The 55,434-nt window shown below is 73.5% G+C and carries 52 protein-coding genes, 1 tRNA gene and 1 pseudogene (1 of these 54 running past the window's edge); 22 read left to right on the top strand and 32 right to left on the bottom strand.

Annotated elements, in window-relative coordinates:
- Window positions 1–51, bottom strand: partial view of a septum site-determining protein Ssd gene (gene ssd / locus KSNIM_RS20590; RefSeq protein ID WP_263104668.1) — the start only. The gene continues 1,059 nt to the left of window position 1, outside the view; 51 of the gene's 1,110 nt are visible here — the first part of the coding sequence; its start codon is at window positions 49–51; its stop codon lies beyond the left edge, outside the window.
- A gap of 908 nt (window positions 52–959) precedes the next feature.
- Here ssd and KSNIM_RS20585 point away from each other — a divergent pair.
- A complete protein-coding gene (locus tag KSNIM_RS20585; protein ID WP_263108037.1) occupies window positions 960–1,733 on the top strand; it encodes an HAD family hydrolase in 774 nt (257 codons plus the stop codon).
- Window positions 1,734–2,199: 466 nt separating this feature from the next.
- Here the strand turns inward: KSNIM_RS20585 and KSNIM_RS20580 are convergent, their stop codons facing one another.
- Window positions 2,200–3,081 (bottom strand): Fic family protein, encoded by an 882-nt coding sequence (locus KSNIM_RS20580; RefSeq protein WP_263104667.1) that lies wholly within the window; start codon window positions 3,079–3,081, stop codon window positions 2,200–2,202.
- A gap of 190 nt (window positions 3,082–3,271) precedes the next feature.
- Between KSNIM_RS20580 and KSNIM_RS20575 the strand changes: the two genes are divergently transcribed.
- The gene (locus KSNIM_RS20575) at window positions 3,272–4,282 is read left to right on the top strand and encodes an ATP-binding protein (RefSeq protein WP_263104666.1); all 1,011 of its coding nucleotides are present in this window, start codon (window positions 3,272–3,274) and stop codon (window positions 4,280–4,282) included.
- Window positions 4,283–4,649: 367 nt separating this feature from the next.
- A complete protein-coding gene (locus tag KSNIM_RS20570; RefSeq protein ID WP_263104665.1) occupies window positions 4,650–7,034 on the top strand; it encodes a SulP family inorganic anion transporter in 2,385 nt (794 codons plus the stop codon).
- An 82-nt stretch (window positions 7,035–7,116) separates the two neighbouring features.
- Here the strand turns inward: KSNIM_RS20570 and KSNIM_RS20565 are convergent, their stop codons facing one another.
- Window positions 7,117–7,578 carry a hypothetical protein gene (locus KSNIM_RS20565; protein ID WP_263104664.1) on the bottom strand — a complete coding sequence of 154 codons (462 nt, stop codon included), beginning with the start codon at window positions 7,576–7,578 and terminating at the stop codon, window positions 7,117–7,119.
- A 783-nt stretch (window positions 7,579–8,361) separates the two neighbouring features.
- Here KSNIM_RS20565 and acs point away from each other — a divergent pair.
- Window positions 8,362–10,317 carry an acetate--CoA ligase gene (gene acs / locus KSNIM_RS20560; RefSeq protein WP_263104663.1) on the top strand — a complete coding sequence of 652 codons (1,956 nt, stop codon included), beginning with the start codon at window positions 8,362–8,364 and terminating at the stop codon, window positions 10,315–10,317.
- 82 nt (window positions 10,318–10,399) lie between these two features.
- On the opposite strand, the gene KSNIM_RS20555 is transcribed toward acs, so the two are convergent.
- The gene (locus tag KSNIM_RS20555) at window positions 10,400–10,579 is read right to left on the bottom strand and encodes a hypothetical protein (RefSeq protein ID WP_263104662.1); all 180 of its coding nucleotides are present in this window, start codon (window positions 10,577–10,579) and stop codon (window positions 10,400–10,402) included.
- 1,099 nt (window positions 10,580–11,678) lie between these two features.
- On the opposite strand from KSNIM_RS20555, the gene nhaA reads away from it, so the two are divergent.
- The 4 genes from nhaA to KSNIM_RS20535 all read left to right on the top strand — a co-directional run bounded on the left by nhaA (window position 11,679) and on the right by KSNIM_RS20535 (window position 14,987).
- The gene (gene nhaA / locus KSNIM_RS20550; protein ID WP_263108036.1) at window positions 11,679–12,929 is read left to right on the top strand and encodes a Na+/H+ antiporter NhaA; all 1,251 of its coding nucleotides are present in this window, start codon (window positions 11,679–11,681) and stop codon (window positions 12,927–12,929) included.
- Between the two features lie 114 nt (window positions 12,930–13,043).
- Entirely contained in the window at window positions 13,044–13,505 is a 462-nt protein-coding gene (locus KSNIM_RS20545) for a phage holin family protein (RefSeq protein ID WP_263104661.1), read from the top strand.
- Window positions 13,506–13,626: 121 nt separating this feature from the next.
- Window positions 13,627–14,646 carry an alpha/beta fold hydrolase gene (locus tag KSNIM_RS20540; protein ID WP_263104660.1) on the top strand — a complete coding sequence of 340 codons (1,020 nt, stop codon included), beginning with the start codon at window positions 13,627–13,629 and terminating at the stop codon, window positions 14,644–14,646.
- Between the two features lie 134 nt (window positions 14,647–14,780).
- Window positions 14,781–14,987, top strand: a complete 207-nt coding sequence (locus tag KSNIM_RS20535; protein WP_263104659.1) for a hypothetical protein — start codon at window positions 14,781–14,783, stop codon at window positions 14,985–14,987.
- Window positions 14,988–15,017: 30 nt separating this feature from the next.
- Here the strand turns inward: KSNIM_RS20535 and KSNIM_RS20530 are convergent, their stop codons facing one another.
- The 10 genes from KSNIM_RS20530 to KSNIM_RS20485 all read right to left on the bottom strand — a co-directional run bounded on the left by KSNIM_RS20530 (window position 15,018) and on the right by KSNIM_RS20485 (window position 25,942).
- A complete protein-coding gene (locus KSNIM_RS20530) occupies window positions 15,018–16,202 on the bottom strand; it encodes a MarP family serine protease (RefSeq protein ID WP_263104658.1) in 1,185 nt (394 codons plus the stop codon).
- A gap of 58 nt (window positions 16,203–16,260) precedes the next feature.
- On the bottom strand, window positions 16,261–16,980 hold the full coding sequence (locus KSNIM_RS20525; protein WP_263104657.1) for an NUDIX hydrolase: 720 nt from the start codon (window positions 16,978–16,980) through the stop codon (window positions 16,261–16,263).
- Window positions 16,977–17,855: an endonuclease III gene (gene nth, locus KSNIM_RS20520; RefSeq protein WP_263104656.1), complete on the bottom strand. Its 879-nt coding sequence runs from the start codon at window positions 17,853–17,855 to the stop codon at window positions 16,977–16,979. Before nth ends, KSNIM_RS20525 begins: the two co-directional genes overlap by 4 nt.
- 61 nt (window positions 17,856–17,916) lie before the next feature.
- On the bottom strand, window positions 17,917–18,567 hold the full coding sequence (locus KSNIM_RS20515; protein ID WP_263104655.1) for a YwqG family protein: 651 nt from the start codon (window positions 18,565–18,567) through the stop codon (window positions 17,917–17,919).
- Window positions 18,568–18,626: 59 nt separating this feature from the next.
- A complete protein-coding gene (locus KSNIM_RS20510) occupies window positions 18,627–19,181 on the bottom strand; it encodes a histidine phosphatase family protein (protein WP_317634039.1) in 555 nt (184 codons plus the stop codon).
- Window positions 19,182–19,396: 215 nt separating this feature from the next.
- Complete coding sequence (locus tag KSNIM_RS20505) at window positions 19,397–20,362, bottom strand: acetylxylan esterase (protein WP_263104654.1); 966 nt, start codon at window positions 20,360–20,362, stop codon at window positions 19,397–19,399.
- A gap of 123 nt (window positions 20,363–20,485) precedes the next feature.
- Window positions 20,486–22,855, bottom strand: coding sequence for a beta-glucosidase family protein (locus KSNIM_RS20500; RefSeq protein ID WP_263104653.1), 2,370 nt, complete (start codon window positions 22,853–22,855; stop codon window positions 20,486–20,488).
- 7 nt (window positions 22,856–22,862) lie between these two features.
- On the bottom strand, window positions 22,863–23,681 hold the full coding sequence (locus KSNIM_RS20495; RefSeq protein ID WP_263104652.1) for a carbohydrate ABC transporter permease: 819 nt from the start codon (window positions 23,679–23,681) through the stop codon (window positions 22,863–22,865).
- Entirely contained in the window at window positions 23,681–24,613 is a 933-nt protein-coding gene (locus KSNIM_RS20490) for a carbohydrate ABC transporter permease (RefSeq protein ID WP_263104651.1), read from the bottom strand. The genes KSNIM_RS20495 and KSNIM_RS20490 overlap by 1 nt, the downstream gene beginning before the upstream one ends.
- Window positions 24,614–24,631: 18 nt before the next feature.
- Entirely contained in the window at window positions 24,632–25,942 is a 1,311-nt protein-coding gene (locus tag KSNIM_RS20485) for an ABC transporter substrate-binding protein (protein ID WP_263104650.1), read from the bottom strand.
- Between the two features lie 130 nt (window positions 25,943–26,072).
- Here KSNIM_RS20485 and KSNIM_RS20480 point away from each other — a divergent pair, with 130 nt between their 5' ends.
- Both KSNIM_RS20480 and KSNIM_RS20475 read left to right on the top strand, forming a co-directional pair.
- Window positions 26,073–27,104 (top strand): LacI family DNA-binding transcriptional regulator, encoded by a 1,032-nt coding sequence (locus KSNIM_RS20480; protein ID WP_263104649.1) that lies wholly within the window; start codon window positions 26,073–26,075, stop codon window positions 27,102–27,104.
- A gap of 297 nt (window positions 27,105–27,401) precedes the next feature.
- The gene (locus KSNIM_RS20475) at window positions 27,402–27,692 is read left to right on the top strand and encodes a hypothetical protein (RefSeq protein WP_263104648.1); all 291 of its coding nucleotides are present in this window, start codon (window positions 27,402–27,404) and stop codon (window positions 27,690–27,692) included.
- 6 nt (window positions 27,693–27,698) lie between these two features.
- On the opposite strand, the gene KSNIM_RS20470 is transcribed toward KSNIM_RS20475, so the two are convergent.
- Window positions 27,699–28,601, bottom strand: coding sequence for a LysR family transcriptional regulator (locus tag KSNIM_RS20470; RefSeq protein ID WP_263104647.1), 903 nt, complete (start codon window positions 28,599–28,601; stop codon window positions 27,699–27,701).
- An 89-nt stretch (window positions 28,602–28,690) separates the two neighbouring features.
- Between KSNIM_RS20470 and KSNIM_RS20465 the strand changes: the two genes are divergently transcribed.
- The 3 genes from KSNIM_RS20465 to KSNIM_RS20455 all read left to right on the top strand — a co-directional run bounded on the left by KSNIM_RS20465 (window position 28,691) and on the right by KSNIM_RS20455 (window position 31,377).
- On the top strand, window positions 28,691–29,641 hold the full coding sequence (locus KSNIM_RS20465; RefSeq protein ID WP_263104646.1) for a reductase: 951 nt from the start codon (window positions 28,691–28,693) through the stop codon (window positions 29,639–29,641).
- Window position 29,642: 1 nt separating this feature from the next.
- Window positions 29,643–30,554, top strand: coding sequence for an aldo/keto reductase (locus KSNIM_RS20460; RefSeq protein ID WP_263104645.1), 912 nt, complete (start codon window positions 29,643–29,645; stop codon window positions 30,552–30,554).
- Between the two features lie 148 nt (window positions 30,555–30,702).
- The gene (locus KSNIM_RS20455; RefSeq protein ID WP_030272710.1) at window positions 30,703–31,377 is read left to right on the top strand and encodes a Crp/Fnr family transcriptional regulator; all 675 of its coding nucleotides are present in this window, start codon (window positions 30,703–30,705) and stop codon (window positions 31,375–31,377) included.
- An 83-nt stretch (window positions 31,378–31,460) separates the two neighbouring features.
- On the opposite strand, the gene KSNIM_RS20450 is transcribed toward KSNIM_RS20455, so the two are convergent.
- The 5 genes from KSNIM_RS20450 to KSNIM_RS20430 form a co-directional block, all read right to left on the bottom strand.
- Window positions 31,461–32,282 carry an MBL fold metallo-hydrolase gene (locus KSNIM_RS20450; RefSeq protein WP_263104644.1) on the bottom strand — a complete coding sequence of 274 codons (822 nt, stop codon included), beginning with the start codon at window positions 32,280–32,282 and terminating at the stop codon, window positions 31,461–31,463.
- Window positions 32,279–32,443 (bottom strand): hypothetical protein, encoded by a 165-nt coding sequence (locus KSNIM_RS20445; RefSeq protein ID WP_263104643.1) that lies wholly within the window; start codon window positions 32,441–32,443, stop codon window positions 32,279–32,281. Before KSNIM_RS20445 ends, KSNIM_RS20450 begins: the two co-directional genes overlap by 4 nt.
- Window positions 32,444–32,489: 46 nt before the next feature.
- On the bottom strand, window positions 32,490–33,350 hold the full coding sequence (locus tag KSNIM_RS20440) for an NUDIX hydrolase (protein WP_263104642.1): 861 nt from the start codon (window positions 33,348–33,350) through the stop codon (window positions 32,490–32,492).
- 69 nt (window positions 33,351–33,419) lie between these two features.
- Window positions 33,420–33,890: a RidA family protein gene (locus tag KSNIM_RS20435; protein WP_263104641.1), complete on the bottom strand. Its 471-nt coding sequence runs from the start codon at window positions 33,888–33,890 to the stop codon at window positions 33,420–33,422.
- A complete protein-coding gene (locus KSNIM_RS20430) occupies window positions 33,890–34,048 on the bottom strand; it encodes a DUF4177 domain-containing protein (RefSeq protein WP_095874066.1) in 159 nt (52 codons plus the stop codon). The genes KSNIM_RS20435 and KSNIM_RS20430 overlap by 1 nt, the downstream gene beginning before the upstream one ends.
- A gap of 222 nt (window positions 34,049–34,270) precedes the next feature.
- Between KSNIM_RS20430 and KSNIM_RS20425 the strand changes: the two genes are divergently transcribed.
- Both KSNIM_RS20425 and KSNIM_RS20420 read left to right on the top strand, forming a co-directional pair.
- The gene (locus KSNIM_RS20425) at window positions 34,271–35,338 is read left to right on the top strand and encodes an ArsA-related P-loop ATPase (RefSeq protein WP_052390949.1); all 1,068 of its coding nucleotides are present in this window, start codon (window positions 34,271–34,273) and stop codon (window positions 35,336–35,338) included.
- A complete protein-coding gene (locus KSNIM_RS20420; protein WP_263104640.1) occupies window positions 35,335–36,525 on the top strand; it encodes an ArsA family ATPase in 1,191 nt (396 codons plus the stop codon). The genes KSNIM_RS20425 and KSNIM_RS20420 overlap by 4 nt, the downstream gene beginning before the upstream one ends.
- Window positions 36,526–36,582: 57 nt before the next feature.
- Here KSNIM_RS20420 and KSNIM_RS20415 read toward each other — a convergent pair whose 3' ends face one another.
- Complete coding sequence (locus tag KSNIM_RS20415) at window positions 36,583–36,906, bottom strand: WhiB family transcriptional regulator (protein WP_043175103.1); 324 nt, start codon at window positions 36,904–36,906, stop codon at window positions 36,583–36,585.
- A 401-nt stretch (window positions 36,907–37,307) separates the two neighbouring features.
- Here KSNIM_RS20415 and KSNIM_RS20410 point away from each other — a divergent pair, with 401 nt between their 5' ends.
- Window positions 37,308–39,545: a transglycosylase domain-containing protein gene (locus tag KSNIM_RS20410; protein WP_263104639.1), complete on the top strand. Its 2,238-nt coding sequence runs from the start codon at window positions 37,308–37,310 to the stop codon at window positions 39,543–39,545.
- Window positions 39,546–39,733: 188 nt separating this feature from the next.
- On the opposite strand, the gene KSNIM_RS20405 is transcribed toward KSNIM_RS20410, so the two are convergent.
- Window positions 39,734–40,189 (bottom strand): GatB/YqeY domain-containing protein, encoded by a 456-nt coding sequence (locus KSNIM_RS20405; RefSeq protein WP_263104638.1) that lies wholly within the window; start codon window positions 40,187–40,189, stop codon window positions 39,734–39,736.
- Window positions 40,190–40,373: 184 nt separating this feature from the next.
- On the opposite strand from KSNIM_RS20405, the gene KSNIM_RS20400 reads away from it, so the two are divergent.
- The 3 genes from KSNIM_RS20400 (at window position 40,374) to KSNIM_RS20390 (ending at window position 42,288) form a co-directional block, all read left to right on the top strand.
- Complete coding sequence (locus KSNIM_RS20400) at window positions 40,374–40,976, top strand: class I SAM-dependent methyltransferase (RefSeq protein ID WP_263104637.1); 603 nt, start codon at window positions 40,374–40,376, stop codon at window positions 40,974–40,976.
- A 196-nt stretch (window positions 40,977–41,172) separates the two neighbouring features.
- Window positions 41,173–42,114 (top strand): metallophosphoesterase, encoded by a 942-nt coding sequence (locus KSNIM_RS20395; protein ID WP_263104636.1) that lies wholly within the window; start codon window positions 41,173–41,175, stop codon window positions 42,112–42,114.
- A gap of 100 nt (window positions 42,115–42,214) precedes the next feature.
- A tRNA-Pro gene (locus tag KSNIM_RS20390) sits at window positions 42,215–42,288 on the top strand.
- A gap of 122 nt (window positions 42,289–42,410) precedes the next feature.
- On the opposite strand, the gene KSNIM_RS20385 is transcribed toward KSNIM_RS20390, so the two are convergent.
- Both KSNIM_RS20385 and KSNIM_RS20380 read right to left on the bottom strand, forming a co-directional pair.
- The gene (locus KSNIM_RS20385; protein ID WP_263104635.1) at window positions 42,411–42,956 is read right to left on the bottom strand and encodes a hypothetical protein; all 546 of its coding nucleotides are present in this window, start codon (window positions 42,954–42,956) and stop codon (window positions 42,411–42,413) included.
- A gap of 144 nt (window positions 42,957–43,100) precedes the next feature.
- Complete coding sequence (locus tag KSNIM_RS20380; RefSeq protein WP_263104634.1) at window positions 43,101–45,773, bottom strand: helix-turn-helix transcriptional regulator; 2,673 nt, start codon at window positions 45,771–45,773, stop codon at window positions 43,101–43,103.
- A gap of 134 nt (window positions 45,774–45,907) precedes the next feature.
- Between KSNIM_RS20380 and KSNIM_RS20375 the strand changes: the two genes are divergently transcribed.
- The 3 genes from KSNIM_RS20375 to KSNIM_RS20365 all read left to right on the top strand — a co-directional run bounded on the left by KSNIM_RS20375 (window position 45,908) and on the right by KSNIM_RS20365 (window position 48,653).
- Window positions 45,908–46,270, top strand: coding sequence for a nuclear transport factor 2 family protein (locus tag KSNIM_RS20375; protein WP_263104633.1), 363 nt, complete (start codon window positions 45,908–45,910; stop codon window positions 46,268–46,270).
- A gap of 80 nt (window positions 46,271–46,350) precedes the next feature.
- Complete coding sequence (locus tag KSNIM_RS20370) at window positions 46,351–48,186, top strand: S9 family peptidase (protein ID WP_263104632.1); 1,836 nt, start codon at window positions 46,351–46,353, stop codon at window positions 48,184–48,186.
- Entirely contained in the window at window positions 48,183–48,653 is a 471-nt protein-coding gene (locus KSNIM_RS20365; RefSeq protein ID WP_263104631.1) for a hypothetical protein, read from the top strand. The genes KSNIM_RS20370 and KSNIM_RS20365 overlap by 4 nt, the downstream gene beginning before the upstream one ends.
- A gap of 24 nt (window positions 48,654–48,677) precedes the next feature.
- Here the strand turns inward: KSNIM_RS20365 and KSNIM_RS20360 are convergent, their stop codons facing one another.
- From KSNIM_RS20360 to KSNIM_RS20325, 8 genes and pseudogenes are all read right to left on the bottom strand, one after another.
- Window positions 48,678–49,457 carry an SURF1 family protein gene (locus KSNIM_RS20360; protein ID WP_263104630.1) on the bottom strand — a complete coding sequence of 260 codons (780 nt, stop codon included), beginning with the start codon at window positions 49,455–49,457 and terminating at the stop codon, window positions 48,678–48,680.
- A 376-nt stretch (window positions 49,458–49,833) separates the two neighbouring features.
- Complete coding sequence (locus KSNIM_RS20355; protein ID WP_263104629.1) at window positions 49,834–50,859, bottom strand: hypothetical protein; 1,026 nt, start codon at window positions 50,857–50,859, stop codon at window positions 49,834–49,836.
- Window positions 50,852–51,376 (bottom strand): SigE family RNA polymerase sigma factor, encoded by a 525-nt coding sequence (locus KSNIM_RS20350; RefSeq protein WP_263108034.1) that lies wholly within the window; start codon window positions 51,374–51,376, stop codon window positions 50,852–50,854. The genes KSNIM_RS20355 and KSNIM_RS20350 overlap by 8 nt, the downstream gene beginning before the upstream one ends.
- A gap of 292 nt (window positions 51,377–51,668) precedes the next feature.
- Window positions 51,669–52,949, bottom strand: a complete 1,281-nt coding sequence (locus KSNIM_RS20345; protein WP_263104628.1) for an aspartate kinase — start codon at window positions 52,947–52,949, stop codon at window positions 51,669–51,671.
- A 238-nt stretch (window positions 52,950–53,187) separates the two neighbouring features.
- The gene (locus KSNIM_RS20340) at window positions 53,188–53,829 is read right to left on the bottom strand and encodes a DUF5063 domain-containing protein (protein WP_263104627.1); all 642 of its coding nucleotides are present in this window, start codon (window positions 53,827–53,829) and stop codon (window positions 53,188–53,190) included.
- Complete coding sequence (gene recR / locus KSNIM_RS20335) at window positions 53,822–54,421, bottom strand: recombination mediator RecR (RefSeq protein ID WP_263104626.1); 600 nt, start codon at window positions 54,419–54,421, stop codon at window positions 53,822–53,824. The genes KSNIM_RS20340 and recR overlap by 8 nt, the downstream gene beginning before the upstream one ends.
- Window positions 54,422–54,679: 258 nt before the next feature.
- Complete coding sequence (locus tag KSNIM_RS20330; RefSeq protein ID WP_411543876.1) at window positions 54,680–54,994, bottom strand: YbaB/EbfC family nucleoid-associated protein; 315 nt, start codon at window positions 54,992–54,994, stop codon at window positions 54,680–54,682.
- A 167-nt stretch (window positions 54,995–55,161) separates the two neighbouring features.
- Window positions 55,162–55,434 (bottom strand): annotated as a pseudogene (locus KSNIM_RS20325) (DNA polymerase III subunit gamma and tau); the annotation flags it as partial.

Below are 55,434 nucleotides of genomic sequence, written 5' to 3'. Positions count from 1 at the left end.
GGTGGGCGCGGGGCGGCCCGTCGGGCGGGAATCGGTGGTGGGTGTCGACATGCGGTCTCCCCCAGGGCGGCGCCCGGTGCTGCCGGGCGGTGTCCGAGTGGTCCGGGCCGGACGGCGCGCGCGGAAAGCGTGCGACGGCCGGTGCGGGGCCGCCGACCTGCCCGACGATCGGGCGGGGTCGGCGGTGGCCCGGGCACCACCGTGGCGTACCGGGAGGGCCTCGGATCCGCTCGTCGCATTCGCTGTGGACAACTCGGGGCTGTGGATAAGTCGCTTCACTCGCCCGGGGGGCAATGCATCACAGAATTGACGCGATAGGTACGGGAACACGCCTTCTGCAGGATCTGCGATTACCGATGAATCAGTCACCCAGAGTGACTGCAGTGGCGTGGCGGTGCTGCACGTGCACCCATCGGGCGGTACGGTCACCGATCCGTTCCGGGCGGACACCGGCAGTGTCAACTAGCCTGCAGAAACGGGCCCGGACATGCGACGACCCCCGCCGGGGGGGAGAGCGGGGGTCGTCTATCCACGGCCCGACTCGGGGGGGAGGAGCCGGACCGGGTTAGCACGGTCGCGAACGATCCGTGACTTCCATGGTGTACCCGAGCGGCCAGAAACACAAACCCGCGCGCCGCCGAGTACGCCGAATGGCGGGGGGTTTCGGCCCGCCCTCTATCCTCGGTCCCGTGGACACCACCGAGAACGCCGACACCGTCGACAACGGTCCCGACTCGGGGCGCGCAACCACCCCCGACGCGCCCCCGTCGACCCCCTCCGGCCCGGCGGACACGTCGGCCGACAGTGCCGAACCCGACGCCGGCACGCCGGGCAGCGGGGCACAGGATCCGGTCGCCGACGCGAACCGGACGAACGGATCCGTCGAGGAGGCCGCCGGGGCGGCCCCCGCTGTCCCGGCCCGGGCCGTCGGGGCTCCGCGCACCGCCGCGTTCTTCGACCTGGACAAGACGATCATCGCCAAGTCGAGCGCGCTCGCGTTCAGCCGGCCGTTCTACCAGGGCGGCCTGATCAACCGTCGGGCCGTGCTCAAGAGCGCCTACGCCCAGTTCGTCTTCCTGGTCGGCGGAGCGGACCACGACCAGATGGAGAAGATGCGGCAGTACCTGTCGGCGCTGACCCGCGGCTGGAACGTCCAGCAGGTCCGCGAGATCGTCGCGGAGACCCTGCACGAGCTGATCGACCCGATCATCTACGAGGAGGCCGCGTCGCTGATCGAGCAGCACCATGCGGCCGGGCGCGACGTGGTGATCGTCAGCAGCTCCGGTTCGGAGGTCGTCGAGCCTATCGGCCGGCTGCTCGGCGCCGACCACGCGATCGCCACCCGCCTCAAGGTCGAGAACGGCTGCTACACCGGCGAGATCGAGTACTACGCGTACGCCGAGAACAAGGCGGCGGCCATTCGCGAACTCGCGGCGGAGCAGGGCTATGACCTCGCCGAGTCCTACGCGTACAGCGATTCGTCCACCGACCTCCCGCTGCTGGAGGCGGTCGGCCACCCGTCGGCGGTCAACCCCGACCGGGCGCTGCGCAAGGAGGCGGCGGCCCGCGAGTGGCCGGTGCTGGTGTTCAACCGCCCGGTCGAACTCCGCAGCAGGATCCCGGAGTTCGGCGCTCCGAGCCGGTCCGTGCTGCTGGCCGTCGCGGTCGGCGCGGCGGCGCTCACGGCGGGTCTGCTCTGGTACTCCGCGCGACGCCGACGGCCGGTGGTCTGACCTGCCTGCCAGGCCCGGACGCCATATCGGACAAACGGGAAAAAGTTCTTGTTTCGGGTTCCGCTTTGGGGCGATCCGCGATAGAAAGGACGTACGGCCCGCGAGACCCGGTCAGGACCCTAAGGGGTCGTTCCGACAACGCAGTTAAGGCCCACGGACCGCGCACAGCCAGCTGGGCACCCACATGCAGCCGACCCGCTGACGGGCCGCCGCACCAGGTGAACGGGCCAGATCCCCACCTGATGGGCACTTCCGGTGCATGCTTGGTAACCCGACACCTGTGCCAGCGGCGGCACCGAGCAGGATCAGGTGCCGCCGCATCTGCATGCCACGGGCCGTTCGCCGCCCCGCCCGACCGCCCGCAGCCCGACCGGCACGGCGCTGCGACCCGCTGCACGACCGACGCAGCACGCGCCCGCCCCGCGCGACCCCTCCCGTCAGACCATGCCCCGCGCCGGTCCCGCCGTCAGACCATGCCGCGCTGCATCGCCTCGCAGACCGCCGTACTCTCCCGGACGCCGAGCCGGAGCGCCTCTCCGCAGTGCCGGATCCAGCGCGCCATGCCCTCGCCGGTACCGCTGAGGTAGCCGGCCAGGGCGTCCCGGTAGACCGCTGTGCCGAGCTCGGCGAGACCGACCTCGGCCGGGCAGATGGCCTTCGGGTCGAGGCCCTCGGCGATGAGGACGATGCGCTGCGCAGCACGCGCGATCACGCCGTTGTGGGAGGCGAAGGGCCGCAGCGCCAGCAGCTCGCCGTGCACCACCGCGGCCGCCACCAGGGCGGGCGCACCGTTCGCGGCGCCTTCCGCGCGGGAGACCAGGAGGTGTGACAGCTGGTCGAGTCGCGCCGCGACCTCCTCCGCGCCCGGCGCGGGCGGGAGTTCCACGCTCTCCACCGACTTCTCGAGCCCCTCGGAGGCTGGCAGCTCGACCGGGAAGAGCGGCTCGGCCTGCTCGCCGGCGCGTCGGGGCCGACCGGCGGACGGATCGGCGTCGCCGACCGCCAGGAGGTGCAGTCGGGCCAGCACCTGCAGCGGTGAGTGGCGCCAGACGGCCAGCAGCTGGCCGGCCTCGGCCGAGATCCGCAGCGCACCGCCCACCGTGCGGGCCTCGGCGTCGCCGCCGAAGTCGGTGCGTCGCCGGATCTCCTCCAGCGACCAGTCGGCACCGTCGAGGGCTGCCGACGCGCGGGCGCCGCGGAGCGCGGCCTCCGACGTCACCTCGCCGGCACGGCGGCGCATCACGCGGTGGCCGTAGAGCCGGTCGACGGCCTTGCGCACCTCGGCGACGGCCTCGGGCACCCCGGGCAGCTCGGCCAGCGAGGCGAGGGGATCAGTTCCAGTGCTCACGTACCCGAGGGTAATGACCCACCCTCCACCCCCCGCACAGCAACCCCGCCATCACCCGATCGAGGCAATCCTCCGTTCCCACCCGCGTGGCATGCCAAACCCCCGCTAGCATGACCGCTATCGGTGACGATAACGATTTCCAACATCCCTTCGGCGGTACCGACCGCCGCAGCGAGAGCCGGAGCCCCAGATGAAGATCGCGTTCGTCGGCAAGGGCGGCAGCGGCAAGACGACGCTGTCCGCGCTGTTCATCCGCCACCTGGCCGCCGCTGGTCGCCCGGTGATCGCCGTCGACGCCGACATCAACCAACACCTGGGCCCGGCCCTCGGCCTGACGGACGACCAGGCGGCCGCACTGCCGTCCCTCGGCGCCCACCTGCCGGAGATCAAGGAGTACCTCCGCGGCGACAACCCGCTCATCGGGTCGGCCGAAGAGATGATCAAGACCACTCCCCCCGGCCGCGGCTCGCGACTGCTGCGCATCGTCGAGGAGAACCCGGTGTACGCCGCGTGCGCCCGCCCGATCGCACTCGACGAAGGGTCCGTCCGACTGCTGGCCACCGGCGCCTTCACCGAGCAGGACCTCGGCGTCGCGTGCTACCACTCCAAGGTCGGCGCGGTCGAGCTGCTGCTCAACCACCTGATCGACGCACGGGACGAGTACGTGGTCACCGACATGACCGCCGGCTCGGACTCCTTCGCCTCCGGGCTGTTCACCCGCTTCGACCTCACCTTCCTGGTCGCCGAGCCGACCCGCAAGGGCATCTCCGTCTACCGCCAGTACAAGGAGTACGCGCGCGACTTCGGCGTCGACCTCAGGGTCGTCGGCAACAAGGTGCAGGGGCCGGACGACCTGGCCTTCCTGCGCCGGGAGGTGGGCGACGACCTGCTGACGACCTTCGGGCACTCGGACTGGGTGCGGCGGCTGGAGCAGGGCGCCGAGCCCGCCCTGCGCTCGCTGGAGCCGGCCAACCGCGGCGTCCTGGAGGAGCTGGAGGCGGCGGCGGACGCCGCGTTCGAGCTGCGCGACCCGCGGAAGTACACCGCCCAGGCGGTCCACTTCCACCTGCGCAACGCCGAGAGCTGGGGCAACGCCAAGGTCGGCCGGGACCTCGCCGGGCAGGTCGACCCGGAGTTCGTGCTCGGACTCGGGGACGCCGGGGACCGCAGCAGGGTGGGACTGGGCGCGGCCCGCGTCTGACCCCGACCCCGCACTCCTGCGGCCGCCGCACGGCAGGCTGCGACACCACCGCCGGGAGGGCCGGCGAACACCCCTGAGCTGGGCGTTCGCCGGCCCTTCCGGCTGTCGGGTTCCCGGCCCGACCGGCCTCCACTCGTAAAGGTGAATCCAACGCTCCGACCTGTCGTTCGGATTCACGCTGTGCAAAGATCTCATTACTCTCGGTTTACCGAATCTTGGCAGACCGGACTGATGGTCCTTGGGCCCCGCGGACAAGCCGCCGCGCCCACACCATCCCGCCAAACCGTCGCGACCCACGACAGCCGATCCGCGGACAGCACCACCACCGGACCTGACTGCGTAAGTTCCCCCGGAAAGACGGGACACCATGACCCTCGACATCTCCTCCGCACCCATCGCCTCGGACACCACCGACCACGCGCCACCGTCCGGCGGCCGGTCGACCGGGCCCGCACCCCGCCCCGGAAAGGCCGACGGCCGAGGCCGCGCCCTGCTCCTCCACGACCTGCCGGCCTCGCTGGCCGTCTTCCTCATCGCGGTGCCCTTCTCGCTCGGCATTGCCCTCGCCACCGGCGCCCCACTGACCGCGGGTCTCGTCGCGGCCGCTGCCGGAGGCCTGGTAGCAGGGCTGCTCGGCGGAACTCCCCTGCAGGTCAGCGGCCCCTCCGCAGCCCTCACCGTGATCACCGCCGGCGTAATCGCGCAGTACGGGTGGCAGATCGCCTGCGCGGTGACGGTTGCGGCGGGCCTGCTCCAATTCCTGCTCGGCTCGCTGCGGGTGGCCCGCGCGGCACTGGCCGTCTCCCCCGCGGTCGTGCACGGAATGCTGGCGGGCGTCGGCCTCACCATCGCCATCGCCCAACTCCACGTCGTGCTCGGCGGCTCGCCGCAGAGCTCCGCCCTGGCCAATCTGCGCTCGCTCCCCGACCAGCTGGCCGGGCCGCACCTGCCGGCCCTGGCGGTCGGCGCGCTCGCCGTCGCCGTGCTCTTCTGCTGGCCGCGCCTCGGCCGGCTGCCCGGTGCCGCCGGCCGGACGGGCGCGCGGCTCGCCCGGCTGCCCGCCGCCCTGGTCGCCGTTGCCTCGGGCACCGCCCTCTCGCTCACCCTCGGCCTGCACCTCGCCCGGGTCGAACTGCCGGGCTGGCAGCACCATGCGCTCGCTGCGGCCCCGAGCGGCCGACTGCTCGCCGAGCACTGGCCCGCCCTGCTCGCCGTGGTCCTGACGGTCACCGCCGTCGCCGGTGTGGAGTCGCTGCTCTCCTCGGTCGCGGTCGACCGCATGACGCACACCTCCAGCGACCTGGACCGTGAGCTGCGCGGCCAAGGCCTGGCCAACACGGTCTCCGGCCTGCTCGGCGGCCTACCGGTGGCCGGTGGCGCCGTCCGCAGCACGGCCAACGTGCAGGCCGGCGCCTCCTCCCGGTGGTCGGCCGTACTGCACGGCGGCTGGGTGGTGCTGGCCGCGCTGGCCCTGGCCGGCGGACTGCGCCGCATCCCGCTCGCCGCCCTGGCCGCCCTGGTGCTCGTCGTGGGCGTGCAGATGGTCAGCTTCGCGCACATCCGGCGCATCCACCGGCACCGCGAGTTCCCGGTCTATGTGGTCACCGTGCTCGGTGTGGTCGCCCTGGGCGTCCCGCTCGGCGTGGCGCTCGGCGGAACGGTCGCCGGCCTGCTCGCCCTCCACCGGCTGACCCGCGCCCGGGTCGACGTCACCGCCGAGCCGGACGGCACCCACCGCATCCGGACGCACGGTCCGCTCACCTTCGCCGCCGTCCCGCGGCTGAGCCGCACGCTCGCCCAGATCCCGCCCGGCGCGGCGGTCACCGTCCACCACGACGGCTCCTTCCTCGACCACGCCGCGTACGAGGCGCTGCACACCTGGCGAGCCATGTACCAGGCCGCCGGTGGGCGGGTCGCAATGGTGACCGATCAGCACAGCCAGCATGCTGCGCTCGACCCCGACGGCACGATGGACCCGGATCCGGCCGCGGGCTCGCAGCAGTTCCGCGCCTGGACGCCGTGGATGGGCCACCACAGCATCGAGCAGGACGGCGGCGACGCACACGGCAGACTGATCGACGGCGTGCGCGGCTTCCAGGAACACACCGCACCGCTGGTCCGCCAGGAGCTGGCCCGGCTCGCCCGCGAGGGCCAGACGCCCTCGCAGCTGTTCCTCACCTGCGCCGACTCCCGGATGGTCACCAGCATGATCACCAGCAGCGGGCCCGGCGACCTCTTCACGGTGCGCAACGTCGGCAACCTCGTCCCCGCCCCCTACGAACCGGGCGCCGCGGACGACTCGGTGGCGGCCGCCGTGCAGTACGCGGTGGAGGTGCTGGAGGTCGGCTCGATCACGGTCTGCGGGCACTCCGGCTGCGGCGCGATGAAGGCCCTGCTGGACGGCATCCACGAGCAACCCGGCACGCCGACCCCGCTCGTGCGGTGGCTGCGCAACGGCCGCGGCTCGCTCGCCCGCTCCAAGCGCGCACCCGCACGATTCGCCGACCGGCCCGCCGCCGATCCGGTCGAGGAACTCTGCATCACCAACGTGGTCCAGCAACTCGACCAGTTGCTGGCCAACCCCGCCGTCGAACGCCGAGTCGCCACCGGCACCCTGCGCCTCGTCGGAATGTACTTCGACTTCGCGACCGCCCAGGCGTACGTACTGGACGACGACACCTGCCAGTTCGCCCCGGTGTCGGCCGACCGTTGCAGCGAACAGCTGCAGGAGCGTACGCCGGTGACCGCCTGACACCCTGTCGGCGCCACGGCCGGGTTCAGCCCGTCCGCGATGTCGACGGCCCCCGTGCCCTCCGCGGCCTCGCGTCCGCTCGTCAGGACAGCAGTTTCGCCAGATCAGCCGGAGTGACGTACCCGGGCCACCGGCCGTCCGAGAACAGATGGACGCCGGCGTCCAGGTAGCACTGGTCAACCAGCTGGGAGCAGATCATGTGGCGGCTGCTCGCCACATAACCCTTGATGAGCGGACCGACCGGAAGTCGGAGGCGGTGTGCGGCCAGCGCCAAGTAGTCGGCCACGCTGTAGGGAACGCCGATGTACCCGCGGGCGGCGGTGACGACGGCCGCCCGCTGGACATCCGTCAGCGCGTACCTGCCGGTGGACCAGAGCGCCGGGCAGCCGTCGTACGCCGAGAGGGGGCGCAGTTCGGCGCCACCGGGCTGTGCCTCGACCAGCTGCCCGTCCCCCACGAAGACGAAGGCGTGCTCGTAGTCGGCGAACCCGTCGCCGTTGAGCCATTGACCGAACCGGATGAGCCGACCGACACGGCCGTCCATCCGGACGACGGCGAAATCCCCGGGAAGGGGAGCGGCGGCATGTGATGAGGAGGAAGGAGAAGGTGTGGCCGACATGGTTCTGACCCCCGTCGCATGAGGGTGCGCCGTTGGTCGGGCCCGCGGCCGAAGCCACAGGCCCGCCCGGTCAGTGGAGTACCGATGCGTCAGGTCGTCAAGAGCTCCTGCACCATCGGCTCCACAGTCCGCGGCCGGTCGCAGCGGTCCGCCCCCGAGCCCGCCGGCCGCAGGCACCCCCACGCCACCCCACAACCGCCGGGGCATCCGGCCCACCAGGCACCCTGCGCACGCCTACCGATCCGAGCACCCACGCGACCCGCACAACGGTGCACCCGGCGTGCGCCGCACCACGTGCGCCGTTCCCCGTTCCCCGTTCGCCGGGCACCTGGCACCTGGCACCTGGATACCGTATGGCCCCGCGGCCGGTCCGACAGCTGCCCGGCCACCCGCGGCTCCGGGGCGGGCCACCCGGTGTTCGTCGGCACACCACCTCGCACCCTCTCGCGCCCCCACCCGAGCGCCGCCCCACGCCCGCCCCCACATCCCGCCCATCGCACCGCCCACCGCACCGCCCACCGCGCCGCCGGGCGGCCCGCCGGGCGGCCGGGCCGGTCGACCCCTCCGCGGCGACAGGCCAAAGGTCTACACCAATTCTCGGGAGGCTCTTGTCAACACACCCGTTCGCCTGGTGAGCTGTGTGCTGGGACACACGGGACAATCCCGCAGGGGATGACCCGGCAGATGAGACTCGATGAGGAGTGCGTGTTGAGCAACGAGAGCCTGGCCAATCTGCTCAAGGAGGAGCGCCGCTTCGCGCCGCCGGCCGCACTGGCCGCGTCCGCGAACGTGACCGCGGACGCCTACGGGCAGGCCTCCGAGGACCGGCTCGCCTTCTGGGCCGAGCAGGCCCGCCGCCTCACCTGGTCCGTCGAGCCGACCGAGACCCTGGACTGGAGCAACCCGCCGTTCGCGAAGTGGTTCGCCGACGGCCGGATCAACGTCGCGTACAACTGCGTCGACCGGCATGTCGAGGCCGGCCTCGGCGACCGGGTGGCGATCCACTTCGAGGGCGAGGGCGGCGACACCCGCATCATCACCTACGCCGACCTGAAGGACGAGGTCTCCCGGGCCGCCAACGCGCTGCTCGAGCTCGGCGTCCGCAAGGGCGACCGCGTGGCGATCTACCTCCCGATGATCCCCGAGGCCGTCGTCTCGATGCTCGCCTGCGCCCGGATCGGCGCCACCCACTCCGTGGTCTTCGGCGGCTTCTCCGCCGACGCCGTCGCCTCCCGCATCCAGGACGCCGACGCCAAGCTCGTCATCACCGCGGACGGCGGCCACCGCCGCGGCAAGCCGTCCGCCCTCAAGCCCGCCATCGACGAGGCCCTCGACCGCTGCCCGGGCGTCGAGCACGTCCTCGTCGTGCGCCGCACCGGCCAGGACACCGCGTTCACCGAGGGCCGCGACGTGTGGTGGCACGAGGTCGTCGACCGCCAGTCCGCCGAGCACACCGCGGAGGGCCACGAGGCCGAGCACCCGCTGTTCATCCTCTACACCTCGGGCACCACGGGTAAGCCGAAGGGCATCCTGCACACCACCGGCGGCTACCTCACCCAGGCGTCCTACACCCACCACGCCGTCTTCGACCTCAAGCCGGAGACCGACGTCTACTGGTGCACCGCCGACATCGGCTGGGTCACCGGCCACTCGTACATCGTGTACGGGCCGCTGGCCAACGGCGCCACCCAGGTCATCTACGAGGGCACCCCGGACACCCCGCACCAGGGCCGGTTCTGGGAGATCGTGCAGAAGTACGGCGTGACCATCCTCTACACCGCGCCGACCGCGATCCGCACCTTCATGAAGTGGGGCGACGACATCCCCGCCAAGTTCGACCTGTCCAGCCTGCGGGTGCTCGGCAGCGTCGGCGAGCCGATCAACCCCGAGGCGTGGGTCTGGTACCGCGAGCACATCGGCGGCGGCCGCTGCCCGATCGTGGACACCTGGTGGCAGACCGAGACCGGCGCCATCATGATCAGCCCGCTGCCCGGCGTCACCGAGACCAAGCCCGGCTCCGCCCAGCGCGCGCTGCCCGGCATCGCCGCGACCGTGGTCGACGACGAGGCCCGCGAGGTCCCCGACGGCTCCGGCGGCTACCTGGTGCTCACCGAGCCGTGGCCGTCCATGCTCCGCACCGTCTGGGGTGACGACCAGCGCTACCTGGACACCTACTGGTCCCGCTTCGAGGGCCGGTACTTCGCCGGTGACGGCGCGAAGAAGGACGAGGACGGCGACATCTGGCTGCTCGGCCGGGTCGACGACGTCATGCTGGTCTCCGGCCACAACATCTCGACCACCGAGGTCGAGTCCGCGCTGGTCTCGCATCCGGCGGTCGCCGAGTCGGCCGTGGTCGGCGCCACCGACGCCACCACCGGCCAGGCCATCGTCGCGTTCGTCATCCTGCGCGGCACCGCCGAAGCCGGTGACGACCTGGTCACCGACTTGCGCAACCACGTCGGCCGCACCCTCGGCCCTATCGCCAAGCCCAAGCGGATCCTGCTGGTCAACGAGCTTCCCAAGACCCGCTCCGGCAAGATCATGCGACGCCTGCTGCGCGATGTCGCCGAGAACCGCGAGATCGGCGACGTCACCACGCTCGCCGACTCCTCGGTGATGAACCTCATCCAGGCCCAGCTGCCCACCGCTCCGAGCGAGGACTGACACACCACCACGGGCCGGTCCCCTCGCTCTCGGCGGGGGGACCGGCCCGCGGCGTGTTCTGCGGCCGTACGCGACAGTCCGGTCAGCTGTGGCGCAGGGCGCAGAGCGTCGTGTGGGCGCCCCGGACGAAGCGCCGGCGGTTGGTCGTCAGGGTGTTGCCCGCCGCGACCAGTCCGACCCCGGCGACCGGGTCGAAACCGGCGAACGCCGGGAAGCCCCCGGTCGAACCGTGGCGGCAGAGCAGTTCGCCGTCCTTCGGCATTCGATGACCACAGATCAGGCCAATTCCCGTGCCGTCCCGCCGGTGCGCCACCCGGGGCCTGGCCACCTCGTGCAGTGCGGCCCGCAGCGACGGCCCGGCGCCCGTCCACTCCGGGGTCGGCACCGCGTCGACCGACAGGTGGGCCTGCAGGTAGCGGGCTACGGGTGCACAGGCCTAGCGGCGGGCGCGGCCGGCGGGCCGTCTCGGGCAAGCAGGTGGAGACGTCCGGCGGAACGGAGGTCGTGTCGGGGGCCCGGTCTCGTCGGGGCGGCGTCCCGAGGGCCGAGCAGGTGGTCGCGGCCCGGGGCCCTGGTGGCTGTGGTGGTGGCGGGTAACCGCGGCGGGGCGGCGGTGCGGGTCCTGGGCCTGCGGCGGGGTGGCCGTGCAGGCGGGGCCGTCGAGGAGGGGGTGTCCGGGTGCATGGCCCTCGCGTCCTGCTGTGCTGCTGTCCTGCCTGGCCCGTCCGCTGTGCCCCTCCCTGTGACCTGCGTGAACTGCCCTGGATGAACTGCCGTGTCCGTGCCACCCGGGCGGGTGCACGATGCCGACCATAAGGACGAGCCGCGGTTCACGCATCCGGTCGCAGTCCGTCCGGGGGACGGTGGCCGGCGGCCTCTCCGGGCCCGGTCGCGTCGCCCGGCGACCGGCTTCGACCTGCATAGACTGCGCCCGATCCGCCGCCGTCGTGCACTCCGTAGAATGCGGTGGGGCGTCAGGACCGCTCCGAGGCGCGCCGGGAAGTCTGGTCGGCATCCGTACGACAGGTGTCCCCCGTACGGGGAGACCGCCCGCCCCAGCCCCAGGAGGTCCCGCCGTGGCCACACCGCCCGCGCCCGACCAGCCGCCCGTGCCCGACCGACAGCCCCCGTCCGACCGGCCCGCCCAGAACGACCGGCCCGGCCAGAACGACCGACAGCCCCCGTCCGACCGGCCCACCCAGAACGACCGACAGACCCAGGACGACCGGTCCTCCCGGACCGACGGGCCCACGCCGGACGACCGGGCCGGCACGAGCACGGAAACGGGCACGGAACCGGGCACAGAGACCAGCACGGAGACCAGCACTGAGCCGGGCAGGCAGCGCCGGACGTTCCTCGGCCTGCTGCCGCTGCCCGAGCGGCGGATCATCCTGGACGCGCTGCGCACCGAGACGGTCGGCGGTGTGCTGCTGCTGCTCGCCGCGGTCGCCGCCCTCGTGTGGGCCAACGTCTGGCCGGGCTCCTACGCCTCCGTGACCGAGCACACGATCGGGCCGTCGGAGCCGCTGCATCTGGATCTCACCGTGGAGGCCTGGGCCGCGGACGGCCTGCTGGCGATCTTCTTCTTCGTGGCGGGCATCGAACTCAAGCGTGAGTTCACCTCCGGCGAGCTGCGGTCGCCGAGTGCGGCCCTGCTGCCGGTGACCGCCGCGGTGAGCGGGGTGATCCTGCCCGCGGTGATCTTCGCCCTGGTGAACTTGGCACCCGGCGGCCACCCCGGCGGATGGGCGATCCCGACCGCGACGGACATCGCCTTCGCGCTCGGCGTGCTGGCGGTGGTGGGCAGTCAGCTGCCGTCCGCCCTGCGGGCCTTCCTGCTCACGCTCGCCGTGGTGGACGACCTGATCGCGATCCTCATCATCGCGGTCTTCTACACCTCGGGCATCAAGTTCTGGGCGCTGGGGCTGTCGCTGGCGGGGCTGGTGCTGTTCTGGCTGCTGCACCGCCGCGAGGTGCACGGCTGGTACGTCTACGTGCCGCTGGCGCTGGTGATCTGGGCGCTGATGCACGAGAGCGGGGTGCACGCCACGGTGGCCGGCGTGGCGATGGGCATGCTGCTGCGCTGCCACACCCGGCCGGGCGAGGAGCACTCCCCCGGCGAGCACGTCGAGCACCTGGTGCGGCCGCTGTCGGCGGGGGTCGCGGTGCCGCTGTTCGCGCTGTTCGCGGCCGGGGTCCCGGTGTCGGGCGAGGCGCTCGCCGTGGTGTTCACCCATGCCACGCCGCTCGGTGTGATGCTCGGGCTGGTGGTGGGCAAGTCGGTCGGTGTGTTCGGCGGGACGTGGCTGGCGGCGCGCTACACCCGCGCGCAGCTCAACCCGCAGCTCGGCTGGGGGGACGTGTTCGCGCTCTCGACCCTCGCCGGCATCGGCTTCACCGTCTCCCTGCTGATCAGCGAGCTGGCCTTCCCCGACGACCACGCATTGGCCGAGCAGGCCAAGGAGGCCGTGCTGACGGGTTCGGTGCTGTGCGCGGTGTTCGCCACCGTCCTGCTGAAGCTCCGCACCCGGCACTACCGCCTGCTGTACGAGGAGGAGAACACGGACACCGACCACGACGGCATTCCGGACGTCTATCAGCGGCCGAACTGACGCGCAGTCTCCTGACACGCCGCCGACCGGGGGCCGGAGTGGTGTGCGGACTGCCGGGCGAGGCATGATGCTGAGCTGTCGAACGAGTGCAGCCGCCGCGAAGGAGAACCGCCGATGTCCGCAGGAACCGCAGGCCGGGCCCCGTACGAGGGCGAGCGTTCCATCGGCGAGCTGTTCGCGGCGGCGACCAACGACCTCTCCGCCCTGGTGCACGACGAGATCGCGTTGGCCAAGGCGGAGATCCGGGCCGACGTCAAGCGCGGTGTGACCGGCGGCGTCTCCGTCTCGGTGGCCGGTGTGGTGGCGCTCGCGTCGGTGCCGATGCTGAGCTTCGCCGCGGCCTACGGCCTGCAGGCGCTCGGGCTGACGCTCGGCTGGTCCTTCCTGATCGTCGGCGGCGCCTACCTGCTGCTGGCCGCCCTGCTGGGCCTGCTGGCGATGCGCTCGTTCAAGAAGATCGAGAAGCCGCGCCGGACGATCGAGGGCGCCCAGGCCACCGCGGACGTGCTGAAGAACGCCCGCCCGCGGCCTGCCACCAAGGAGGAGATCGACCGGGCGCTCGGCCGGATCTCCTGATCCGCCGGCGGCGCGCACCGGTGTCCGCCGGCGGGTCCGGACCGGTGTCCGTACCGGATCGTTGCGAAGCGACGCGAGTGCCGGAGACGTGTTCGTAGCACGCGTATGACAGGCTCTCGGTATGCCGCTGGACCAGAAGCCCGTACCCGCGAAGCCCGTCGAGCCCCGTCCCGGGACCTCCCGGCCCGCTCCGGCCCGGCCCGTGTCCGCCTCTGCCGGGGACCCGGCGGGCGCGGGGGCCGCCTGGAGCGTCCGCTCGCCGGGGCCGTGGACGCACCGCGACCTGGCCGCCAACGGGGCCCGCTTCCACATCGCCGAGGCCGGTGACGGCCCGCTGGTGCTGCTGGTGCACGGCTGGCCGGAGTACTGGTGGGCCTGGCGCCACCAGATGACCGCGCTCGCCGAGGCCGGGTACCGGGCCGTCGCCCTGGACCTCCGCGGCATCGGCGGCAGCGACCGCACGCCGCGCGGCTACGACCCGGCCAACCTGGCGCTGGACATCACCGGAGTCATCCGGTCGCTCGGCGAGCGGCACGCCCATCTCGTGGGCCACGCCACCGGCGGTTCGCTGGCCTGGGTGGCCGCGGTGATGCGGCCCTCGGTGATCCGCAGCCTGACCGTGGTCTCGGCGGCGCACCCGCGGCACCTGCGCCGCGCCCTGCTCACCGACCGGCGTCAGATCGCCGCCTTCGAGCACGTGCTGGGCTTCCAGCGCCCGTGGATCCCGGAGCGACGGCTGGTCGCGGACGACGCCGCGCTGGTCGCCGAGTACCTGCGGGCCTGGACGGGCCCGAACGGCATCGAGCCGGAGGCCGTCGAGGCCTACCGGCAGGCGATCCGGATCCCGTCCACGGCGCACTGCTCGATCGAGCCGTACCGGTGGCTGATGCGGTCGATGGCCCGCCCGGACGGTCTGCAGTTCGCGCGGCGGATGAAGAAGCCGATCACCGCGCCCACGCTGCACGTCCAGGGCGCCGCCGATCCGGTGCTGCTGGCACACACCGCGCTGGGGGCGGGCGAGTACGTGGAGGCGCCGTACCGGTGGCGGCTGCTGCCCGGGGTGGGACACTTCCCGCACGAGGAGACCCCCGACCAGTTCACCGAGGAGCTGCTGGCCTGGGTGGGGCAGCACAGGGACTGAGGGCTCAGGCCGGGGCGGAAGCGGCATCCAGAACGGGACGCGGAAGTCTGACTATCACTCATATGACAGTCGCATAAGCCAGGTGGGAAGTCCGGAGGCGGTTACTCCTCCTGGCCCAGGGGCATCCTCCCGGTATGACCTGGATGCCCGATCGCGATGCCGCACCGCGCCGACGCCGCCGTGGGAGCAGCAGCTCGCAGAGCCAGTCCCACCAGTCCGAGTGGCGCCGGGGAGGCGTCCCCGGACAGCCGGACGGCACCGGGGCGCACGGGCTCGGCATCCCCCGCATCCTGGGCCGGCGCGCCCGCTGGGTGGGCGCCCGGCTGCGCCGCGAGGGCTGACCCGGGCACCGGTGGCGCCCTGGCCGGCGGTCAGAGCGCGCAGCCCTCGGTGTCCACCCGGGCGGTGGCGCTCTCGCCCAGCGTGGCGTCCTGGAGCACCTCGGCGGCGGTGAGCACGTAGCCGGTGTCGACGCTGTCCAGCGACTTGGCGAAGACCACGCCGTACACCTCGCCGTTCGGGCTGAGCAGCGGGCCTCCGCTGTTGCCCTGCCGGACCAGGGAGCGCACCGAGTACACGTCGCGGACGACCTGGCCGCGGTGGTAGATGTCCGGCCCGTTGGCCTGGATCCGGCCGCGGATGCGGGCGGGCTGAACGTTGAACGAGCCGTTCTCCGGGAAGCCCGCGACGATCGCGCTGTCGTTGGTGTGCGCCTCGCCCGCGAAGGACAGCGCCGGGGCGTTCAGCTTGGGGACGTCCAGCACGGCGATGTCGCGCTGCCAGTCGTACCGGACCACCGTGGCGTCGTAGACCCGGCCGGTACCGCCGACCTGCACCGTGGGCTCGTCGACGCCGCCCACCACGTGCGCGTTGGTCATCACCCGGTGCGGGGCGAAGACGAAACCGCTGCCCTCCAGGGTCTTGCCGCAGGACGGCGCCGTGCCGACCACCTTCACCATGCTCTGCCGGGCCCGCTGGACGGCCTCGCTGCCGGCCAGGGCCGGGTCCGGGGCCTCGACCTCGGTGATCGGCTCGTGCTCGAAGGGGTTGAAGACCTGCGGGAAGCCGTTGCGGGCCAGTTCCTTGCTGAAGTCGGAGAACCAGTTCGGCGCGTCCGAGGGCAGCACGCCCTGCACGGTGGAGAGCACCTTCGAGGTCCGGACCTGCTTGGAGACGGTGGGCAGCGAGGTGCCGGCCAGTGCCGAGCCGATCAGCCAGGCCACCAGCAGCATCGAGATCACGTTGACCACCGAGCCGCCGATCGCGTCCAGGGTCTTCGCCCGGCCGCGGCCGATCCTGCCGCGCAGCTTCCAGCCGAAGTGCGTGGTGACGGCCTGGCCCACCGCGGCGAACACGATCACCACCACGACGGCGACCACCGAGGCCGTGGTGCCCGGGCCGAGCCGGTGCAGCAGCAACGGCAGCAGCTGGACGGCGATCAGCCCCCCGCCGAGGAACCCGAGGACGGAGAGCACGCCCACCACGAAACCCTGCCGGTAGCCGGACACGGCGAAGCCCACCGCAGCGGCGATCAACAGCAGATCCAGGACATTCACGCCGATACCCTCCCATGGACGGGGCCCGGGACCGCCACGGGCCACCGGGTCCGGCGACTCAGCGCGGTGCGGGCCATCCCCTGTCGTGCTGCCGGTCGGACCTGGTGAGGTTCAGCGCCTCCTCGGAGAGGGTCAGGGTACGCCGGACGTCCCACGGACGTTCCAGGCCGCTGTAGTGCAGCACCCGGTCGATCACCCCGGCGGTGAAGCCCCACACCAGCCGGCCGGCCACCTCGAAGGCCGGGCCGACGTGGCCGGACGGATGGCGCAGCCTGGCCCGGTTCGCCGGGTCCGTGAGGTCGGTCAGCGGCACCCGGAAGACCGCGCCGGTCTCCGCCGGGTCCACCGGCCCGACCGGGGTCTCCCGGCGCCACCAGCCCAGCACGGTGGTCACCACGAAGCCGGAGACCGGGATGTACAGCGCGGGCAGGGTCGCGAAGACCTGCACCCCCGCCGGGTCCAGGCCGGTCTCCTCGCGGGCCTCCCGCAGCGCCGCGGCGACCGGCCCGGCGCCGGCCGGGTCACCGTCCTCCGGGTCGAGGGCGCCGCCGGGGAAGGACGGCTGCCCGGCGTGCGACCGCAGCGAGCGGGCCCGCTCGATGAGCAGCAGGTCCGGTCCGGTCTCGCCGTGGCCGAAGAGCATCAGCACCGCGGAGGGCCGGCCGCCGGAGGCGGGCGGCAGGAAGCGGCTGAGCTGCTCGGGCAGGACGGTCTCGGCGGCGGAGCGGACCGGCACCAGCCACTCGGGCAGGCCGTCACGTTCGATGGCGACCGTCATCCGGCGACCGCCATGTCCGCGACCTCGCCGCCGTGCGCGTCGGCCTCGGCGCGGGCCGCGGCCTCCCCGGGGAAGTCGGCGGGCGGGCGCAGCCGCTGCCCGGGCTTGCCGGCCAGTTCGTACTTGAGCAGCTTCGCGGCCTTCTCCGGGTCGGTCTCGCCGGTACCGAAGGAGGGGCAGAGCGCGGTGATCGGGCAGGCGCCGCAGGCGGGCTTCTGGGAGTGGCAGACGCGGCGGCCGTGGAAGACGACGCGGTGCGAGAGCATCGTCCACTCGGACTTGGGGAAGATCGCGGCGACGGCGGCCTCGACCTTCTCCGGGTCCTCCTCCTGTGTCCAGCCGAAGCGGCGGACGAGGCGGCCGAAGTGGGTGTCGACGGTGATGCCGGGGACGCCGAAGGCGTTGCCGAGGACGACGTTGGCGGTCTTGCGGCCGACGCCGGGCAGGGTGACGAGGTCTGCCAGGCGGCCCGGGACCTCGCCGCCGAAGTCGTCGCGCAGCGCGGCGGACAGGCCGAGCAGCGACTTCGCCTTGTTCCGGAAGAAACCGGTCGGCCGGATGATCTCCTCCAGCTCCTCCGGGACGGCGGCGGCCATGTCCTCGGGGGTGGGGTACTTCGCGAAGAGCGCCGGGGTGGTCTGATTCACCCGCAGGTCGGTGGTCTGCGCCGACAGCACGGTGGCCACCAGCAGTTGGAAGGGGTTGTCGAAGTCCAGCTCCGGGTGCGCGTACGGGTACTGCTCCGCGAGCGCCCGGTTGATCCGCCGGGCCCGCCGCACCATCCCCAGGTGGGACTCCGGCTTCTTCGGCTTCGCCGCCGGCTTCTTCGGCTCCGCCGCCCGTGGCCCGGCCGTCCGGGCCTTGCTCTCTGCCATGCACGAAGGCTACGCCCCGAGGCAGGCCGCGCGGGAACGATCGGCCCGGCCGCAGGGTGCGTCAGCACTGCCAGAGGAAGGCCGCGCTGCCGCAGGGCTCGCAGGCGAAAGCGTAGGCGCTGCCGCTGCCGAAGTTCATCGCGGTGAGGCAGTCGGGTCCCTCCTCCAGCTGGACGACCATCGCCATGGCCCGCTCGCAGGACGGGCAGTCGGGCGTCTGGTCGTACTGGAGCCAGCACGGTTCGCCGCCGAGCTGCCCCAGGGTGCCTTCGGCGCGCGGACGGAGGCGGGCCGCCTCGTAGTCGTCGCCCGGGTCCGGCCGGTAGGAGACGGCACGGACGGCGCCGAGCACCCGGGGGTCCTCGTCGTCCTCGTCGTGGCCGTCGGGGAGCGCGGGCAGGGGCAGCGGGCCGCCGGCCCCGGCGGGGAGCAGCAGGGCCCGGTTGCCGCCGGCGCGGGCGCTCCACTCCCGGCACCCGCCGGGGTCGTTCCGGCACATGAACAGTGCGAGCAGGCCGCGGCCGTCCGCGGCCCCGGTGCCGGTGTGCCGGCCGAGGTCGTCGAGCAGGACCTGGGCGAGGAACTGCATCGGGCCGCCGCAGGTCGCGCAGTGGGGCCAGGCGGTGCCGGCCGGCGCGAGCGGCAGCCCGCCGGTCCGGGTGACCGGGGTGTCGGGGGCGACCGGGCCGGCGTCGGTCATCAGGGTCGTCATGGCGGGCCACCCTAGGGTGCGGCACCGACGCCGGTGGGCGCGTGGTGGGTGGCGCCGTGTCAGAGCGGCTCGCCGCAGCGGAGGTTCCAGCGGCCGGATCGTCCGGTGAGGTGCGTGGCGGTGAGCGGTCGGACGTCGAGCCGCCAGAAGGCCGCGGCCGGGGCATCGAGGGCGTGCACGGCGGCGGCGCGGACGGTGTCGGGTTCGACGACGGCGGTCACCGCCGGCCCGTCCCCGGGCAGGGCGGCCAGCCAGCCGGCGACCCGGTCCAGCAGGGCCTGCAGGGGTTCGCCGCCGTGGGGTGCGGCGGCGGGGTCGGCGAGCCAGCGGGCGAGGGCCTCGGGTTCGGCGGCGGCGACCTCGTCGAGGGTGCGGCCCCGCCAGCGGCCGTTGTCGCAGCCGGCCAGGGCGGGTTCGTCGGTCGGTGTGGGCAGGCCGAGCGCCTGCGCGGTCTGCCGGCAGCGCGGCGACGGCGCGACCAGAGGGGTGCCGCCCGGCCGGAGGGTGCCGGCGGCGGCCTCGGCGGCACGCAGCCCGAGGGTGTCCAGCGGCCCGCCGTCGTCGAAGCGGGCCTGCCGGGCGGCCTCGCTCATGGCCGCCGAGATCAATGTCACGCGCACTGCCGGTCCTCCCCCCGTCCCCGCCGACGTTACCTGTTCCCCGGGGTGCGGCGGCGCACCCGGGTCGGGGCCGCGGGACGGACCACGGGTCTGGCCGGCACCGGCGGGGCACCCGTTCCCGGACCGCGCGGTTCTCCCCCGGCCTTCGGCCGGGAGGTGCCCCCACGCGCTCCTGACGTGACCACCCGTGCGCCTTTGACGGCGCCGCTCTAGGCGCCGAGGTGGCGGCGGAGGAAGCGGAGGGCGGCCGCGTCGTCGTCCGGGCCGCCGGCCTCGTGGCCGTTGTAGCGCCAGACCTCGATCTCCTTCGGTCCGGCGTAGGCGTTGTGGGCGGCGAACACGGTGGACGGCGGGACGACCTGGTCCATGAGCGCGGCGGAGAACCGGGCCGGGGCGGTGGCGCGGGCGGCGAAGTGCACCCCGTCCATGTAGGAGAGGGTGCGGTGCACCTGCTCGTCGTGGCCGCGGTGGGTGGCCAGGTAGTCGGCGATCTCCCGGAAGGGGTGGGCGTCGGTGACCACCACGGCCCGCGGGAAGTCGCAGAGGAAGGGCACGTGGGCGACGACCGCGGCGAGGTCGGGGACGAGTCCGGCCGCGGCGAGGGCGGTGCCGCCGCCCTGGCTGTTGCCGAGGACGGCGACCCGGTCCGGGTCCACCCGCGGCAGCGTGCGGACGGCGTCCACCGCCCGGACGGCGTCGGTGAACAGCCGCCGGTAGTAGTAGCCGTGCGGGTCCTCGATGCCGCGGGTCATCACGCCGGGGACCTGCGGCCCGGCGGGTCCGGAGTCGGGGGTGTCGCCGCGGCTCCAGACCGAGCCCTGGCCGCGGGTGTCCATCTGCAGGTGGGCGAAGCCCGCGGAGGCCCAGACGAGGTTCTCCAGGACGTGGCCCCGGCCGCCGCCGTAGCCGACGTACTGGACGACGGCGGGCAGCGGGCCTTCGGCCTCGCGGGGCAGCCGCAGCCAGGCCCGGACGGGCTCGCCGGCGTACCCGGGGAAGGTGACGTCGAAGGTGTCGACGGTGGTGAGGCCGGTCGGCACGGGGACGGCGGCGGTGTCGCCGCCCGCGGCCCGGGCCTCGTCCAGGGTCTTCCGCCAGAAGGCGTCGAAGTCGGCGGGCTCGGTCTGGGCGCTGCGGTACGAGCGGAGTTCGTCCTCGGGCAGGTCGGTGTACAACGTCGGCTCCTTCGGCCGGTGGTGCGTTCGGTCGGGGTCCACCTGCCCCGGCCTCGGCCGCCGCACTCCGGCGAAGCGGTACCGGAGTGCATGGGGCCGGGGCAGGTGGGGTCCGGGGGGCGGCTACCGCACGTCGAGGACGTCGAGGACGGGGTGCAGCCGGCGGGTGTGGTCGACCGTGCGGACGGGGCCGGTGAGCTCGACCGCGGCGGTGAGCCGCGGGTCGGTGCTGGAGGCGGCGAGGCGCAGCTCCAAGGCGCCGGGTTCGACGGTCCGGCGGCCGTCCCGGCCGGTGAAGGAGGCCAGCTCGGCGGGGACGGTCGCGGTGATCCGGCACTCCTCGCCGGCGCCGAGCGGCACCCGCAGGTAGCCGATCAGGCGCTGGACGGGCTGCACCACGGAGGCGACCGGGTCGTGCAGGTAGAGCTGGACGACCTCGGTGCCGGGCCGTCCGCCGGTGTTGCGGACGGTGAAGGAGAGCCGGAACTCTCCGGCGGTGTCCGTCCGTCCGCTCTCGACGGCGAGGTCGGACCAGGCGAAGGCGGTGTAGCTGAGGCCGTGGCCGAAGCCGTACGCCGGGGTGGGGTCGGTGCTGGACACGTCGGTGGGTCCGGCGAGGCGGGCGGCGAGGTAGGAGGACGGCTGGACGCCGGGGCGGCGCGGCACGCTGACGGGCAGTCGGCCGGACGGCTCGACGCGGCCGCTGAGCACGCCGGCGAGCGCGCCGGTGCCCTCCTCGCCGGGGAAGAAGGTCTGCACGATCGCGGCGGCCTCGTCGACGGCGCGGCCGAGTGCGTAGGGCCGGCCGGCGAGCAGGGCGACCACCACGGGGGTGCCGGTGTCGAGCAGGGTGTCGAGCAGTTGCTGCTGGGCGCCGGGGAGTTCCAGCGATTCGGCGTCGCAGCCCTCGCCGCTGGTGCCGCGGCCGAAGAGGCCGGCGCGGTCGCCGAGGGCGAGCACGACGACGTCGGCGCGGCGGGCGAGGGCGGCGGCCTCGGCGAAGCCGGCGGTGCTGTGGTCGTCGATGCCGGTGCCGGTGGCGGTGAAGATCTCGGCGCCGTCGAACTCGGCGGCGAGTGCCTCGCGCAGGGTGGGCAGTCGCAGGCCGATCGGGGTGTCGGGGTGCTGGCGGCCGACGTGCACCGGGAAGGCGTAGCAGCCGAGCACGGCGGTGGATTCGTCGGCGTTGGGGCCGATCAGGGCGATCCGGGCGGGCCGGGCGAGCGGCAGGGTGCCGTCGTTGCGGAGCAGGACGACGGACTGCTCGGCGATCTCGCGGGCGAGCTCGCGGTTGCCGGCCGGGTCGAGGTCGACGGTACCGCGCAGGGCGGCCGGGTCGGTGAGGTCGGCGCCGGCGAGGGCGGCCGGGACGGGCGTCCAGTCGGGGTCGAGCAGGCCGAGTTCGGCCTTCTGGACGAGGACGCGGCGCAGCGCCCGGTCGACGAGCCGCTCGGGCAGCCGGCCGGTGGTGATCGCCTCGACGAGGGGTTCGCCGAAGGTCTTCACGGTGGGCAGTTCGACGTCGACGCCGGCCGCGAGGGCGGCGCCGGCGGCCTCCGCCCAGTCGCCGGCAACGCCGTGCAGGGTCCGCAGGAAGCCGATGCCGAAGTAGTCGGCGACCACCGTGCCGGTGAATCCCCAGGTGTCGCGGAGGAGTTCGGTGAGCAGCCGGTCGTCGGCGGCGGAGGGCACGCCGTCGGTGTCGGTGTAGGCGTGCATCACGGAGCGGGCGCCGCCCTCGCGGACGGCCATCTCGAAGGGCGGCAGGATGACGTCGGCGCGTTCGCGGGCGCCCATGCCGACGGGGGCGAGGTTGCGGCCAGCCCGGGAGGCGGAGTAGCCGGCGAAGTGCTTGAGGGTGGCGACGATCCCGGCGGACTCCAGCCCCTGCACATAGGCGGTGCCGACGGTGCCGACCAGGTACGGGTCCTCGCCGATGGTCTCCTCGACCCGGCCCCAGCGGGCGTCGCGGACGACGTCCAGGACGGGGGCGAGGCCCTGGTGGACGCCGACCGCGCGCATGTCGCGGCCGATCGCGGCGGCCATCCGGCGGATCAGTGCGGGGTCGAAGGCGGCGCCCCAGGCGAGCGGTACGGGGTAGGCGGTGGCCTTCCAGGCGGCGAAGCCGGCCAGGCACTCCTCGTGGGCGACGGCCGGGATGCCGAAGCGGTTGGCGGCGGCGATCCGCTGCTGGGTGCGCATCAGCGAGAGGGCGCCGGTGGCCGGGTCGACGGGGGCGGTGCCGAACGGCCGGGTGAGCTGTCCGAGTCCGTGCGGCAGCAGGGTGTCGAGGGCGGGAGGCTCCTCCATCTCGTGCTGGTACGGGGCGACCTCGCCGCCCTCGTCGGAGGCTCCGACCCAGACGCCGAACAGTTGGGCGATCTTCTCCCGGAGGGTCATGGCGGCGATCAGGGCGTCGGCCCGCTCGCCCGGGTCGCGGGCGGTGTCCTGCCAGGCGGGGACTTCGGAGGCGGTCTCTACGGCCAGGTTCATGTGTCGGTCACTTTCCTCCGACGCCCATGAGCCCCTGGACGAGGGCGCGGCGGGCGAACAGGTAGACGAGCAGGATCGGGATCATGGACAGCACGACGGCGGCCAGCAGCCCGGGGACGTTGATGCCGTACTGGGTCTGGAAGTCGTAGAGGCCGAGGGTGATCACCTTGGTCTCGTCGGACTGGGTCAGCACCAGGGGGAAGAGGAAGCCGTTCCACGCCTGGAGGGCGGAGAAGACGGTGATGGTGGAGAGCCCGCCCTTGGAGAGCGGCAGCACCAGCTGGACGAAGACCCGCCAGGGCGGGGCACCGTCCATGGCCATCGCCTCGTAGAGCTCGGGGGTGATGTCGCGCATCACACCGGTGAGGACGAGGGTGCAGACCGGCAGCGAGAACGCCGCGGTCGGCAGGATCACGCCGATCAGGTTGTCGTACAGGCCGGCCTTGCTGATGACGTAGAACATCGGCACGATCACCGCCTGCGCGGGGATCGCGAGGCCGAGCAGGAACAGCCGGAACACCAGGTCGGTCGTCCGGCCGCGGCTGCGCACGATGGCGTACGACAGCGGCGGCACCACCAGCAGCACGACGGCGACCACGCTCACCGTGACGATCACGGTGTTGAGGAAGTACTGACCGAAGCCGCCCTGCAGGTCGTCGAGGTAGTTCTGCAGGGTGAGGTGCCGGGGCAGGCCGAGCGGGCCGCTCGCCGCGTAGTCGGAGCGGCTCTGCAGGGTGGCGGCCAGCATGGTGTACAGCGGCAGGCCGACGACGAACAGCCAGACCAGCGAGCCGAATCCGGCCAGGACGTTGGGGCGTCGCCTCATCACAGGCCCTCCGAGGTGCTGCGCATCCGGTCGTAGCCGGAGAGCCGGACGACGGCGAGCGAGATGACGGTGGCCACCAGGACGAGCAGCAGCGCGACGGCCGAGCCGGTGCCGAAGTCGAAGCCCTTGAAGGCCTTCTGGTACATGTAGTAGGCGCTGATGGTGGTGTCGGTGCCGGGCCCGCCCTGGGTGAGGATGAGCACCGTGTCGAAGGTGGTGAGACCGCCGACCACCATGAGGATCACCGAGGTGATGATCGCGTTGCGCAGCTGCGGCAGCGTGATGTGGAAGAACTGCCGCACGGTGCCGGCCCCGTCGATCGCGGCGGCCTGGTAGAGCACCGGCGGGACGGCGCGGGCCGCACCCTGGTAGATCAGCGTGTGGAACGGGGTGAACTGCCAGGCGCCGACGACCACCAGCACGCCGATCGCGCCGCTCTGCGAGCCGAACAGGTTGCCGTCGCCGAACAGCCATCCGGCCTCGGCGGGGATGCCGAAGTTGGGGTCGAGCAGTGCCCGCCAGAGCACCGAGACGGCGGTGGCGGAGAGCAGCAGCGGCACGAAGTAGATCGCCGAGAGCACGGCCCGGTTGCGCTGGTGCCCGGCCGCCCAGACCCCGAGCAGGATGCTGATCGGGGTCTGGACGGCCACGCCGAGCAGGGTGAGCAGCAGGCTCAGCCACAGGCTCTTGACCATCACGGGGTCGTCGAACAGCCGGTTCCAGTTGTCGAAGCCGGCGAACTCCGGTGAGCCGAGGCCGTTCCAACGGGTGAAGGACAGCACGGCGACCAGGACGAGCGGCACGATCGCGAAGAGGACGAAGAAGACCGTGGCCGGGAGCGCCCAGGCGAACCCGGGGCGGGTCACCGCGGTGCCCGCCCGGCTCGCCGGTCGGCGCCGTGTGACGGCCCCGGTGGCAAGAGTTGTGGTCATGGTGCGGCCCGTCTGGTGTCAGGAGTTCGGCAGGGCCTGCATGGCCTTGATGAACCCGTTCTCGTCGATCTGGCCGTTGAAGAACTGCTGGACGGCCTGGTGGATGGGCGTGATCGCGGCCGGCGGGTACGCCTGGTCCCAGGAGAGCTGGAACGACGGCGCGGCCTTCACCAGGTCGAACTGGAAGGCGGAGTACGCCGGGTTGGCCGCGCTGCTCAGGTACTTGGGGGTGTTGCTGGTGGTCGGCAGGTTGCCGATCGCCAGCTGGCCCTGGACGAACTCGTCGGAGTACTGGAGCTTGAGGAACTCCGCGACGGCCTCCGGGTGCTTGGTCTTCTTCAGCACCGAGTAGAAGTTGTTGGTGTTGCCGACGACGTTCTTCGGGTCGCCCTTGCCGCCGGTGACGGTCGGGAAGGAGCCGTAGCCGAGGCTGGACTTGGTGAAGTCCGGGTTGGCGTCCTGCTGGGTGGAGTACTCCCAGGAGCCCATCAGCTCGAAGGCGGCCTTGCCGCGGGCGAGCAGGGCCGGCGAGCCGCCGTCGGTGAACTTCACCGAGTCGAAGTTGGTGCCGAACGCGCCCGCGTCGATGAGCTGCTTGAGCATGCCGAGAGCCTTCTTGCTGTCCTCGCTCGCCCAGGCCGCCTTGTCGCCGCCGAGAGCCTTCTTGAACAGGTCGGGGCCGGCGACGCGGTCGTAGAGGTACTCGAACCACATCAGGGTGGGCCACTGGTCGCCGCCGCCGAGGGCGATCGGGGTGACGCCCTTGCTCTTGAGGGTCTGCACCGCGGCGAGCAGTTCGTCGAAGGTCTTGGGTGCGGCCACGCCGGCGTCGGCGAGGACCTTGGTGTTGCTGAAGAGCAGTACCGGCTGGGTGCCGCGCATCGGGACGCCGTAGGCCTTGCCGTCGACCACGGCGGTGTCGAAGACCGAGGACAGGAAGTTGGCCTTGAGGCCGGGGTCCTTGGCGATCATGTCGTCGAGCGGCATCAGCAGGCCCGCGTCGACGAACGGCTTGATGCTGCCTCCGCCCCAGTTGAAGAAGATGTCCGGGGCCTGCTTGGTGTTGATGATCGTCTGCAGCTTCTGCTGGTAGTCGGCGCCCGGAATGGTGTCCAGGACGGCCTTGACCTTCGACGTCTTGTTGAAGGTGTCGACGATCTGCTTCTCGACCTTGTTGGTGGCGTCCCCGTAGACCAGGACGTGGATCTCACCCGAACCGCTGTCCCCGGAGGAGCCGGAGCCGCTGCCGCAGGCCGTCAGGGTGATTCCCAGGACCACGGCCGCGCTGCCGGCGGCGAGGGAACGGGAGAGGCGAGTGTGACTTCTCATCGCGGGTGCCTTTCGAAATCTTTCGGCATCTTCGCCGAAATCTTGGCGCGCTGCGACGCTAGATCCGCACTCCGAGGGGGGTCAACCCCCCGTCGCGCAGTTACCGGAACGTGACCTGGACGCGTGCCTTATGCTGCACGCCATGCGAGAAGAGGAGGAGAGCGGTCGCGTCACGCTCGCCCAGGTGGCGGAAGAGGCCGGCGTCTCCGTGTCCACGGTTTCGAAAGTTCTCAACGGCAGGCAGGACGTCTCCCGCCCGACCCGCCTCAAGGTCGAGCGCCTGCTGGAGGTCCACGGCTACCAGCGGACGCCCAAATCGGCCTGGGAGGCGCCGCTCGTCGAGATCGTCTTCCCCGAGCTCGACAACCTCTGGGCGATGGAGCTGATCAAGGGCGTCGAGAACGTCGCCAAGGAGCACGAGGCCAGCGTGGTGCTCACCGAGAGCGGCACCCGGCACGCCCCGGACCCGGGCTGGATCGAGGGCGTGCTGCGCCGCCGGCCGCTCGGCGTGGTCCTGGTCTTCTCCAGCCTGCCGCTCGAGGTCAAGCAGCAACTCCGCTCCCGCGCGATCCCGTTCGTCATCATCGACCCGGCCGGCGACCCCGAGCCGGACGTGCCGTCGGTGGGCTCGGCGAACTGGGCCGGCGGCCTGGCCGCGACCCGCCACCTGGTCGAGCGCGGGCACCGCAGGATCGCCATCATCACCGGGCCCGAGGACATGCTCTGCTCGCTGGCCCGGCTGGACGGCTTCCGCTCCGCGATGGGCATGGCCGGACTGGAGATCCCGCCCGGCTACGTCTCCTTCGGCGACTTCCACGTCGAGGGCGGCCGCCGCCGCGCCATGGAGCTGCTGGCCCTGCCCGAGCGGCCGACCGCGATCTTCGCCGGCAGCGACCTGCAGGCGCTCGGCGTCCTGGAGGCCGCCCGGGTGCACGGACTCAAGGTCCCGGACGACCTCTCGGTGGTCGGCTACGACGACGTGCCGATCGCCCAGTGGACCAGCCCCGCGCTCACCACCGTCCACCAGCCGCTGCGGCAGATGGCGGAGGAGGCCGCGCAGATGCTGATCCGGATGCGCGCCGAGGGCGGCAGCGCCGCGCGCCTGGAACTCGCCACCAGCCTGGTGGTCCGCAAGAGCACCGCCCCGCCGCCCGCCGTCTGACCGGTCGGCGGTCTTCGAAAACGGTCGGCCGGAAACGGTCGGCTGCGGCGTCACCGTCTCTCCGGGCCGGCGGCGCGGGCCGGCCGCGCCCGGTCACGGCAAGGTCTTGCAGAAAGTTACATTCATACTTCCGAGTAACCTTGACTCCCCGACCCGGCCGGGCGCATCGTCGGGACCACGCCGCCGCCACCCCGTGCGGCCCCTCCTCCTGTGCCATCCCTGCAGGTGAACCGCCCCACCCGCTGACGGTCGCGCCCCCACGCGACCGCCCGTGCCATCCGAGGAGGGCCAGCCCCCATGACCATCGGCCTCCCACCGGCCGGAGCCCGTCCGGGCCCCGCCGCCACCGCCCACACCGCCGCCTACGGGGGCGGCCGGGTCGCGTACCACCACCCGCTGTGGCTGGTCACCGTGCCCACCACCCACCACGACGGCCGCGCCGGCACCCAGAGCTTCGCCGTACGCGCCCTCACCGCGCAGGACGCGCTGGCCGCCGCCGGCCGGCGCGCCCACGCCGACAGCGCCCGGACGCGCCGTCGCGGCGCCCGTCTCGACTTCCCCAACGCCAGCGCCGTCCTGCACCGCTGACCGCCCTCAGCCGGTGCCCGTCCGCGCCTGCAGCATCCGCGCCAGCGCCTCGGCGTAGGGCTGGGGGCGGCGGCGCCGGGCGACGGCGATGCCGAAGTGCCGGGCCGGCCGCGGCCGCCGGACGGGTACCACCCGGGTGCCCGGGAGCGGCGGGTCCAGCGCCACGTACGGCACCAGGGAGACCCCGACCCCGGCGGCCACCAGCGACCGGGCGAAGAAGTAGTCGGTGGTGCTGCCGGCGACCCTGAGGTCGAATCCGGCCAGCGCGGCGTGCCGCTGCAGGAAGGCCTCGGTCTTCGAGCAGCCCACCACCCAGCGGTCGTCGGCGAGTTCGGCGAGGTCCAGCTCCTCGCGCCCGGCCAGCGGGTGCGCCTCGGGGAGGACCACGGAGAGCGGGTCGTCCATCAGCGGTGTCCAGTCGAGGCCGGAGCGGTCACCGGGCTGCACCGGCAGCGGGCCGTCGAAGTGGTAGGCGATCGCGAGGTCCGCGACGCTGGCGCGGACCATCGGCAGGCTGTCCTCCGGCTCCCGCTCCAGCACGTGCAGTTCGGCCTCCGGGTGCTCGGCGGCGAACCGGGCCAGCGCCGCGGGCAGCAGGTGCCGGCCGCCGGTGGTGAAGGTGGCCACCGTCAGCCGCGGGCGCGGTGCGGCGAGCCGGTCGATCTGTTCCCGGGCGTACCGGAGTTCGGCGCCGATCGCGCCGGCCGCCTCGACCATCAGCCGCCCCGCCGCGGTCAGCACCGCACCGCGGGTGGAGCGCTCCACCACGAGTGTGCCGAGCCCCCGTTCGAGCGCCGCGATCTGCTGGGACACCGCGGACGGGGTGATCAGCAGCGCGGCCGCCGCGCGGTTGAAGCTGCCGTGCTCGGCGACCGCCTGCAGCACCCTGAGCCGTTGGACGTCGATCACTGCGCCCCTCCCCGGTCGACAGTTCTCCTTACGACCACTCCAGCAGGTCGCCAGTTCCACTACTGACGGTACGCCAGGAGAGTGGAGCCATGAGAAACGTCTGCATCATCGGCGGAAGCCGGTACTTCGGTCTGCACCTGGTGTCGTTGTTCCGGGACGCCGGGGTGGCGGTCACCCTCGTCAACCGCGGCTCGGCCGCCCCGCCGCCGGGCGTCGACCACGTCCGCGCGGACCGCTCGGACGAGGCCGCACTGACGGCCGCGCTCGGCGGACGGACCTTCGACGCGGTGGTCGACCAGGTGCTCTACACCCCGGTGCAGGCCGCGGTGGCCTGCCGGGTCTTCGCCGGCCGCACCCCGCGGTACGTGATGACCTCGACCATGGAGGTCTACGACCCGGCGACCTCCCCGCTCGTCCCCGCCTCGGACACCCCGGTCGCCGAAGACCTCGTCGACCCGGCGTCCTGGCCCGTCGACCCCGGCCTGCCCTGGCACGACCCGCAGGCGCTGGCCCGGCACTTCGACGGGGCGACCGGCTACGCGGAGGGCAAGCGGCAAGCCGAGGCGGTGCTCGCGCGGTCCGCGCCGTTCTCCTGGGCGAGCGTCCGCAGCGCCCACGTGCTCGGCGGCGGAGCCCAGGACTTCACCGGACGGCTGGCGCACTACGTCGAGCGGATCGCGGCCGGCCGCCCGGTCGCCGTCCACCGGGACGCCCGGCCCACCTCCTTCGTCCACCACCGGGAGATCGCCGCCGTGCTCGCCCGGGCCGCCGCCTCCGAGGCCGCCGGCCCGCTGAACGCCTGCTCGCACGGCGCGCTCACCGCCGTCGAACTCTCCGAGCTGATCGCCGACCGCCTCGGCACCACGGCCCGCTACCGGACGGCGGACGGCGACGACACCTCCCCGTACTCCTTCGACCGCTCGTACGCCATGGACAACGGCCGGGCCGCCGCACTCGGCCTCCCGCTCTCCCGGACGGCCGACTGGCTGCCGGGGGCGATCGACGAGGCCGCCGCGGCCGCACCCGGAACGGAGCACTGACATGCACCGGCGCAGCATCGGCGGCACCGCCGTCCACCCGATCGGCCTCGGCGCGATGCCGCTCTCCGTCGAGGGCCGTCCCACCGAGGAGGACGCCGTCGCGGTCGTCCACGCCGCCCTCGACGCGGGCGTCACCCTGATCGACACCGCCGACTCCTACCACTGGCACGCCGGGGAGCGCGGCCACAACGAGCGGCTGATCGCCCGTGCCCTGGCCCGCCGCGCCGGCGACCGCGACCGGGTGCTGGTGGCCACCAAGGGCGGCCGCGGCCGCCCCGGCGACGGCTCCTGGACGGTCGACGGCCGGCCCGAGCACCTGCGGCGGGCCTGCGAGGAGTCGCTGCGGCGCCTCGGCACCGGGGCGATCGGCCTCTACCAGCTGCACAAGCCGGACCCGCAGGTGCCGTGGGCCGAATCGGTGGGCGCCCTGCGGGAGCTGCTGAACGCCGGGAAGATCCGCGCCGCCGGGATCTCCAACGCCGACGCGGCGCAGATCCGCGAGGCGCACGCGATCCTCGGTGCCGGCCTGGTCTCGGTGCAGAACCGCTACTCCCCGGCCGACCGCTCCGCCGAGCCGGAGCTGCGGCTCTGCGAGCAGCTCGGGCTCGCCTTCCTGCCGTGGAGCCCGCTCGGCGGCATCTCCCGCAGCTCGCTGGACGGCCCGTCCGCGCCGGACCCGTCCGGTGCGGGCCCCGCGGACACGCCCTTCCACCGGGTCGCGGCGGCCCGTGGCGTCTCGCCGCAGCGGATCTGCCTGGCCTGGCTGCTCGCGCTCTCCCCGGTGGTCGTCCCCATCCCCGGTGCCAGCCGGCCGGCCTCCGTCCGGGACTCCGCGGCCGCCGCCGGCACCGTCCTGGAGCCCGCCGAACTCGCCCTGCTGCCCGCTCCGCCGCACGCCGGGATGCCCGCCTGACCGGCCCGGTCGGGGCGGCACCGCTGGTACGGGCGGGTGCGAATGGCCCCGTAGGGCGCTCGACGGCCGACCCCTCCTCATATGATCGGAGCGACATGCGCCATCCTTGGTGGTGAGAAACACCACCGGACGATGCAGGAGGAAGCACGTGGACGACGTTCTTCGCCGCGCCGCGCTGTTCGCGGCCCTCGACGACGACCAGGCTGCCGAGCTGCGCGCTTCCATGACCGAGGTGACCCTCGCCCGCGGCGAGTCGCTGTTCCACGAGGGCGACCCGGGCGACCGGCTGTACGTCGTCGTCGAGGGCAAGGTGAAACTGCACCGGGCCTCGCCGGACGGCCGCGAGAACATGCTCGCCGTGCTCGGCCCCAGCGAGATGATCGGCGAGCTGTCGCTGTTCGACCCGGGCCCGCGCACCGCCACCGCCACCGCACTGACCGAGGTCAAGCTGCTCGGCCTCGGCCACGGCGACCTGCTGCCGCTGCTGCACGCCCGCCCCGAGGTGTCGATCGCGCTGCTGCGCGCCATCGCCCGCCGGCTACGCCGCACCAACGACGTCATGTCCGACCTGGTCTTCTCGGACGTGCCCGGCCGTGTCGCCAAGGCGCTGCTCGACCTCTCCCGCCGCTTCGGCGTGCAGTCGGAGGAGGGCATCCACGTCTCCCACGACCTCACCCAGGAGGAGCTGGCCCAGCTGGTCGGCGCCTCCCGCGAGACCGTCAACAAGGCGCTGGCCGACTTCGCCGGCCGCGGCTGGCTGAAGCTGGAGGCCCGCGCGGTCGTCCTGCTGGACGTCGAGCGCCTCTCCCGCCGCTCGCGCTGACCGGGCGACCGCCCGGAGGCGCGGGGCAGACCGGTCAGGGGCGCGTGGGGGCCACCTCCCGCCCCTGAGTGGTGGCCCGGCCCCTAGATGAGCCCGTGGTCCTCCAGGTAGCCGAGCTGGGCCCGGACGGACAGTTCGGCGGCCGGCCACAGGGCCTTGTCCACGTCGGCGTACACCCGGGCCACCACCTCCTCGGCGGTGCGGCAGCCGGCCTCCACGGCCGTCTCCACCTGGGCGAGTCGGGCGGCCCGGTGGGCGAGGTAGTAGTCGACGGCGCCGAGCGCGTCGGCGAGCACCGGGCCGTGCCCGGGCAGCACGGTGCGCACGCCGTGCTCCGCCGCCATGGTGTGCAGGCGGCGCAGCGAGTCGAGGTAGTCGCCGAGCCGGCCGTCCGGGTGGGCGACCATCGTGGTGCCGCGGCCGAGCACGGTGTCGCCGGTGAGGATCGCGCCGTCCGCGGGCAGGTGGAAGGTCAGCGAGTCGGCGGTGTGCCCGGGGGTGCCGACGACCCGGATCTCCAGGCCGCCGACCTCGACGACCTGGCCGTGCCGCAGCCCCTCGTCGCCGAGCCGCAGGGCCGGGTCCAGCGCGCGCACGTGGGTGCCGGTGAGTTCGGCGAAGCGGGCCGCGCCCTCGGCGTGGTCGTGGTGGCCGTGGGTGAGCAGGGTCAGCGCGATCCGCTTGCCCTGCTGTTCGGCGGTGTCGACGACGCGGCGCAGGTGGCCCTCGTCGAGCGGGCCCGGGTCGATCACTACGGCGAGGTCCGAGCCGGGTTCGGACAGCAGCCAGGTGTTGGTGCCGTCCAGGGTCATCGGTGAGGGGTTGGGCGCCAGCACGCAGTGCGCCCGCGGGGTGGCCCCGCCGCCGACGGTGGCGGCGGGGTCGCCCGGAAGAAGACCGCTCACCGGCTGCCCTCGCGCACCAGGTCCCGCGCCGGCAGCGCGCGGGTGAGCCTGCGCGGAGCGGCGCGCTCCTCGACGCGGCCGTCGCAGGCGACGGCCTTGGGGGTGATACTGCGGGCGGGCAGGTCGTGCTCCGTCCGGCGAGCCACGTCGTTGTGGTTCATCGGCCAGTTTCCTTCCGTGTGTTCGGGTGGGTCGCCCGGCGCGGGATCACGCCGGGAAGTCTCCGTCGATGGTCAGTTCGTCATACCCGGGCCAGCGGACGGTCATTCGGTCGCCGTCGACCTCGGCCCGTCCCAGGACCGGCGCGACGGTGCGCCGGCCGGCGGCCGTCAGGGCCTCGGCGGCCGTCCGCACCGGCAGCAGTTCGCGCAGCACGGTCACGGTCGGCGGCAGCATGCCGTAGCGGCCCTCGGCGTGCCCGGCGACGGCCTCGGCGGGGGTCAGCCAGGCCACCCGGTCGGCCTCGCCGACCTGTGAGGCGGCGGCCTGGCCCGCGGGCAGCGCGGCCACGAAGAACCAGGTGTCGAACCGGCGCTCCTCGAACTCCGGGGTGATCCAGCGGGCCCAGCCGCCGAGCAGGTCGCTGCGCAGCACCAGGCCGTGCTTGTGCAGGAACTCGGCGAAGGAGAACTCGCGGGCCTCCAGCGCGGCCCGCTCGGCGGACCAGTCGCGAGCCTCGGCGGTGGAGCCGGCGTCGGGTCCGGCGAGCAGCACGCCGGACTCCTCGAAGGTCTCCCGGACGGCCGCGCAGACGGCGGCCTGCGCCGTCCGGGGGTCGGTGCCGAGACGGGCGCCCCACTCCTCGGGCGACGGGCCGGCCCAGGCGATCTCGGCGTCGGCGTCCCGGGGGTCGACGCCGCCGCCCGGGTAGGCGTACATGCCGGCGGCGAACGCCATCGAGGTGCGGCGGCGCAGCAGGTACGCCTCGGGGCCGTCGGCGGTGTCGCGCAGCAGCACGACCGTGGCCGCGGCCCTGGGCTCGGCCGGGGTCAGCTCGCCGGCCGCGAGGGCCCGGATCCGGGCGGGCCAGCCGGGCGGCATGGGGGCCGACGGTGCGCGATCATCCATGCCCCGGATGCTAAGCGTGCGGGGGTGGCCTTGGACAGGGCCCACCCCCGCACAGGGTTGCCGGGGGGCTCAGGCCCCGGCCCGCACCCGGACCTGGATCTCGACCTCGACCGGGGCGTCCAGCGGCAGGACGGTGACGCCGACGGCGCTGCGGGCGTGCACGCCGGCCGCGCCGAGGACCTCGCCGAGCAGTTCGCTGGCGCCGTTGATCACGGCGGGCTGGCCGGTGAAGTCGGGGGCGGAGGCGACGAAGCCGACCACCTTGACGACCTGTTCGACGCGGTCGAGGTCGCCGATCACGGACTTGACGGCGGCGAGCGCGTTCAACGCGCAGATCTGCGCGAGCGCCTTGGCCCGCTCCGGTGTCACCTCGGCGCCGACCTTGCCGGTGTGCTGGAGCTTGCCGGCCACCATGGGCAGCTGGCCGGAGGTGAAGACGTGGTCGCCGGAGCGGACGGCCGGCACGTAGGCGGCCACCGGCGGGGCCACGTCGGGGAGGGTCAGGCCGAGCTCGGCCAGCTTCTCCTCAACCTTGCTCATCAGCTCTTCTCCCGCTTGAGGTAGGCCACGAGCTGCTCGGGGTTGTTCGGGCCGGGCACGACCTGGACGAGCTCCCAGCCGTCCTCGCCCCAGGTGTCCAGGATCTGCTTGGTGGCGTGCACGAGAAGCGGCACGGTGACGTATTCCCACTTGGTCATGGGGGTGACTCTAGACCGTCCGACCACCGGGCCCGGCGACGCCACGGGGCCCGCGGCCGGGCCCCCGCCCGCGGCGGACCGCGGTGTGAGGTGGGACACAAAGAGGGCATGAATCCGGCCGGGCACCCGGATGGTCCCGCCATCGGCGGCGTCTGCTGGTTACCCTCGCCAAGGAGGGGGCACCCGCTGCGGTGCCCGGTCGACGCAGGACGGAGACGGAGCGTGGCGAGCACCCCCGGCCCATCGGCGCAGGCCGACCCCGACTGGGAGGGGGTCCGGCTGCACGTCGTCAGCGGCAAGGGCGGCACCGGAAAGACCACCGTCGCGGCGGCCCTGGCCCTGGCGCTGGCCGCCGAGGGCGGGCGGACGCTGCTGATCGAGGTCGAGGGGCGGCAGGGCATCGCCGAGCTGTTCGGGATGGCCGCGCTGCCGTACGAGGAGCGCAAGGTCGCCACCGTCTCGCCGTCCCGCCTGGGGCTGCCCGGCACCGGCCAGGGCGAGGTGTACGCGCTGGCGATCGACACCGAGCTGGCGCTGCTCGAGTACCTGGAGATGTTCTACAAGCTCGGACGCGCCGGGAAGGCGCTGCAGAAGGTCGGCTTCGTCGACTTCGCGACCACCGTGGCGCCGGGCGTGCGGGACGTGCTGCTGACCGGCAAGGCCTGCGAGGCGGCCCGGCGCAAGGGCCCGGACGGGCGCCGCGCGTACGACGCCATCGTGATGGACGCGCCCCCGACCGGGCGTCTCACCCGCTTCCTCAACGTCAACGAGGAGGTGGCCGGGCTGGCCAGGTTCGGCCCGATCCACGGTCAGGCGCAGGCCGTGATGCGGGTCTTGAAGTCCCCGGAGACGGCGGTGCACTTCGTGACCCTGCTGGAGGAGATGCCGGTGCAGGAGACCGTGGACGGCATCGCCGAGCTGCGGGCGGCGCAGCTGCCGGTGGGCGGGGTGGTGGTCAACATGGTCCGGCCGCCGGTGCTGGACGCGGCCGCCGTCGCGGCCGTCGACGGCGACCACCGGGAGGAGGTCGCCGTGGCGCTCGGCGAGGCGGGGCTTGGCGGCCGCTCGCGCAAGCCGGAGACCGTCCGGGCGGCGGTCGAGCCGCTGCTCGCCCCGCTGCTGGAGCAGGCCCGGGAGCACGCCGAGCGGGTCGAGCTGGAGCGCGCGCAGCGGGCGGACCTGCAGCGGGCGAAGCTGCCGACGTACGAGCTGCCGCTGCTGGGCGAGGGCGTGGACCTGGGCGGGCTGTACCGGCTGGCGGGCGAGCTGAAGCGGCAGGGGGCGGCATGACGGCGGACACCCGCAAGGAGCGGACGACGTCCGCGCTGGACGTGGACGCGCTGATCGACGACCCGGAGACCCGGATCGTGGTGTGCTGCGGCTCCGGCGGCGTCGGCAAGACCACCACGGCGGCGGCGATCGGGCTGCGGGCCGCGGAGCGCGGCCGGAAGGTCGTGGTGCTGACCATCGACCCGGCGCGCCGGCTCGCCCAGTCGATGGGCCTGACCGAACTGGACAACACCCCGCGGGTGGTGAAGGGCGCGCAGGGGCCGGGCGAGCTGCAGGCCATGATGCTCGACATGAAGCGGACCTTCGACGAGGTCGTGCTGGCCCACGCCGAACCGGAGCGGGCGAAGGCGATCCTGGCGAACCCCTTCTACCAGTCCCTGTCGGCCGGCTTCGCCGGCACGCAGGAGTACATGGCGATGGAGAAGCTCGGCCAGCTGCGCGCCGAGGACCGCTGGGACCTGATCGTGGTGGACACCCCGCCGTCCCGGTCGGCGCTGGACTTCCTGGACGCGCCGAGCCGCCTGGGCTCCTTCCTGGACGGGAAGGTCATCCGGCTGCTGACCGCGCCGGCCAAGGTCGGCGGGCGCAGTGCGATGAAGTTCCTGAACGTGGGCATGGGCTTGCTCACCGGCACGCTCGGCAAGATCTTCGGCGCCCAGCTGCTGACCGACGTGCAGACCTTCGTCTCGGCGATGGACTCGATGTTCGGCGGGTTCCGGGAGCGCGCCGACCGCACCTACCAGCTGCTCAAGGCGCCGGGCACGGCCTTCCTGGTGGTGGCGGCACCGGAGCGGGACGCCCTGCGCGAGGCGGCGTACTTCGTGGACCGGCTGGCCGCGGACGAGATGCCGCTGGCGGGGCTGGTGCTCAACCGGGTGCACAGCACGGGGGCGCCGCAGCTGACCGCGGAGCGGGCCCTGGCGGCGGCGGAGGCGCTGGAGGAGAACGGTTCGCAGACCTCGACGGTGGCCGCGGAGACGCTGGCGGCGGGCCTGCTGAGGCTGCACGCCGAGCGGATGCAGATCATGGCGCGGGAGCGTCGCACCCGCGACCGGTTCGTGTCGGTCTACCCGGACGTGCCGATCGTCGAGGTGGCCGCGCTGGCCGGCGACGTGCACGACCTCGACGGGCTGCGGACCGTCGGCGACCGCCTGGGATCCACCGACCCCGCGGGCGCGGTGAACTGAGCGCCCGCCAGGTGTGGTGGTGTGCCGCCGGGGGCGGACCGTCGGCCCGCCGCCCGGTCAGCCCGCCTGCGCGTAGTCCGTCAGCACCACACCGGTGGCCAGCGAGGCCTCGTACTCGGTGCGGGCCGTCTCCAGCAGCCGGCGCCACGAGACCACCGTGGGCCTGCGGCGGAGCAGCGCCCTGCGCTCGCGCTCGGTCATCCCTCCCCAGACGCCGAACTCCACCCGGTTGTCCAGTGCGTCGGCGAGGCACTCCGTCCGCACCGGGCAGCCGCTGCACACGGCCTTGGCGCGGTTCTGTGCCGCCCCCTGCACGAACAGCTCGTCCGGATCACTCGTGCGGCAGGCCGCCTGCGCACTCCAGTCGTCCACCCAGCCCATTTCGGCGCCGTCCTCTCCCGAATCGGGGCTCCCCCACGGCGGCAACGGCATATTCACCGCTGCCAGTTGAGGACGTTACGGAAGAACGGCAGCGAGCAACAGCCCCTTCGGGCTCAATCTCAGATGGCCCAATCGGACTATGGGTGCCCGGAAGCTCACTCGTTGGAGTGATCGCAGGTCGCAAGGCTTGCCAGGACCGGTTCCGCCACTTCCGTCACACTGCGCAATCAGGCACCGCTCGCCACACCCGGACAGTCGGCAACAAACCGACCCAAATTGGACAAACCTCATCACTCACAAGAGTGATGATGATGAACAGAGAGAAGCTGTCGCAGTTCTGTGACAAGCGTAGGCGAACACCTGCCCCCCTGTACGGGAATCGGCGACGTAGTGTTCTCCCCATGGCGACTCAGCGACCCGCGGGCTCCGCACTCGACAAGGCAGGCCTCGGCATCAAGCTCCTGGGCACCAGCGTGCTGGCCGGGATCCTGGTGGCCGGCATGGCACTGCCGGCCGTGGGCGCGCTCGGTCTGACCGCCAAGGACACCGCGGACAGCTTCGACGACATCCCGAGCGACTTCACCACCCCCGCCCTCTCCCAGGCGTCGACGATCTACGACTCCAAGGGCGGCGTGATCGCCAAGGTCTACGACCGCGACCGGACCATCCTCACCAAGGAGCAGATGGCGCCGATCATGCGCCAGGCCCAGGTGGACATCGAGGACAACCGGTTCTACGAGCACGGCGCCGTCGACCTCAAGGGCGTGCTGCGCGCGGCCACCAAGAACGCCGAGGCCGGGTCCGCCACCCAGGGCGCCTCGACGCTGACCCAGCAGTACGTGAAGAACGTCTTCGTCGAGCAGGCCGGCGACAACCAGGACGCCTTCCTGGACGCCACCCGCAAGAGCCTCGGCCGCAAGGTCAAGGAGCTGAAGATCGCCATCAAGTTGGAGGAGGACCTGACCAAGGACCAGATCCTCACCAACTACCTGAACATCACCTTCTACGGCCACCAGGCGTACGGCATCGAGGCCGCCGCCAACCGCTACTTCAGCAAGAGCGCCAAGGACCTCACGGTCCCCGAGGCCGCCATGCTGGCCGGCCTGGTGCAGAACCCCTCGGCGTACGACCCGGTCCTGCACCCCAAGGCCGCGCAGGCCCGCCGGGACACCGTGATCAACAAGATGCTGGAGTACAAGCACATCACTCCGGAGCAGGCCAAGGAGGCCCTGGCCGCGCCGCTCGGCATCAAGTACAAGGAGCCGCTGAACGGCTGCATCACCGCGCAGTCCGGCATGGGCTTCTTCTGCGACTACGTCCGCCACGTGGTCAAGCAGGACCCGGTCTTCGGCAAGACCGCGGCCGAGCGCCAGAAGCTGTGGAGCCAGGGCGGCCTCAAGATCTACACCACCATCGACCCGGCCAAGCAGGAGGCCGCGCACGACGCGGTCACCAGCAAGGTGAAGGTGACCGACTCGGTCTCCGCCGCGATGACCATGGTCAAGCCCGGTACCGGCGAGATCCTCGCGATGGCCCAGACCCGCCCCTACGGCCTGGACTCCAAGCAGAACCAGACCGTCCTGAACCTCAACGTCGACGCGGCCATGGGCGGCGGCAACGGCTTCGCCCCCGGTTCGACCTTCAAGCCGATCCTCGCCGCGGCCGCGCTGGAGTCCGGCGTCCCGATCGACCAGCAGTACCCCTCGCCGTACCAGATGACCTACCCGAAGATGACCACCTGCGACGGCACCTGGAACGAGAAGGGCGTGCCGGTCGAGAACGAGAGCTCCAGCGAGCAGGGCCCGTTCACGCTCAAGGACGCCATGGCGAAGTCGGTCAACACCTACTTCGTGCAGATGGAGGAGGAGGTCGGCCTCTGCGCGATGAAGCAGATGGCCACCAAGCTCGGCATCGGCAAGCTCGCCAACGGCAGCGCGATCAAGCAGGTCCCCTCCATGGTGCTCGGCACCCAGGAGGTCAGCCCGCTCACCATGGCCAGCGCCTACGCCGCCTTCGCCGCCCGCGGCAAGTACTGCAAGCCGATCGCGATCACCTCGGTGGTCAACCCCGACAACAAGAAGCTCCCGGTACCGAAGGCCGACTGCAGCCAGGTGATGGCCGAGACCACCGCCGACGGCATCAACACCCTGCTGCTCGGCGTGACCGAGAAGGGCACCGCCTCCGGCATCAGCATCTCGGACGGCCGCCAGATCGCCGGCAAGACCGGTACCACCGACAACCGGTACGCCGCCTGGTTCACCGGCTACACCCCCGACCTGGCCACCTCGGTCTGGCTCGGCGGCCCCACCGGCAACATCTCGATGCGCAACATCCGCATCGGCGGCCGCTACTACTCCTCGGTCTACGGCGCCGATGGCCCCGGCCCGATCTGGCAGAAGGCCATGAACGAGGTGCTCGTCGGCACCAAGCGCAGCAGCTTCACCACGGTCAACGTCCCCGAGGTCAACCCAACACCCACCGACTCCCCGGCCCCGCCGCCCGGCGCCACCGGCGGCAACGGCAACGGGAACGGGGGGAACGGCAACGGCGGGAACGGCAACAGCACCGGCCTGATCAACGGCGGCTTCACCCTGCCGCCCGGCACCTTCGGCGGGAACACCGGCCGGCCCCGCCACTGAGCGACCGACCCGGCCCACGCCGGAGGGCGGCCACCCCGCATCGGGGTGGCCGCCCTCCGGCGTTCCCGTCCTGCTGTCCCACCTGCTCGTCCCGGGTCGCTGCAGGCCGCTGCGGCTCGGCGTCGGCCGCAGTGGGTCGGTGTCGGCCGTCGCGGGTCGGTGTCGGCCCGGCCTGGGGTGGTGCGCGGTCAGCCCGTCAGCGCGGCCTTCACCGCGGCGGCCACCCGGCCGCCCTCGGCCCGGTCACCCACCTTCGGGCGCACCAGCTTCATCACGGCGCCCATCGCCTGCGGACCGGACGCACCGCTCTCCGCCACCGCCTCGGCGACGATCGCGGCCAGTTCCTCGTCCGAGAGCTGCTGCGGCAGGTACCCGGCGAGCACCACGCCCTCCGCCCGCTCCTGCGCGGCCGACTCGGCACGGCCGGCGTTCTCGAACGCCTCCGCGGCCTCCCGGCGCTTCTTCGCCTCGCGGGCGATCACCTTCAGCACCTCGCCGTCCGAGAGCTCCCGCTTGGTCTTGCCCGCCACCTCCTCGGAGGTGACCGCGGCCAGCGTCAGCCGGAGAGTGGACGAGCGGAGCTCGTCCCGGGCCTTGATCGCAGCCGTGAGGTCCTCCTGCAGCTGCTCCTTGAGCGTCGTCATGGCGCAAATCCTCGCAGCCCGGGCCGCATTCCGCGCACCAATTTGGGGCGGCCCGGCTGCCGCACCCGGCAGGGGCCGGCGGGACGTCGCCGTGCACCACGGCTCCGGCCCGGCCGCGGCCGGCCCGCGACGGGCTTGCGGAGGACGCCGGACGGGCCGAACGGGTGCGTGCGAGGATCCCGGCATGGCGATGACGGGGACGGACGCGTACCGGGCCGTGGGCGGCCTCCCGGACGGGGTCGCGCGGGCCGTGACGGCCGCACGGAGGGCCGGGTTCCCGTACTCCTGCCGTCCGGAACAGGGGCGGCTGCTGCAGGTGCTCGCCGGCGGGGCGCGGCTGCGGATCGGCGAGAGCGGCACGGGGTACGGCGTCGGGCTGGCCTGGCTCGCCGCCGGAGCCGCGCCCGGGGTCGAACTGGTCAGCGTGGAACGCGACCCGGCCAGGGCCGCGGCGGCCGCGGCGCTCTTCGCCGACGACCCGCGGGTACGGGTCCTCGCCGCCGACTGGACGGAGCTGCACGCCCACGGCCCGTACGACCTGCTGGTGCTGGACGGCGGCGGACAGGGCAAGGGCGGTGGGGCTGCCGACCCGGAACGGCTGCTCGCCCCGGGCGGGGTCCTGGTGGTGGACGACTTCACCCCGGCCGACGGCTGGCCGCCGCTGTTCGACGGGCAGCCCGACGAGGCCCGGCTGCACTGGCTCCGACACCCCGCGCTGCGCACCGTCGACCTGCCGCTCGCCGCCGACCTCAGCAGCATCGTCGCGGTCCGGCGGCACGGGGGCTGAGCCGGGGCCTGGCCGTGGCCGATGCGGGCCGATGCGGGGGGCGACGCGCGGTCGGGCCGGGCTGGTCCGGGGCTGGTCCGGGGCTGGTCCGGGGCTGGTCCGGGGCTGGTCCGGGGCTGGTCCGGGGCTGGTCCGGGGCGATCATTTGGCGACCTGCCCGTGCACGGCCCTCATCGGTGTCTGAGAGCATGGACCGATGCGACCGCTGTACTCCGTCCCGCTCGGTATCGCCGCCGCCGGCGCCGCCTGCCTCGCCTACTCCGCCGGCTACGAGGTCCGGGCCTTCCGCCTGCGCCGCGTCGAGGTTCCGATCCTCCCGCGCGGTGCGCGGCCGATCCGGATCCTGCAGGTCTCCGACATCCACATGGTGACCGGGCAGCACAAGAAGCAGCGCTGGCTGCAGAGCCTCGCCGGACTCCGCCCCGACCTGGTGGTCAACACCGGCGACAACCTCTCGGACCCGCTCGGCGTCCCCGCGACCCTGGACGCACTCGGGCCGCTGATGGACTTCCCCGGCGTGTACGTCTTCGGCTCCAACGACTACTACGGGCCGGCCCGCAAGAGCCCCACCCGCTACCTCACCGCGCTGCGCACCGGCGTCCACGGCCTCAACAACCCGGACGGCAGCGGTCGCCGCGGCATCAAGGGCGCCGTCCACAACCCGTGGCAGAAGCTCCGCGACGGCTTCGACGAGGCCGGCTGGCTGAACCTCAACAACGCCCGCGGCCGGCTCACGATCGCCGGCCTCGACGTCGAGTTCACCGGACTGGACGACCCGCACATCCGGCACGACAAGTACGCCAAGGTTGCGGGCGGGCCGTCCGCGGACGCCGACCTGTCGCTGGCCGTCGTGCACGCCCCGTACCTGCGAGTGCTGGACGCCTTCACCGCCGACCGCTACCCGCTGATCCTCGCCGGGCACACCCACGGCGGACAGCTCTGCATCCCCTTCTACGGCGCCCTGGTCACCAACTGCGACATCGACACCGACCGGGTGAAGGGCCTCTCCACCCACAAGGCCGGCGGCCACCGCTCGTACCTCCACGTCTCGGCCGGGTGCGGCACCAACCGCTACACCCCCGTCCGCTTCGCCTGCCCGCCGGAGGCCACCCTGCTGACCCTCACCCCGGGTCGCTGACCTGCTCCGACGCCCCCGGCGGAATCGGATTTCGTCTCTCGGCGCACCTCCTGTAGAGTTCTACTCGTTGCGCCGGAGACGGAAGGCAACAAAGCAGGACCGGGGTGTAGCGCAGCTTGGTAGCGCGCTTCGTTCGGGACGAAGAGGCCGTGGGTTCAAATCCCGCCACCCCGACTTCGTAGATGCAGGTAAGGGCCCTGCCGGAGAGATCCGGTAGGGCCCTTCCTCGTTGTGCGACACGCCGAGTGACTTCACCTCAGGTGGGGTGGGTGCGGCCCGGCGTCCGTGGCGGCGGGTCAGATGCCCAGGGTGTGGGCGCGGGCGGCGGCCGCGGCGAGCACCCGGTGGACGTCCGCCTCGCGGGTGGTGGGGGCGTCGTTGAAGACGTCCGGCGAGCTGACGGGGATGCCCTTGGCGTGCAGGACCTCCATGACCTGGGTGCGGGCCCGGCGCACGGTCTGCGGGGTGCCGTAGCCGTGCGCGAGGACGGCGGCCTGCGCGCCGAGCAGGCACACCCGGCCGCGGGAGTCCCACAGGGCGCCCTGCAGCCAGCCGAAGGCGGTGAGGTAGCGCGAGGTCAGCTGCAGGTGCCCGGCGACGGAGACCTGGACGGGCCGCGGCGGGCGGTGCGCGAGCCGGTCGAGCACCGAGCGGCGGGGCAGCGGCTGGTCGGCGTTCCACGGCTGGAGGACCCGGCCGAGCGGGCAGACGTACGGAACGGGGACGCGGGCGGAGGGCGGCAGCGAGGCGAGGTAGTCCTCGATCTCGGCGATCAGGGCGGAGCCGTCGGCGGTGACGGTCAGTGGGGGCGGCGGACCGACGATGAGGTTGGAGACGGGCATGGCTCTGATCCTTTTGTCCGGTTTCATCCGGATTCATTGATAACCCGAAAGGCCCCCTGCGGCGCGCCAGGCCACCGCCCCGCGCGTCGGCGCGGCACGGGCGGACACCGGGCTGACACCGGGCCGACGGCCCGTCCGCGGGTGTCAGAGCAGGTCGGCGAGCTCCTGACGGGAGGTGACGCCCAGCTTCGGGTAGGCCTTATAGAGGTGGTGGCCGACCGTGCGCGGGCTGAGGAAGAGCTGGGCCGCGATGTCGCGGTTGGTCAGCCCCTGCCCGGCGAGCCGGACGATCTGCAGTTCCTGCGGGGTCAGTGCGGCGAGCGGCCCGGCGGCCGGCGCGGCGGGCGCGCCGACGCCGGTGGCGGTGAGCTCGGTGCGGGCCCGGTCGGCCCAGGGCCGGGCGCCGAGCAGGTCGAAGACCTCCAGGGCGGCCCGCAGGTGCGGCCGGGCGTCGGTGCGGCGGCGGGTCCGCCGCAGCCACTCGCCGTAGAGCAGTGCGGTGCGGGCCTGTTCGAACGGCCGCTCCGTCGTGCGGTGCAGGTCGAGGGCGGCCAGGTAGGCGCTCTCGGCGAGTTCGTCGGGGCCGAGCAGGGCCTGGCAGCGCAGCAGCAGCGCCCGTGCCCAGGGACGGTCGCAGGCCTCCACCCAGCGGGCGAACCGCCGGTACGGCTCCTCGGCCTGCTCGGGCCGGCCGAGCCGGACGGCGGCCTCGACCAGGTCGGGGACGGCCCGGGTGCCGGAGACGTGGTGGCGCTGGGGGCCACCGGTCAGTTCGGCGAGCCGGTCCAGGGCCTCGGCGGCGCGGCCTTCGCCGAGGTCGAGCAGGCCGAGTGCCCACTGCGTCCAGGCGCGCCCGGCGGGCCGGGCCGGGCCGCCGCCCTGCAGCGCCTCGGCCACCCGGGCGGCGCACCGCTCGGCGTCCCCGGCGAGGGCGGCGAGCAGCGCCGGCAGCGCGGCGAGCTGGCTGGTCCACTGGTGCTGGCCGGTGTCGCGGGCGAGCGACAGGCCCTCGTCCGCGGTGATCTCGGCGTCCCGGTGACGGCCGTGAAAGAGCTGTGCCTCGGCATGGAAGAAGAGCAGGGCGGGCAGGGCGCCGACGGCGCCCTGGCGGCGGGCCTCGTCGATGAGGTCGGCGGTGACGCGGTGGGTCTCCTCGTCCCGGCCGAGCACCAGGGTGATGCCGCTCAGCTGGGTGAAGTCGCGGACGACGTCGGCGCCGGCCCGGCGGGCGCGTTCGACGGCTTCGGCGGCGTCGGGCGGGGCCTGGGCGGGGCGGCCGAGCAGCGGCAGGGTGCCGGCCAGCAGGTAGTCGGCGATCGGTGCTACCGGGTCCTCGGGCGGCAGGTCGAGTGCGGCCAGGCGGTCGGCGAAGGCGGCGAGTTCGGCCTCGCCGAGGTACCAGGCGGCGTGGCAGGCCTGGAAGAGCATCCGGGCGGCGTGCGGTGCGGCGATGTCGCCGGCCGCCGCGTCGAGGAGCAGCCGGAAGGCGGCGGGGTGGTCGCCGCGCAGGAAGGCGGCGGTGGCCCGCAGGTGGTCGATCAGGGCGAGCGCGAGGGGGTCGGCGGTGCGGGCCCTGGCGCGGACGGCGAGCCGTTCGGCGCGGTCGGTCTCGCCGGCGTCGGCGGCGGCCTCGGCGGCGAGGACGAGGCGGCGGGTGCGACTGTCGGGGTCCGCGGTGAGCCGGGCGGCGCGCTCGTACGCGGCGGCGGCGCCGGCGTGTCCGCCGCGGGCCTCGGCGTGGCGGGCGGCCTCCTCCAGGGCGTCGGCGAGGGCGGGGTCGGGGCCGGTGGCGGCGAGGGCGAGGTGCCAGGTGCGGCGGTCGCCGTCGACGGCGCCGGCGAGGGCACGGTGGACGGCGATCCGCTGGTCGAGCGGTGCGCGGTGGAGGACGGCGGCGCGCAGCAGCGGGTGGTGGAAGGCGATCCGGCTGTCGTCGGCCCGGACGAGGCCGTCCTGTTCGGCGGGCGGCAGGTCGGCGGGACCGGCGCCGAGGGTGGCGGCCGCGGCGAGCACGGTGGCGGCGTCGCCGGTCTCCTCGGTGGCGGCGACCAGCAGCAGGGTCTGGGTGGCGGCGGGCAGCCGGGTGAGCCGTCCGTGGAAGGCGAGCTGCAGTCGGCCGGGCAGTGGCAGCGGGCCGCTGCCGGCGTCGGTGCCGAGTGCGGAGGGGAGTTCGGTGAGGGCGAGCGGGTTGCCGTGGGCCTCGGCGAGCACCCGGCGGCGGACGGCCGGGTCGAGGGCGGCGGGCAGCAGGTGTTCGGCGTCGGCCGGTCCGAGCGGGGCGGGACGCAGTTCCGGTAGTCCGCCGGCGGGGAAGGCGCCTTCGCCGTCACGGGCGGCGAACAGCAGCACGACGCCCTCCTCTCGGAGCCGCCGGGCGGCGACGAGCAGCGCCTCGGCGGAGGCGGAGTCCAGCCACTGGGCGTCGTCCACCAGGCACAGCAGCGGCTGCTCGGAGGCGAGTTCGGCGAGCAGATGCTGGGCGGCGAGGCCGAGCAGCAGGCGGTCGCCGGGGCCCGTGTCGGCGAGGCCGAAGGCGCCCTGCAGGGCGCGGCGCAGCGGGGCGGGCAGGGCGTCCAGCCGGTCGAGGGCGGGGGCGAGGAGCAGGTGCAGCCCGGCGAAGGGGAGTTCGGCCTCGTACTCGATGCCGGCGGTGCGGACGATCCGGAAGCCCTCGGCGTCCCGGGCGGCGGCGTCGAGCAGAGCGGTCTTGCCGATGCCCGCCTCGCCGCGCAGGACGAGTGCACCGCTGGCCCCGCCGCGTGCCGCGTCCAGCAGTGCCCGGACCTGTGCCTGCTCCCCCGCCCTGCCGTACAGCATGACCGTCACCCTACCCAGCCGATTCCGTTGCGGGGCGCGGTACTTGCCTATGGCTGACGGATTCGCCGGGCGCGGATCCCGCCTACCTTCGTGAGCAGCGGGAACGACCCGCGACGGAACCGGAGGACACCACCGTGAGCGACCTTCAGCAGATCGTGGAGCAGTACATCGCCGTCTGGAACGAGACCGACGGCGAGGCCCGCCGGGCCGTGCTCGAGGGCCTGTGGGCGGAGGACGGCAGCTACACCGACCCGCTGGTGGACGTGGCCGGCCGGGACGGGCTGGACGCGACGGTGGCGGCGGTGCAGGCGCAGTTCCCGGGGTTCGTCTTCACCCTGGGCCCGGTCGACGCGCACCACCACGTCGCCCGGTTCACCTGGGGCCTGGGGCCGGCGGGCGCGGAGCCGCTGGTGGAGGGCTTCGACGTGCTCGCCCTGGACGGCGCGGGACGGATCGCCTCGGTGGCCGGGTTCCTGGACAAGGTGCCGGGCGCCTGAGGGCGGCCGCGGCACCGGCCCGGTGGCCGGCGCGGTCGGACGCGTTCCGTTCCGCGCCGGGCATCGGGTTGGATGGGGGGATGAGCGAGGAGAAGAGCAGCGCACCGGCGTGGGAGCAGCGGTTCCGGGCGGCGCGGGTGTCGTTGCCGGACTGGGCGGACGACGCCCCGGAGCGGGCGCTGTACGTGTCGAACTCGACGGGCACCTACGAGGTGTACGCCTGGGACCGGGCCGCGGACGCGCACCGCCGGGTGACGGACCGCCCCAACGGCACCACGGACGCCGAGCTCAGCCCGGACGGCGCCTGGGTGTGGTGGTTCGACGACACCGACGGCGACGAGTTCGGGGTGTGGCGCCGTCAGCCGTTCGCGGGCGGCCCGGACGAGGAGGCGGTGCCGGGCGTGCCCGCCGCGTACTCGGCCGGTCTGGCGCTGGGCCGGGACGGCACGGTGGTGGTCGGCACCTCCACGGACGACGAGGGCACCACGCTGTTCCTGCGCCGCCCCGGTGCTGCCGGGGTGGAGGTGGTGTACCGGCACGCCGAGTACGGCGGCATCGGCGACCTCTCGTACGACGGCTCGCTGCTGGCTGTCGACCACACCGAGCACGGTGACGCGATGCACTCGGCGATCCGGGTGCTGCGGCTCTCGGACGGCGCGGTGCTCGCCGAGCTGGACGAGGTGACCGGCTGCGAGGAGCCGCGCGGGGTGGCCTGCCTCGGCTTCGCGCCGGCCGACGGGGACACCCGGCTGCTGGTCGCGCACCAGCGGCGGGGGCGCTGGGAGCCGATGCTGTGGGACGTCGCCACCGGCTCGGAGACCGAGCTGGGCCTGCGTGACGAGCAGGGCCGGGAGTTCCCGGGCGACCTGTCGGCGCAGTGGCGGCCGGGCGCGCAGTCGCTGCTGATCGAGCACGAGTACGAGGCGCGCAGCGAGCTGTTCTCGTACGACCTGGCGAGCGGCCGGCTGACCCGGCTGGACACGCCGCGGGGCACGGTCGCGGGGGCGACGGCGCGGCCGGACGGCACGGTGGAGTTCCTGTGGTCCTCGGCGGCGGAGCCCTCGGTCGTCCGCTCGACGGCGGGCACGGTGGTGCTGCGGGCCCCCGGGCCGGTGCCGCCGGGGTCGGTGCCGGTGGAGGACGTCTGGGTGGAGGGTCCGGGCGGGCGGGTGCACGCGCTGGTGCAGCGGCCGGCCGGCGAGGGCCCGTTCCCGACGGTGTTCGAGGTGCACGGCGGCCCGACCCACCACGACAGCGACTCCTTCGCGGCCGGGCCGGCGGCCTGGCTTGACCACGGCTTCGCCGTCGTCCGGGTCAACTACCGGGGATCGACCGGCTACGGCCAGGCGTGGACGGACGCGCTGCGCGAGCGGGTCGGCCTGATCGAGCTGGAGGACATCGGCGCCGTCCGGGCGTGGGCGGTGGAGTCGGGGCTCGCCGACCCGGCGCGGCTGGTGCTGTCCGGCGGATCGTGGGGCGGTTACCTGACCCTGCTCGGCCTCGGCGTGCAGCCGGACGACTGGACGCTTGGCCTGGCGGCCGTCCCGGTCGCGGACTACCTCACCGCGTACGACGACGAGATGGAGGCGCTGAAGTCGCTGGACCGCACGCTGTTCGGCGGCACCCCGGAAGAGGTGCCGGACCGCTGGCGGGCGTCCTCGCCGCTCACCTACGTGGAGCGGGTGAAGGCCCCGGTGTACATCAGCGCCGGGGTGAACGACCCGCGCTGCCCGATCCGGCAGATCGACAACTATGTCCGCCGGCTGGAGGAGCTGGGTAAGGTGCACGAGGTCTACCGCTACGACGCCGGCCACGGCTCGCTGGTGGTGGACGAACGGATCCGGCAGCTGAGGCTGGAGATCGACTTCGCACGGCGCCACCTCGAGGGCCCCGCGCTCGGGGGAGACGGCAGATGAGCAGACGCACCGCCCTGGCCACCGCCGCGGCCCTGACCGTGCTGCTGACGGCGACCGCGTGCTCGGACGAGAGCGACGACCCGTGCGACTACGACGCGGCGGGCCGGCCGACGATCTCGGTGGACGCGTTCGCGGTGGCCGGAACCGCTGAGGACGGCACCGCCGCGGACGACGCCGCGGCGGGCGGTGCACTCGGCGGCGACCTGTCCGCGCAGCTGCTGGCCAAGACCGGGCGGAGCGCGAAGAAGTCGAAGAGCAGCCGGACGGTGCACCACTACCACAGCAGCACCACGTCGGGGTCGACCTCCGGGTCGAGCGGCTACGGCTGCGGTTCCTCGCCGAGCCCGTCACCGAGCGGGTCGTGGTCCTTCCCGAGCGCCTCGCCGGGTGCGGTCGCCGGTGGCGTGCTGCCCTCGCCGCGCTCGCCGCTGCCGACGGCGAAGACCCCGCTGCCGACGAAGCGCTGACCGCGCGGGCCGCCGGCCCCGGGCTCAGACGAGCCCCAGGGCCCGGTCCTGGGCGGCCTCGGCCTCACGGCGGACGAGGCGGAACCACATGAAGACCACGAAGCCGGCGAAGACGAACCACTCCAGCGTGTAGCCGAGGTTCTGGAAGGCCCGCAGGGTGAGGCCGTCACCGCCCTGCGGCTCGACGGTGGGCACCGCGGTCAGCGGGGCGGGCACCCGGTCGGCGGCGATCCAGCCGTCGTAGACCGGGTACGGCAGCACGTTGATCAGGGTGGCCGGGCTGATGGTGCCGAGCTGGCCGGCAGGCAGCCCGCCCGCGACGGCGCCGCCGCTGCCGCTGTTCTCCGGGGCCTGGAGCCGGCCGGTGACGGTGACCTCGCCGGCGGGGGCCACCGGGACGGCAGGGCCGCTGCCCGGTTCGCCGGGCGCCCAGCCGCGGACGACGGCGGCGGCCCGCCCCTCGGCGGTGCGCAGCGGCGTGAGCACGTAGTAGCCCTGCCGGCCGTCGAGGGTGCGGCCGGGCACCAGGAGCTGGTGGGCGGTGTCGTAGCTACCGGTGACGGTGACCGCCCGGCCGAGGGTGTCGGTGCCGACCTGCGGGCGGCCGGCGGTGAGCACCTCGCCGAGCGGGACGGCGGCGGCCGCCTGGGCCGCCGCCGCGGCGGCGGTGGTGTTCCGGTGGGTGTCGACCCGGGACTCGAAGCGGCCGAGCTGCCAGGTGCCGAGCAGCAGGCAGACCACGATGGCGACCACGCCGACGGCCGTGGCGGCGATCCACCGCGGAGTCAGGAGAAACCGGTACACACCCACCACGGTAACCACCTCCTACGGCTGCCCCTGCGGCCGGGGTCTCCCCCGCGCCGTTCCGGCGGGCCGCACGGGGTCACGCGCCGGGCCCGGCCCGAGCCGAACGGTGCAGGCCAGGCCGAACGGCGCGGACCTGGGGAAGTGTGCCGAACGGTCCGCGCCGCGCCGTTCCCCGCACCACCAGGCCGACCGCACCCCGGCGCGCGGGGGACGGTCCACGCCGCTCGTGAACGGCCGCGCGCCCTCCGAGGACGCGGCCCAGTGCCGCGTCAGGCAACCTTGCCCGTCCAGGAGCGGCGTCCGGTGCGTGCTGTCGGCCCGGTGGTGCGGGGAACGGCACGTCGCGACGGGGCGCAGGTGGCGTGACGCGGTACTAGCTCTTGCCCGGCGTGGCGGTGGCCGTCGCCGACTCGGCCGGGACGGCCTCCGGAGCGGTGCGGTAGACGGTGCCGCCGCAGCTGCCGGTGATCACGGTGCTGGCCGCCGTGGGGTCGCCGCCGACCGGGGTGTGGGCGACGGTGACGCTCGGCGGGTCCGCGGTGGGCGTGGGGCTGGGGCTGGGGTCCGTGGTGGCGGCGGCGGGCACCACCGGGCCGCTGCCGGCCGCGGGGGTGGCCGGGGCCTCCGGTGCGGCGACGGCGGCCCGCGGGGCACTGCTCGGGCAGGCGCCCTCGGGCACCCAGCCGAACCGCACCCGGTATCCCTCGCCGGGACGGAGGACCATCGGCAGGGCGACCGGCCCGGGGGCGGGCAGGGCCGTGGCGGCGTCACCCGCGATGTGGTCGACGACCTTGATCCGGGTCTGGTCGGCGGGGCCGCCGGCGGTGGCGGCGACGATGCCGGGCCCGGTGACCCCGCAGCTGCGGGCCGAGGTGTTGCGGACGGTGAAGAAACCGTAGGTGCTGCCCGCGCTGTCGGCCGGGTCCACGTGGGCGGTGCCGCGGCCCAGGTCGGTGCGCAGGCAGGCGGGGACGGAGACGGGCGCGCTCGCGGTGCTGCTGCCCGGGTCGGTGGCGACGGCACTGCCACTGGTGCCGGTGGACGGGGTGGGCCGCGCGTCCGGGTGGGCGGGGAGCGGGGCGGTGCGCGGGCCGCCGGTGGAGCCGCGGGTGGCGCGCGGGGTGCGGTCGGCGCCGTGCGCGTCGGTGCTGCCGGCGGTCGTCCCACCGGAGAGGTCGAACGGCCGGACGGCGTGCAGGGCGGGTACGGCGGCCGCGGCGAGCAGGGTGGCGGCGACCGCGCCCGTCCAGGCGTTCCGGCGGCGGGCGCGGCGGCGGGGCACCGCGTGCCGGATCCGGCCGAGGGCGGTCGGATCGGGTTCGACGGTGGCCACGGCCCGGTGGAGGAGGGTCCGCAGCTCGTTCTCGGCGCGGGCGGAGCCCGGCTGATCGTCAGTCATGGCTGCCCTCCATCAGGACGCGCAGCGCGGCCAGACCGCGGGAGCCGTACGCCTTCACCGAGCCGACGGAGACGCCGAGCACCTCGGCCACCTGAGCCTCCGTCAGGTCCGCGTAGTAGCGCAGCACGAGCACCTCCCGCTGACGGCGCTGCAGTCCCCGCAGCGCGGTCCTCAGCTGATCGCGCTCCAGCGCATCGTAGGCCCCTTCTTCTGCACTGGCCATGTCAGGCATGGGCTTGGGGAGCACTCGCAGGCCGAGGATGCGCCGGCGCAGGGTGGAGCGGGACAGGTTGACGACGGTCTGCCGCAGGTAGGCGAGGGTCTTCTCGGGTTCACGCACCCGCCGCCGGGCCGCGTGGACCCGGATGAACGCCTCCTGGACGACGTCCTCGCACGAGGACAGGTCGTCGAGCAGCAGCGCGGCGAGGCGCAGCAAGGACCGGTAGTGGGCCTGGTACGTCTCGGTGAGCTGGTCGACGCTGGCCCCTGTCGCGTCCGCCGCCGCGGCCGAGCCCATCCGACTAGCTGCCGACCGGCGCACCGGCAGCGACACCACCGGCACCGCTTCGATCACGTTCGACACGCCTGTTGGACACTCGATCCCCCGTCATGGTTGCCCGGACGGCCTGCCATTCTTCCGTACGGACCGGAGCCCGCTCCAGCGGGACAGCGGGTGATTCTGACGGATTGTCTCGGAAGGATCGGGAGAAACCGTGACGGTCGCCCCGATCGCGGGCCGGCGGGCTGCCGGCCGACCGACTGCGGGCGGGCCGGGGCACCGCGGTGGGTGCCCCGGCCCGCCCGGTGCGTCAGCGGCCGGTGCCGCCGTAGACCACGGCCTCGTCGGTCTCGGAGTCGAGGCCGAAGGCGGTGTGCACGGCGCGCACGGCTTCCGGGATGTCCTCGGAGCGGGTGACGACCGAGATGCGGATCTCGGAGGTGGAGATCAGCTCGATGTTGACCCCGGCCTCGGAGAGCGCCTCGAAGAACGTGGCGGTGACGCCCGGGTTGGAGCGCATGCCGGCGCCGACCAGCGAGAGCTTGCCGATGGCGTCGTCGTAGCGCAGCGACTCGTAGCCGATGCCGTCCTTGACCCGGCCGAGGGCGTCGATGGCCTTCTGGCCGTCGGTCTTCGGCAGGGTGAAGGAGATGTCGGTGAGACCGGTCGACGCGGTGGAGACGTTCTGCACCACCATGTCGATGTTGACCTCGGCATCCGCGATGGCGCGGAAGATCCGGGCCGCCTCGCCCGGCTTGTCCGGTACCCCGACGACGGTGATCTTCGCCTCGGACGTGTCGTGGGCGACTCCGGAGATGATGGCCTGCTCCATCTCGCCCCCTTCGGGCTTGTTGGGGTTGTCGGCGCTCACGATAGTCCCCGGCAGACCGGAGAACGACGAGCGGACATGGATCGGGATGTTGTAGCGGCGGGCGTACTCGACGCACCGGTCGAGGAGCACCTTGGAGCCGGACGAGGCCAGCTCCAGCATGTCCTCGAAGGAGATCCAGTCGATCTTCCGCGCCTTCTTCACCACGCGCGGGTCCGCGGAGAACACACCGTCCACGTCGGTGTAGATCTCGCAGACCTCGGCGCCGAGCGCCGCCGCCAGGGCGACGGCCGTGGTGTCCGAGCCGCCGCGGCCCAGCGTGGTGATGTCCTTGCTGACCTGCGACACGCCCTGGAAGCCGGCCACGATCGCGATGTTGCCCTCGTCCAGGGCGTTGCGGATCCGGCCGGGCGTGACGTCGATGATGCGTGCCTTGTTGTGCGTGGCGTCGGTGATGACGCCCGCCTGGCTGCCCGTGAAGGACTGGGCGTCGAAGCCCAGCGTTTTGATCGCCATGGCCAGCAGCGCCATGGAGATGCGCTCTCCTGCGGTCAGCAGCATGTCGAACTCACGGCCGGACGGAATAGGGGTCACCTGTTCCGCGAGTTCGATGAGCTCGTCCGTCGTGTCTCCCATCGCGGACACCACGACGACGACCTCATGGCCGGCCTTCCTGGTGTCGACGATCCGTCGGGCGACTCGCTTGATGCCTTCGGCATCCGCAACGGATGAGCCGCCGTACTTCTGCACGACAAGGCCCACGTGCGCTCCTCGACTTGTGTCGTTTCGGGGGTGGTGGCCCCCTTCTGCGGTCGCGGCCAGTCTATCGAGCGGGGCGCGGGCGACCGGAGCCATCCATATGACGAGACGACCATATCGCCTGGTGAGCAGCAGGAACAGGCAGGTCTGCGGGCCGGGCGCCGTCCGCCGAAAGAAAATCCGGGGCCGGGCACCAGCCCGACCCCGGATTTCACGTTGTGGAGATTCGATGGAACCTTCGTCACAGCCCCAGCTCGGCGGCCATCAGGTCGCCGGCCTGCTGCTCCAGCTGCTCGTCGGTGAGCCCGTCCTGGTCGGTGTCCGCACCGTCCACCGCCGCACCGATCGGGCTGTCCAGCCGGACGTGCGCGATCAGCGACTGCAGCGCCCGCAGCACCGCGGTGCAGGTCGAGCCCCAGTTGGACAGGTACGAGAACTGCCACCACCACAGCGCCTCGCTGACCCGGCCCTCCCGGTAGTGCACCAGGCCGTGCCGCAGCTCGGCGACGACACCCGCGAGGTCGTCCGAGATCCGGAAGGCGCTCGGCTTCTCCGGCGGCCCGTACGGGTCGAAGACCTCGTGGTAGACGTCGATCGGCGCCAGCAGTTCGGCCAGCCGCTCGCGCAGCTCGACGCCGTCCGGCTCCGGCCCGGTGTCCGGCTCGAAGCGGTCCTCCGGCACGACGTCCTCGATCGCCCCCAGCCGGCCGCCCGCCAGCAGCAGCTGCGAGACCTCCAGCAGCAGCAGCGAGATCGCGCTGCCCGGCTCGTCGCCCTTGGCCACCTCGGTGACGGCGAGCACGAAGCTCTCCACCGAATCGGCGATCTGCACGGCGAAGTCGTCGGGCTCGCTGGTGTGGGCGGTGTCCCTGTGGTCAGACATCGAGCAGTCGTCTCCCTTCGAAGGCCCGGCCGAGGGTGACCTCGTCGGCGTACTCCAGGTCCCCGCCGACGGGCAGGCCGCTCGCCAGCCGGGTCACCTTCAGGCCCATCGGCTTGCACAGCCGGGCCAGGTAGGTGGCGGTCGCCTCCCCCTCCAGATTGGGGTCGGTGGCCAGGATCAGCTCGGTGACCGTGCCGTCCGCGAGCCGGGTCATCAGCTCCCGGATCCGCAGGTCGTCCGGGCCGACGCCCTCGATCGGGCTGATCGCGCCGCCCAGCACGTGGTAGCGGCCGCGGAACTCGCGTGTCCGCTCGATCGCCACCACGTCCTTCGGCTCCTCGACCACGCAGATCACCGCGAGGTCGCGGCGCGGGTCCAGACAGACCCGGCACTGCTCGGACTCCGCGACGTTGCCGCAGACCGCGCAGAACCGGACCTTCTCCTTCACCTGCATCAGCGCGCCGGCCAGCCGCCGGACGTCCACCGGGTCGGCCTGCAGGACGTGGAAGGCGATCCGCTGAGCGCTCTTGGGCCCGACGCCGGGCAGCCTGCCCAGTTCGTCGATCAGGTCCTGAACCACGCCCTCGTACACGTCACGCCTTCCTTCGGCCGGGGCCACGGCCCGGAACCCAGTGCTCCGGGGCCCGTCGCTCCGGTGCCATCATCCAACGGATCGGGCGCCGGACACACCGTCCGGCGCCCGACTCACCCATAAATCACACAGCACCGGCGCGTGTCGGCACACTGCACGCGACCGGAGCACCACCCGCCGTGCACCGCGCAGCGTGCACCCACCCTGCAGCGTGCACCGGGCGGGCGGCCGGGCGCCGGTGCCCGAGCGGGCCCCGGATCAGAACGGGAGGCCGGGGATGCCGCCGCCGCCCAGGCCCTGGGTCAGCGGGCCCATCCGCTCGGCCTGCAGCTTCTGGGCCGCCGCATTGGCGTCCCGCACGGCCGCCAGCACCAGGTCGGCCAGGGTCTCGGTGTCCTCCGGGTCGACCGCGGCCGGCGCGATCGCCAGCGCCACCAGCTCGCCGGAGCCCGTCACCGTCGCCTCGACCAGGCCGCCGCCCGCCGAACCGCTCACCTTGGTCTCGGCCAGCTCCTTCTGGACCTTGCCGAGCTCCTCCTGCATCTTCTGCGCCTGCTTCAGCAGCTGCTGCATGTTGGGCTGGCCACCAGGGAACACGGCACATCTCCTGTCCTGTACGACATCGTCGTCCCCGAGCCTACGCGGCCCGGACGACCGCCGTGGCGGACCTGCCCGGCCCCGGCCCGCCGACGGCCCGCGCCGGGTCGGCCGTGGCCCGCGGCGGGCCCGGGCGGCGCGGATCAGGTGTTGTGGTGGATCTCCTCCAGGACGGTCGCCCCGAGCTCACGGATGATCAGCTCCTGCCCGGAGAACGCCTCCTCGGTCAGGTCCGGGTCGTCGTCCTCCGGGATGTCGTCCTCCGGCGCGACCGGCGTCGGCTGGTACGCACCGGCGGCCGGCGACGGTGCGGCCTGCGGCTGCGGGGCCGCGGCCTGGGGGGCCGGACGCTGCGGCTGCACCGGGGCCGGCGGCTGCGGGGCCGCGGCCTGCGGCGGGGCGGCCGGCTGCGGCTG

It is taken from the genome of Kitasatospora sp. DSM 101779 (genome assembly GCF_025655475.1).
Taxonomy (GTDB): Bacteria; Actinomycetota; Actinomycetes; order Streptomycetales; family Streptomycetaceae; genus Kitasatospora.
The sequence above is the reverse complement of the archived record's forward strand: the minus strand, read 5'-3'. Positions and strand labels throughout refer to the sequence as shown.

Excerpts from the sequence above, each read along its gene's own strand:
- KSNIM_RS20575 (WP_263104666.1), top strand. The coding sequence starts at position 3,272 with ATGAAGATCGCGTTCGTCGGCAAGGGCGGCAGCGGCAAGACGACGCTG.
- KSNIM_RS20570 (WP_263104665.1), top strand. The coding sequence starts at position 4,650 with ATGACCCTCGACATCTCCTCCGCACCCATCGCCTCGGACACCACCGAC.
- KSNIM_RS20565 (WP_263104664.1), bottom strand. The coding sequence starts at position 7,578 with ATGGACGGCCGTGTCGGTCGGCTCATCCGGTTCGGTCAATGGCTCAAC.
- KSNIM_RS20555 (WP_263104662.1), bottom strand. The coding sequence starts at position 10,579 with ATGCCGAAGGACGGCGAACTGCTCTGCCGCCACGGTTCGACCGGGGGC.
- KSNIM_RS20545 (WP_263104661.1), top strand. The coding sequence starts at position 13,044 with ATGTCCGCAGGAACCGCAGGCCGGGCCCCGTACGAGGGCGAGCGTTCC.
- KSNIM_RS20540 (WP_263104660.1), top strand. The coding sequence starts at position 13,627 with ATGCCGCTGGACCAGAAGCCCGTACCCGCGAAGCCCGTCGAGCCCCGT.
- KSNIM_RS20535 (WP_263104659.1), top strand. The coding sequence starts at position 14,781 with ATGACCTGGATGCCCGATCGCGATGCCGCACCGCGCCGACGCCGCCGT.
- KSNIM_RS20525 (WP_263104657.1), bottom strand. The coding sequence starts at position 16,980 with ATGACGGTCGCCATCGAACGTGACGGCCTGCCCGAGTGGCTGGTGCCG.
- nth (WP_263104656.1), bottom strand. The coding sequence starts at position 17,855 with ATGGCAGAGAGCAAGGCCCGGACGGCCGGGCCACGGGCGGCGGAGCCG.
- KSNIM_RS20515 (WP_263104655.1), bottom strand. The coding sequence starts at position 18,567 with ATGACGACCCTGATGACCGACGCCGGCCCGGTCGCCCCCGACACCCCG.
- KSNIM_RS20500 (WP_263104653.1), bottom strand. The coding sequence starts at position 22,855 with ATGAACCTGGCCGTAGAGACCGCCTCCGAAGTCCCCGCCTGGCAGGAC.
- KSNIM_RS20495 (WP_263104652.1), bottom strand. The coding sequence starts at position 23,681 with ATGAGGCGACGCCCCAACGTCCTGGCCGGATTCGGCTCGCTGGTCTGG.
- KSNIM_RS20490 (WP_263104651.1), bottom strand. The coding sequence starts at position 24,613 with ATGACCACAACTCTTGCCACCGGGGCCGTCACACGGCGCCGACCGGCG.
- KSNIM_RS20485 (WP_263104650.1), bottom strand. The coding sequence starts at position 25,942 with ATGAGAAGTCACACTCGCCTCTCCCGTTCCCTCGCCGCCGGCAGCGCG.
- KSNIM_RS20480 (WP_263104649.1), top strand. The coding sequence starts at position 26,073 with ATGCTGCACGCCATGCGAGAAGAGGAGGAGAGCGGTCGCGTCACGCTC.
- KSNIM_RS20475 (WP_263104648.1), top strand. The coding sequence starts at position 27,402 with ATGACCATCGGCCTCCCACCGGCCGGAGCCCGTCCGGGCCCCGCCGCC.
- KSNIM_RS20465 (WP_263104646.1), top strand. The coding sequence starts at position 28,691 with ATGAGAAACGTCTGCATCATCGGCGGAAGCCGGTACTTCGGTCTGCAC.
- KSNIM_RS20460 (WP_263104645.1), top strand. The coding sequence starts at position 29,643 with ATGCACCGGCGCAGCATCGGCGGCACCGCCGTCCACCCGATCGGCCTC.
- KSNIM_RS20445 (WP_263104643.1), bottom strand. The coding sequence starts at position 32,443 with ATGAACCACAACGACGTGGCTCGCCGGACGGAGCACGACCTGCCCGCC.
- KSNIM_RS20440 (WP_263104642.1), bottom strand. The coding sequence starts at position 33,350 with ATGGATGATCGCGCACCGTCGGCCCCCATGCCGCCCGGCTGGCCCGCC.
- KSNIM_RS20435 (WP_263104641.1), bottom strand. The coding sequence starts at position 33,890 with ATGAGCAAGGTTGAGGAGAAGCTGGCCGAGCTCGGCCTGACCCTCCCC.
- KSNIM_RS20430 (WP_095874066.1), bottom strand. The coding sequence starts at position 34,048 with ATGACCAAGTGGGAATACGTCACCGTGCCGCTTCTCGTGCACGCCACC.
- KSNIM_RS20420 (WP_263104640.1), top strand. The coding sequence starts at position 35,335 with ATGACGGCGGACACCCGCAAGGAGCGGACGACGTCCGCGCTGGACGTG.
- KSNIM_RS20415 (WP_043175103.1), bottom strand. The coding sequence starts at position 36,906 with ATGGGCTGGGTGGACGACTGGAGTGCGCAGGCGGCCTGCCGCACGAGT.
- KSNIM_RS20410 (WP_263104639.1), top strand. The coding sequence starts at position 37,308 with ATGGCGACTCAGCGACCCGCGGGCTCCGCACTCGACAAGGCAGGCCTC.
- KSNIM_RS20405 (WP_263104638.1), bottom strand. The coding sequence starts at position 40,189 with ATGACGACGCTCAAGGAGCAGCTGCAGGAGGACCTCACGGCTGCGATC.
- KSNIM_RS20400 (WP_263104637.1), top strand. The coding sequence starts at position 40,374 with ATGGCGATGACGGGGACGGACGCGTACCGGGCCGTGGGCGGCCTCCCG.
- KSNIM_RS20395 (WP_263104636.1), top strand. The coding sequence starts at position 41,173 with ATGCGACCGCTGTACTCCGTCCCGCTCGGTATCGCCGCCGCCGGCGCC.
- KSNIM_RS20385 (WP_263104635.1), bottom strand. The coding sequence starts at position 42,956 with ATGCCCGTCTCCAACCTCATCGTCGGTCCGCCGCCCCCACTGACCGTC.
- KSNIM_RS20380 (WP_263104634.1), bottom strand. The coding sequence starts at position 45,773 with ATGCTGTACGGCAGGGCGGGGGAGCAGGCACAGGTCCGGGCACTGCTG.
- KSNIM_RS20370 (WP_263104632.1), top strand. The coding sequence starts at position 46,351 with ATGAGCGAGGAGAAGAGCAGCGCACCGGCGTGGGAGCAGCGGTTCCGG.
- KSNIM_RS20365 (WP_263104631.1), top strand. The coding sequence starts at position 48,183 with ATGAGCAGACGCACCGCCCTGGCCACCGCCGCGGCCCTGACCGTGCTG.
- KSNIM_RS20355 (WP_263104629.1), bottom strand. The coding sequence starts at position 50,859 with ATGACTGACGATCAGCCGGGCTCCGCCCGCGCCGAGAACGAGCTGCGG.
- KSNIM_RS20350 (WP_263108034.1), bottom strand. The coding sequence starts at position 51,376 with ATGGGCTCGGCCGCGGCGGCGGACGCGACAGGGGCCAGCGTCGACCAG.
- KSNIM_RS20340 (WP_263104627.1), bottom strand. The coding sequence starts at position 53,829 with ATGTCTGACCACAGGGACACCGCCCACACCAGCGAGCCCGACGACTTC.
- KSNIM_RS20330 (WP_411543876.1), bottom strand. The coding sequence starts at position 54,994 with ATGCAGCAGCTGCTGAAGCAGGCGCAGAAGATGCAGGAGGAGCTCGGC.